Origin of the sequence: Thermocoleostomius sinensis A174, from assembly GCF_026802175.1 — a bacterium.
GTDB classification, from domain to species: domain Bacteria; phylum Cyanobacteriota; class Cyanobacteriia; order Elainellales; family Elainellaceae; genus Thermocoleostomius; species Thermocoleostomius sinensis.
The window spans coordinates 2591947-2649617 of the sequence record NZ_CP113797.1; the positions used below are offsets into that span (position 1 = coordinate 2591947).

52 protein-coding genes and 4 pseudogenes (1 of these 56 running past the window's edge) are annotated in these 57671 nt (G+C 49.2%); 37 read left to right on the plus strand and 19 right to left on the minus strand.

Annotated elements, in window-relative coordinates; translation table 11 throughout:
- Positions 1 to 91: 91 nt before the first annotated feature.
- The 6 genes from OXH18_RS11155 to OXH18_RS11180 all read left to right on the plus strand — a co-directional run bounded on the left by OXH18_RS11155 (position 92) and on the right by OXH18_RS11180 (position 7431).
- Positions 92 to 1105, plus strand: coding sequence for an NAD(P)/FAD-dependent oxidoreductase (locus OXH18_RS11155; RefSeq protein ID WP_268612860.1), 1014 nt, complete (start codon positions 92 to 94; stop codon positions 1103 to 1105).
- A gap of 29 nt (positions 1106 to 1134) precedes the next feature.
- The gene (locus OXH18_RS11160) at positions 1135 to 1701 is read left to right on the plus strand and encodes an Npun_F5560 family protein (RefSeq protein WP_315874705.1); all 567 of its coding nucleotides are present in this window, start codon (positions 1135 to 1137) and stop codon (positions 1699 to 1701) included.
- A 162-nt stretch (positions 1702 to 1863) separates the two neighbouring features.
- Complete coding sequence (locus OXH18_RS11165; RefSeq protein ID WP_268612861.1) at positions 1864 to 2499, plus strand: DedA family protein; 636 nt, start codon at positions 1864 to 1866, stop codon at positions 2497 to 2499.
- Between the two features lie 207 nt (positions 2500 to 2706).
- A complete protein-coding gene (locus OXH18_RS11170) occupies positions 2707 to 3738 on the plus strand; it encodes a helix-turn-helix transcriptional regulator (RefSeq protein WP_268612862.1) in 1032 nt (343 codons plus the stop codon).
- Positions 3739 to 3881: 143 nt separating this feature from the next.
- Positions 3882 to 6461, plus strand: coding sequence for a TonB-dependent siderophore receptor (locus tag OXH18_RS11175; protein WP_268612863.1), 2580 nt, complete (start codon positions 3882 to 3884; stop codon positions 6459 to 6461).
- A gap of 25 nt (positions 6462 to 6486) precedes the next feature.
- Entirely contained in the window at positions 6487 to 7431 is a 945-nt protein-coding gene (locus tag OXH18_RS11180; protein ID WP_268612864.1) for an ABC transporter substrate-binding protein, read from the plus strand.
- A 6-nt stretch (positions 7432 to 7437) separates the two neighbouring features.
- Here the strand turns inward: OXH18_RS11180 and OXH18_RS11185 are convergent, their stop codons facing one another.
- Positions 7438 to 7641: a hypothetical protein gene (locus tag OXH18_RS11185; RefSeq protein WP_268612865.1), complete on the minus strand. Its 204-nt coding sequence runs from the start codon at positions 7639 to 7641 to the stop codon at positions 7438 to 7440.
- Positions 7642 to 7686: 45 nt separating this feature from the next.
- Positions 7687 to 7752, minus strand: a pseudogene (locus OXH18_RS25495) (hypothetical protein); the annotation flags it as partial.
- On the opposite strand from OXH18_RS25495, the gene OXH18_RS11190 reads away from it, so the two are divergent.
- Complete coding sequence (locus tag OXH18_RS11190; RefSeq protein ID WP_268612866.1) at positions 7747 to 9030, plus strand: MFS transporter; 1284 nt, start codon at positions 7747 to 7749, stop codon at positions 9028 to 9030. The pseudogene OXH18_RS25495 and the gene OXH18_RS11190 sit on opposite strands and share 6 nt — an antisense overlap.
- Positions 9031 to 9200: 170 nt before the next feature.
- On the opposite strand, the pseudogene OXH18_RS11195 reads toward OXH18_RS11190, so the two are convergent.
- From OXH18_RS11195 to OXH18_RS11205, 3 genes and pseudogenes are all read right to left on the minus strand, one after another.
- A pseudogene (locus OXH18_RS11195) lies at positions 9201 to 9329 on the minus strand (Uma2 family endonuclease); the annotation flags it as partial.
- A 194-nt stretch (positions 9330 to 9523) separates the two neighbouring features.
- Positions 9524 to 11194, minus strand: coding sequence for a chaperonin GroEL (groL, locus tag OXH18_RS11200; protein ID WP_268612867.1), 1671 nt, complete (start codon positions 11192 to 11194; stop codon positions 9524 to 9526).
- Between the two features lie 182 nt (positions 11195 to 11376).
- A complete protein-coding gene (locus tag OXH18_RS11205) occupies positions 11377 to 12732 on the minus strand; it encodes a peptidoglycan-binding domain-containing protein (RefSeq protein WP_268612868.1) in 1356 nt (451 codons plus the stop codon).
- A 624-nt stretch (positions 12733 to 13356) separates the two neighbouring features.
- On the opposite strand from OXH18_RS11205, the gene OXH18_RS11210 reads away from it, so the two are divergent.
- The 9 genes from OXH18_RS11210 to OXH18_RS11250 all read left to right on the plus strand — a co-directional run bounded on the left by OXH18_RS11210 (position 13357) and on the right by OXH18_RS11250 (position 19647).
- Positions 13357 to 13899, plus strand: coding sequence for a DUF2808 domain-containing protein (locus tag OXH18_RS11210; protein WP_268612869.1), 543 nt, complete (start codon positions 13357 to 13359; stop codon positions 13897 to 13899).
- Positions 13900 to 14078: 179 nt separating this feature from the next.
- Positions 14079 to 14216, plus strand: a complete 138-nt coding sequence (rpmH, locus tag OXH18_RS11215; protein ID WP_268612870.1) for a 50S ribosomal protein L34 — start codon at positions 14079 to 14081, stop codon at positions 14214 to 14216.
- Between the two features lie 41 nt (positions 14217 to 14257).
- Positions 14258 to 14674, plus strand: a complete 417-nt coding sequence (rnpA, locus tag OXH18_RS11220) for a ribonuclease P protein component (RefSeq protein WP_268612871.1) — start codon at positions 14258 to 14260, stop codon at positions 14672 to 14674.
- Entirely contained in the window at positions 14646 to 15047 is a 402-nt protein-coding gene (locus tag OXH18_RS11225) for a PH domain-containing protein (protein WP_268612872.1), read from the plus strand. The genes rnpA and OXH18_RS11225 overlap by 29 nt, the downstream gene beginning before the upstream one ends.
- A gap of 166 nt (positions 15048 to 15213) precedes the next feature.
- A complete protein-coding gene (gene yidC / locus OXH18_RS11230; protein WP_268612873.1) occupies positions 15214 to 16461 on the plus strand; it encodes a membrane protein insertase YidC in 1248 nt (415 codons plus the stop codon).
- Positions 16462 to 16468: 7 nt separating this feature from the next.
- On the plus strand, positions 16469 to 16954 hold the full coding sequence (locus OXH18_RS11235) for a Jag family protein (protein ID WP_268612874.1): 486 nt from the start codon (positions 16469 to 16471) through the stop codon (positions 16952 to 16954).
- A 19-nt stretch (positions 16955 to 16973) separates the two neighbouring features.
- Positions 16974 to 17486: a YceD family protein gene (locus OXH18_RS11240; protein WP_268612875.1), complete on the plus strand. Its 513-nt coding sequence runs from the start codon at positions 16974 to 16976 to the stop codon at positions 17484 to 17486.
- 140 nt (positions 17487 to 17626) lie between these two features.
- The gene (locus OXH18_RS11245) at positions 17627 to 19147 is read left to right on the plus strand and encodes an AAA family ATPase (RefSeq protein ID WP_268612876.1); all 1521 of its coding nucleotides are present in this window, start codon (positions 17627 to 17629) and stop codon (positions 19145 to 19147) included.
- A gap of 44 nt (positions 19148 to 19191) precedes the next feature.
- Positions 19192 to 19647, plus strand: coding sequence for an SH3 domain-containing protein (locus OXH18_RS11250; RefSeq protein ID WP_268612877.1), 456 nt, complete (start codon positions 19192 to 19194; stop codon positions 19645 to 19647).
- A gap of 32 nt (positions 19648 to 19679) precedes the next feature.
- Here OXH18_RS11250 and OXH18_RS11255 read toward each other — a convergent pair whose 3' ends face one another.
- The 8 genes from OXH18_RS11255 to carB all read right to left on the minus strand — a co-directional run bounded on the left by OXH18_RS11255 (position 19680) and on the right by carB (position 31756).
- A complete protein-coding gene (locus OXH18_RS11255; protein ID WP_315874648.1) occupies positions 19680 to 20666 on the minus strand; it encodes a glycosyltransferase in 987 nt (328 codons plus the stop codon).
- A 48-nt stretch (positions 20667 to 20714) separates the two neighbouring features.
- On the minus strand, positions 20715 to 22490 hold the full coding sequence (locus tag OXH18_RS11260; RefSeq protein ID WP_268612878.1) for a hypothetical protein: 1776 nt from the start codon (positions 22488 to 22490) through the stop codon (positions 20715 to 20717).
- 43 nt (positions 22491 to 22533) lie between these two features.
- Positions 22534 to 23658 carry a dTDP-glucose 4,6-dehydratase gene (gene rfbB / locus OXH18_RS11265; RefSeq protein WP_268612879.1) on the minus strand — a complete coding sequence of 375 codons (1125 nt, stop codon included), beginning with the start codon at positions 23656 to 23658 and terminating at the stop codon, positions 22534 to 22536.
- 77 nt (positions 23659 to 23735) lie between these two features.
- Complete coding sequence (locus OXH18_RS11270) at positions 23736 to 24812, minus strand: glucose-1-phosphate thymidylyltransferase (protein ID WP_268612880.1); 1077 nt, start codon at positions 24810 to 24812, stop codon at positions 23736 to 23738.
- Positions 24784 to 25737: a dTDP-4-dehydrorhamnose reductase gene (rfbD, locus tag OXH18_RS11275; RefSeq protein WP_268612881.1), complete on the minus strand. Its 954-nt coding sequence runs from the start codon at positions 25735 to 25737 to the stop codon at positions 24784 to 24786. The genes OXH18_RS11270 and rfbD overlap by 29 nt, the downstream gene beginning before the upstream one ends.
- On the minus strand, positions 25734 to 26279 hold the full coding sequence (gene rfbC, locus OXH18_RS11280; protein ID WP_268612882.1) for a dTDP-4-dehydrorhamnose 3,5-epimerase: 546 nt from the start codon (positions 26277 to 26279) through the stop codon (positions 25734 to 25736). The genes rfbD and rfbC overlap by 4 nt, the downstream gene beginning before the upstream one ends.
- A 571-nt stretch (positions 26280 to 26850) precedes the next feature.
- On the minus strand, positions 26851 to 28077 hold the full coding sequence (locus OXH18_RS11285; protein WP_268612883.1) for a glycosyltransferase family 2 protein: 1227 nt from the start codon (positions 28075 to 28077) through the stop codon (positions 26851 to 26853).
- Between the two features lie 394 nt (positions 28078 to 28471).
- Positions 28472 to 31756 carry a carbamoyl-phosphate synthase large subunit gene (gene carB, locus OXH18_RS11290; RefSeq protein WP_268612884.1) on the minus strand — a complete coding sequence of 1095 codons (3285 nt, stop codon included), beginning with the start codon at positions 31754 to 31756 and terminating at the stop codon, positions 28472 to 28474.
- Between the two features lie 417 nt (positions 31757 to 32173).
- Between carB and OXH18_RS11295 the strand changes: the two genes are divergently transcribed.
- Together OXH18_RS11295 and OXH18_RS11300 are read left to right on the plus strand one after the other, a co-directional pair.
- Positions 32174 to 32650, plus strand: a complete 477-nt coding sequence (locus OXH18_RS11295; protein WP_268612885.1) for a MarR family winged helix-turn-helix transcriptional regulator — start codon at positions 32174 to 32176, stop codon at positions 32648 to 32650.
- Positions 32651 to 32662: 12 nt separating this feature from the next.
- Positions 32663 to 32803 carry a hypothetical protein gene (locus OXH18_RS11300; protein ID WP_268612886.1) on the plus strand — a complete coding sequence of 47 codons (141 nt, stop codon included), beginning with the start codon at positions 32663 to 32665 and terminating at the stop codon, positions 32801 to 32803.
- A 13-nt stretch (positions 32804 to 32816) separates the two neighbouring features.
- Here OXH18_RS11300 and OXH18_RS11305 read toward each other — a convergent pair whose 3' ends face one another.
- A complete protein-coding gene (locus OXH18_RS11305) occupies positions 32817 to 33290 on the minus strand; it encodes a VOC family protein (protein ID WP_268612887.1) in 474 nt (157 codons plus the stop codon).
- Between the two features lie 181 nt (positions 33291 to 33471).
- Here OXH18_RS11305 and OXH18_RS11310 point away from each other — a divergent pair, with 181 nt between their 5' ends.
- Complete coding sequence (locus tag OXH18_RS11310; protein WP_268612888.1) at positions 33472 to 34116, plus strand: DUF1361 domain-containing protein; 645 nt, start codon at positions 33472 to 33474, stop codon at positions 34114 to 34116.
- Here the strand turns inward: OXH18_RS11310 and dusB are convergent.
- On the minus strand, positions 34049 to 35122 hold the full coding sequence (gene dusB / locus OXH18_RS11315; protein ID WP_268612889.1) for a tRNA dihydrouridine synthase DusB: 1074 nt from the start codon (positions 35120 to 35122) through the stop codon (positions 34049 to 34051). The two genes, OXH18_RS11310 and dusB, sit on opposite strands and share 68 nt — an antisense overlap.
- 299 nt (positions 35123 to 35421) lie before the next feature.
- Here dusB and OXH18_RS11320 point away from each other — a divergent pair, with 299 nt between their 5' ends.
- Positions 35422 to 35592: a hypothetical protein gene (locus OXH18_RS11320; RefSeq protein WP_268612890.1), complete on the plus strand. Its 171-nt coding sequence runs from the start codon at positions 35422 to 35424 to the stop codon at positions 35590 to 35592.
- 136 nt (positions 35593 to 35728) lie between these two features.
- On the opposite strand, the gene OXH18_RS11325 is transcribed toward OXH18_RS11320, so the two are convergent.
- Positions 35729 to 37075: a recombinase family protein gene (locus OXH18_RS11325; protein ID WP_268612891.1), complete on the minus strand. Its 1347-nt coding sequence runs from the start codon at positions 37073 to 37075 to the stop codon at positions 35729 to 35731.
- A gap of 434 nt (positions 37076 to 37509) precedes the next feature.
- On the opposite strand from OXH18_RS11325, the gene ppc reads away from it, so the two are divergent.
- The 5 genes from ppc (at position 37510) to OXH18_RS11350 (ending at position 43179) form a co-directional block, all read left to right on the plus strand.
- Positions 37510 to 40572 (plus strand): phosphoenolpyruvate carboxylase, encoded by a 3063-nt coding sequence (ppc, locus tag OXH18_RS11330; RefSeq protein WP_268612892.1) that lies wholly within the window; start codon positions 37510 to 37512, stop codon positions 40570 to 40572.
- Between the two features lie 125 nt (positions 40573 to 40697).
- Positions 40698 to 41303: a rhomboid family intramembrane serine protease gene (locus OXH18_RS11335; RefSeq protein ID WP_268612893.1), complete on the plus strand. Its 606-nt coding sequence runs from the start codon at positions 40698 to 40700 to the stop codon at positions 41301 to 41303.
- Between the two features lie 29 nt (positions 41304 to 41332).
- Entirely contained in the window at positions 41333 to 41866 is a 534-nt protein-coding gene (rimM, locus tag OXH18_RS11340; protein ID WP_268612894.1) for a ribosome maturation factor RimM, read from the plus strand.
- Positions 41867 to 42087: 221 nt separating this feature from the next.
- Positions 42088 to 42282, plus strand: coding sequence for an NAD(P)H dehydrogenase subunit NdhS (locus tag OXH18_RS11345; protein ID WP_268612895.1), 195 nt, complete (start codon positions 42088 to 42090; stop codon positions 42280 to 42282).
- A gap of 171 nt (positions 42283 to 42453) precedes the next feature.
- Positions 42454 to 43179, plus strand: a complete 726-nt coding sequence (locus OXH18_RS11350) for an HAS-barrel domain-containing protein (RefSeq protein ID WP_268612896.1) — start codon at positions 42454 to 42456, stop codon at positions 43177 to 43179.
- Between the two features lie 84 nt (positions 43180 to 43263).
- On the opposite strand, the gene OXH18_RS11355 is transcribed toward OXH18_RS11350, so the two are convergent.
- Positions 43264 to 43929, minus strand: a complete 666-nt coding sequence (locus OXH18_RS11355; RefSeq protein WP_268612897.1) for a class I SAM-dependent methyltransferase — start codon at positions 43927 to 43929, stop codon at positions 43264 to 43266.
- 140 nt (positions 43930 to 44069) lie between these two features.
- On the opposite strand from OXH18_RS11355, the gene OXH18_RS11360 reads away from it, so the two are divergent.
- From OXH18_RS11360 to OXH18_RS25195, 3 genes and pseudogenes are all read left to right on the plus strand, one after another.
- Positions 44070 to 44270 carry a DUF2949 domain-containing protein gene (locus tag OXH18_RS11360; RefSeq protein WP_268612898.1) on the plus strand — a complete coding sequence of 67 codons (201 nt, stop codon included), beginning with the start codon at positions 44070 to 44072 and terminating at the stop codon, positions 44268 to 44270.
- Positions 44271 to 44468: 198 nt separating this feature from the next.
- Positions 44469 to 44561 (plus strand): annotated as a pseudogene (locus OXH18_RS11365) (ATP-binding protein); the annotation flags it as partial.
- Between the two features lie 29 nt (positions 44562 to 44590).
- A pseudogene (locus tag OXH18_RS25195) lies at positions 44591 to 44833 on the plus strand (response regulator); the annotation flags it as partial.
- Positions 44834 to 45134: 301 nt separating this feature from the next.
- Here the strand turns inward: OXH18_RS25195 and OXH18_RS11375 are convergent.
- Positions 45135 to 46952: an ABC transporter ATP-binding protein gene (locus OXH18_RS11375; protein ID WP_268612900.1), complete on the minus strand. Its 1818-nt coding sequence runs from the start codon at positions 46950 to 46952 to the stop codon at positions 45135 to 45137.
- A 751-nt stretch (positions 46953 to 47703) separates the two neighbouring features.
- Entirely contained in the window at positions 47704 to 47844 is a 141-nt protein-coding gene (locus OXH18_RS11380; protein ID WP_268612901.1) for a hypothetical protein, read from the minus strand.
- Between the two features lie 387 nt (positions 47845 to 48231).
- Here OXH18_RS11380 and OXH18_RS11385 point away from each other — a divergent pair, with 387 nt between their 5' ends.
- The 9 genes from OXH18_RS11385 to urtD all read left to right on the plus strand — a co-directional run.
- Positions 48232 to 48804, plus strand: a complete 573-nt coding sequence (locus tag OXH18_RS11385) for an MliC family protein (protein ID WP_268612902.1) — start codon at positions 48232 to 48234, stop codon at positions 48802 to 48804.
- A gap of 441 nt (positions 48805 to 49245) precedes the next feature.
- The gene (locus OXH18_RS11390; RefSeq protein ID WP_268612903.1) at positions 49246 to 50205 is read left to right on the plus strand and encodes an SGNH/GDSL hydrolase family protein; all 960 of its coding nucleotides are present in this window, start codon (positions 49246 to 49248) and stop codon (positions 50203 to 50205) included.
- A gap of 139 nt (positions 50206 to 50344) precedes the next feature.
- Positions 50345 to 51688, plus strand: coding sequence for an FGGY-family carbohydrate kinase (locus tag OXH18_RS11395; protein ID WP_268612904.1), 1344 nt, complete (start codon positions 50345 to 50347; stop codon positions 51686 to 51688).
- Between the two features lie 201 nt (positions 51689 to 51889).
- Complete coding sequence (locus OXH18_RS11400; RefSeq protein ID WP_268612905.1) at positions 51890 to 52195, plus strand: YkvA family protein; 306 nt, start codon at positions 51890 to 51892, stop codon at positions 52193 to 52195.
- Between the two features lie 156 nt (positions 52196 to 52351).
- Positions 52352 to 52978, plus strand: a complete 627-nt coding sequence (gene ureG / locus OXH18_RS11405) for an urease accessory protein UreG (RefSeq protein WP_268612906.1) — start codon at positions 52352 to 52354, stop codon at positions 52976 to 52978.
- A 161-nt stretch (positions 52979 to 53139) separates the two neighbouring features.
- Positions 53140 to 54483, plus strand: coding sequence for an urea ABC transporter substrate-binding protein (urtA, locus tag OXH18_RS11410; RefSeq protein ID WP_268612907.1), 1344 nt, complete (start codon positions 53140 to 53142; stop codon positions 54481 to 54483).
- Positions 54484 to 54569: 86 nt separating this feature from the next.
- A complete protein-coding gene (locus tag OXH18_RS11415; RefSeq protein ID WP_268612908.1) occupies positions 54570 to 55730 on the plus strand; it encodes an ABC transporter permease subunit in 1161 nt (386 codons plus the stop codon).
- 46 nt (positions 55731 to 55776) lie between these two features.
- Positions 55777 to 56952 carry an urea ABC transporter permease subunit UrtC gene (gene urtC / locus OXH18_RS11420; protein WP_268612909.1) on the plus strand — a complete coding sequence of 392 codons (1176 nt, stop codon included), beginning with the start codon at positions 55777 to 55779 and terminating at the stop codon, positions 56950 to 56952.
- On the plus strand, positions 56927 to 57671 hold the 5' portion of the coding sequence (gene urtD, locus OXH18_RS11425; protein WP_268612910.1) for an urea ABC transporter ATP-binding protein UrtD. Its footprint extends 68 nt past the window's final position; 745 of the gene's 813 nt are visible here — the first part of the coding sequence; its start codon is at positions 56927 to 56929; the stop codon falls past the right edge of the window. The genes urtC and urtD overlap by 26 nt, the downstream gene beginning before the upstream one ends.

Below are 57671 nucleotides of genomic sequence, written 5' to 3' on the forward strand. Positions count from 1 at the left end.
TTTTGAGCTAAATCTTGGCCATTTAGGTATTGATTGAAGCGATCGATAATAGAAGTGGATATGCAAAGCGGTGGATAAAGATCTTTAACACATGAAGCTTTCTAGAAAAAACTTAAACGAGCGGCTAAACCATCTCTATGACGTGATCATCGTTGGCGGCGGTGCAGGTGGGCTATCAGCCGCTATCTACCTTCAACGCTACAATCTCTCTTGCCTAGTGGTCGAGAAAGGCAGAGGGCGATCGTTCTGGATGCAAGAATTGCGCAATTATTTAGGTTTGCCAGCCGACACACCAGGGCGAGAACTATTGCAACGGGGGCAAGAGCATGCGCTTTCTCTAGGAGCCGATTATTTGCGCGGCTATGTTGAAGCCGTCACTGAAGAAACCACTGAAGCCGGAAAGAGTTTTGCTGTCAGGGTCAAAATTGGCAAAACCGACAGCATCTACCCTGTGTTTCGATCGAAATATGTGATTGCTGCCAGCGGACTGATTGACTATCTGCCCCGTTTAGACAACATGCAGAACGTCTACGACTACGCTGGGTATAACCTGCACGTTTGCATGATTTGCGATGGCTATGACATGAATGACAAGCTGTGTGGGCTATTTGTCGGCTCAGAAGCATCGATTAACACAGCCTTTGTTCTCAATTGGTTTACGCCCTACATCACCGTGTTTACCAATGGCCAGGTCGAGGTGGGAAGCGAGATGCGGCAAAAGCTACAGGACCATGGGTTTCCACTCGTTGAAACCCCCATTCAGCAATTTCTAGGTGAAAACCACCAGATGACTGGCGTGGAGCTAGTCGATGGTTCCACCGTAAAATTAGAAACTGGTTTAGTTGCGATGGGGTCGCGCTATCATAGCGAGTATTTAAAAGGACTCGACCTGGAGTGGAAGGGTGGCAATTTAGTGACAGACTCAATGTGCCGCACCTCACATCCTCGCATCTTCGCTGTCGGAGATTTGAAAGAGGGGCTGAATCAAGTGTCTGTGGCTGTAGCGGATGGCACGCTGGCAGCTACTGCCATTTGGCGAGACATTCGCCGATCGTCTCCTCCACGCCGGTGGGAACAAAATCTTTCGATTGGAGCAGTATCGTGACTCAGATGCCAACCCAGATGCCAACTCAGATGCCAACCCAAGCACCCATTCAAACACCACCCATGACGCTGATGGAACTGCAAGCCGAAGTCACTCACCTTCGAGAAGAGCTAAGCCTGCGAGATCAATTGGTGCAGCAGTTGTCCCAGGAGCTATTTCGGCTAGTTAAGAGCAACAGCAAGCTTGTGCCCACGCCTGAGCGTTCGGAACGTCAGCAGGCGGAAAACCAAGCCCTGCGTGAGCAACTGCGTGGAGTGGAAAGCCAAGTAGCGTTTTATCAAGAGCAGCTATCCACTAAAGATGGTGAGATTTACCAATTGCGGCAATCGGTACACGAATTGACCGATCGATCGCGCATGTTAGAGCAAGTTGTTGAAGAACTGCCGCGGGTATACAAGGAAAAATTTGATCAGCGATTGGCTCCTCTCAAGGAAAAAATTGCCCAAATTCAGCGCGAAAACCGTCAGCTTCATGCCGAATTGCAGAGCGTTAGTTATCGGTTGGCGGTGCGCAATCGCCGGGTGTCACAGCTTGATCTGCCCTCGTTTCCACGCATTGGCGGTGGTCCCATTTCAATTCCCTCATTTGGAGGCTAGTAGCTCAAACATGAGAACGGTAGGGGTAGCTTTGAGGCTGCCCCTGTTTTTCGTTAGGATTTAATACTCCTAAAAAGCTCTCAGCAAGCGCGATTGACAGTATTGCCAAATGTGAGTCAAGATGATGAGAGGAGTCGTAAAACTTTGTAAAGGCTGTATTCCATGTCCCTTGAACTGGTGTCGATCGAAACAATTCAGGAGATTGCTCACGAATACGGCTATTGGACGGTTTTCCTGGGAATCATGCTGGAGAACGCGGGAGTTCCCATTCCAGGTGAAACCATTACCCTTGTTGGTGGTTTTCTAGCAGGCAGCGGAGAACTGAGCTACTGGGTTGTCCTGCTGAGTGCGATCGGTGGTGCAGTGCTGGGTGACAATTTTGGCTATTGGATTGGGTATTACGGCGGTTGGACGGTTTTAACACGCTTAGGGCGACTGTTTCGCATTCAGGAAGAACAACTGATCACCGTGCGCGATCGGTTTGCGGAGAATGCGGCCAAGGCAGTGTTTCTAGGGCGGTTTGTGGCACTGCTGCGAATTTTTGCGGGGCCGTTAGCTGGTACTGCCAAAATGCCCTACCTCTACTTCTTAGCTTGCAACACCGCAGGTGCAACCGTGTGGGCTACGGCGATGGTCAGCTTGGCCTATTTCGTCGGGCGTTTGGTTCCCCTAGAGCAGTTAATTGCCTGGGTTGCTCAGTTTGCGATCGTAGCCTTAGTTTTGGTAATTGGATGGGTCGTGCTTTCAGTCTGGTTAGAGCAGCGACGCACCAAGCGCCTAGAAAGCAAGGCTCAATAGCTCATATCCCTTTTCTACTGCTCTACCCATGAAATTTGTAGGTGAGTGTGGTTCAGCTTACTCTGAATCATCTGCGCCAAACCCAGTCATTGCACCAATGCCAGATAAATTTTAATGATATTTAATCTCATTAAGTCGTATAGGATAAATAACGTTACTGCGATGGCACCTCCATGAATACCCTCACTGCATTCGACATATGAAATCATGCAAGGCATCAACGTTTTAGCTGAACAGGAGTTTTCTGAACTACGAAAACACAATTTAAGTCAAGGTACGGTACTAGAACACTGGAATGGATTCGATCGCATTGAAAACCGCGAAAATCCAGTTTCCAAGGAGCATTGTTGGACGATTTCTTTCCGCCCGGAACTCTGCCTGGAGATGATTGATGAATACTATTATGTCGATGTGAATCAACATAGCGATCACTCCGATTACCGGGTTCTGGTGTCTAAGTTTTATTTAGATGGCTGTCATCGAGTATTAACGCCCGATGTTCCTGGCATTCCTGAAGAGTATCTGGAACAGGCAGGGTATAACTATCTATTTTTTCTCCCTGATATTCAAGAAACAGAACAGTTTTTTGCCCATCAACGCCTGCATCTGATTCGGCTAGAAGTTGATCCGAGTTTATTCATCACCTTTGACGCAGACAACAGCCCTTTGCCCTTACCGCTTCAGCGTTTACTGGAAGGGAAGGAAGACGATCGGTTTCACCAGGCAATCGGGCGGATTACACCTGCCATGCAAACTGCATTGCAACACATTTTAGCTTGTCCCTATCAGGGAGCGATGAAACGGCTTTATCTGGAAAGCAAAGTTCTAGAACTGCTGGCGTTACAGATTTATCAGTGGGCGGAAGATCAAACTCGTTCAACGAAGGGAATGGCTCGTCCACTGCGTCCAGATGACATTGAACGATTACACCATGCAAGAGAAGTCTTGATGCAAAATCTGGCGCATCCTCCCTCGCTAATAGATTTAGCGCGACAGGTAGGGCTAAACGATTACAAGCTCAAACAAGGGTTTCGTCAGGTCTTTGGAACGACCGTATTCGGCTATTTGCAGATGCACCGCATGAACCAGGCAAAGCAACTCCTGGCAGATTCCACTCTGAGCGTGGCGGGGGTAGCACAGAAGGTGGGCTACACCAGCCAGAGCCGCTTTTGTGATGCCTTTAAGCGTCAGTTCAACATCAGCCCCAAAGCCTATCGGATGAGTTTGAAGCGGGCGTGATCCCTTTCAGGCAAATAAAAATCCGTTTCGGGCAAAATCCGATCGCCCTGATCCCCTATTCTCATCAAATGAGAGTAATTCTTATTTATGAGCCGCCTGCTTTTGCAGGATGAGGTGGCTTGAAAGGGGACGTGTGAGGAAGTATGGGAAAGACAACAAAACTGCTAATGGGCTTGTGGATTGCGGGATTAGTTGTGCCGATCGCTGTTCCGGTTTGGGCAGGGGAAACCAGTTCAGGCGATGGCAGTTCAACCCGTTCTACTGCATCTGAGTTGCAACAAACTGTTGCACCAGAGAAACTACCGAGTGGGGCAATCCCCCGGCTCCAGGAACGAGAACCGGATGCCTCTACGGTTGAGGAATGGCTGGCTCAGTCCACCGTTCAGATTACGGGCATTCAACTGAATCCGATCGGGGATAGTTTAGAAATCGTGCTGGAAACCACTGGGGAGTTGGCTGCGGTGACAACTTCGATCGTCGGGAATGCGCTGATTGCGGATATTCCCAATGTGGTGCTGGCTCTTCCTGAGGGAGATTCCTTTCAGGCTGCAAATCCCACAGAGGCGATCGCTTTAATAACAGTGAGTCCTCGTGGAGATGGGGTTCGGGTTGCCATTACCGGAACAGAGGCTCCCCCATTGGCTCAGGTGAATGCAAGTTCGCAAACAATTGTATTGAGTATCACACCAGGAACGACAACCGCCAGCACCGCAGAGGAAGCCATTCAGATTATTGCCACCGGAGAGCAGGATGAGGGCTACAATCCCTCAACGGCAAGCACCGGAACCCGCATTGAGGCTCCCCTACGGGATGTTCCCCTGACGCTTCAGGTAATTCCGCGTCAAGTGATTGAAGATCGGCAAATTGTCCGGTTAACTGAACTGGCGGATAATGTTCCTGGTGTGGAACCCTATTCGGGGTATGGTGGTTTGCCATCGAATGACTATTACATTCGGGGGTTTAATACGGGAGAAAGTTTTCGCAATGGCTTTCGGGACTTCACGTTCATCAGCCCCCGTGATCCTGCCAATGTGGAGCGCGTGGAGTTCCTCAGAGGGCCGGCTTCTGTGTTGTATGGGGGAGGGTTTAACCTGAGTGGAGCCGTGAATACGGTTACAGAACGCCCCCTGGCGGAACCGCGCTATGAAGTTGATGGCACGATCGGCAATTATGGATTTTACCGCTCTACGGTTGATCTGACCGGGCCTCTCACCCAAGATGACTTCCTATTGTATCGGCTCAATTTCGCCTATACCAATGCCGATAGTTTCCGCGACTTCAACGAAAGTCAGAGTGTCTTTGTGGCTCCGGTGCTGACCTGGAATATTGGGCCACGCACCACCCTCATTACAGAATTTGAATATCAAAACTATGATTATGTATTCGATCGCGGCTTTCCTCCCGGAGAGGTGTTTTTAAGCTTGCCGCGCGATCGGTTTTTGTTTGAACCTGACCTGAACCGGGCGCAGTTTGATTCATACTACTTTGGCTATAACTTTGAGCATGAATTCAACGATCAGTGGAGAATTCGACAGGGATTTGGGGGATTAGTGGTTCAAGGAAACACAGAAGCGGCTGTCCTTACCAATTTTTCTCCACCCTTTGTGGATGCGGATGGGCGAACATTACAGCGAGAGGCTCAGAGAACAGACGAGTTACAGGAAAATTTTTCTGTCCAAACAGAAGTCATTGGTGAATTTAATACAGGTTCTATCAACCACAATTTATTGTTTGGGGTTGAATATGCTCGCTATAAGTTTGCTTACGATTTCTTCAGTGCCTCGTTAGGGTCGATCGATATTGTTGATTCAGAATATGGGGATGAACCCGGAGAATATTCCCCCAGTTTTTTTGAGGAATATGGCACCCGCAATGTCGGAATTTACTTGCAGGATTTAGTTTATCTAACCCCCAATTTGATTGTGCTGGCGGGCGGACGACTGGATTTCAATAACACCTTTTACCGAGACACCCTCAACAACTCCACCTTTAGTGAAGGCTCAGAAACCGCATTCTCACCTCGCTTGGGACTGGTCTATCAACCCGGTGAAGATACATCGCTTTATTTTAATTGGGCGAATGCTTTTACTCCCACAATTTTTGGCGGTAGAACTCGCACTGGAGAAGCCTTTGAACCCGAACGCGGAGAACAATTTGAAATTGGAGTCAGACAGGAGTTTTTCGGCGATCGCCTGGCCGCTAACCTCGCCCTTTACCATCTCGCCCGTCGCAATGTTGCCACTCCTGACCCGCAAGATCCGAATTTTAGTATTCAAACCGGAGCGCAAACCAGTCGAGGCATTGAACTAGACGTGACGGGTGAAATCCTGCCAGGTTGGAATGTGATTGCCACCTACGCTTATACGGATGCTTTTGTCAGCGAAGATAACGATATCCCAGAAGGCGATCGTTTGGCGGGAATTCCTAGAAACACGGCTAGTTTATGGACAACTTACGAAATTCAAGGGGGTGATTTGCAAGGGTTAGGGTTTGGGTTGGGTTTAGTATATGTCGATGAACGCGAAGCCCAATTACCGAATACAGATGTGCAACTAAATTCCTATTTCCGTACTGATGCCCGCCTATTCTACCGACGCAATAATTGGCAAGCTGCGGTGAATATCAAAAACCTTTTTGATGTTGAGTATTACAACACCCAAGGATTTTTTATTACTCCGCAAGCTCCTTTTACGGTATTAGCAAACATCTCTGTACAGTTTTGATTTGATTCAGCACTATACCATCCCAATGAATATTCTTCGTCAGGCTCGATTCGTCTTTCTGGTTATGCTGGCTTGCGGAATTGTATCAGCTTGTAGTAGTCGATCGGTTCAAACTGCTCCCTCTTCTGAGCCTACTAATTGTCATATCGTCCAGCATGCTTTGGGAGAAACCTGTGTTCCCAATCAGCCTCAACGAGTAATTGCCTTGAGCGTTCCTACTCTAGGTGATGCGCTGGCACTGGGCGTGAAGCCGATCGCCTCTATCGTCTACTTTGACGATCCGCCTCCTTATCTGGCAGAGCATCTAGAATCGATCGAGGTTCTGGGTCAAGAGGAACAGCCTAATCTGGAAAAAGTGCTGGCATTAAAACCGGATCTAATCATTGGCATCAAATATTCCACTGAAGCGATCTACACTCAACTTTCGCAAATTGCACCCACCGTAGTGGATGATTGGGAAGGGTATCCATCTTGGCGAGATCATTTTGATTTTGTGGCTGAAGTCTTGGGTAAGACAGAAGCAGCAGAACAGGTTTGGGCAAATTATCACCAACGGATTGAGTCTCTAAAAGCGGATTTGGGCGATTGGGTTCAAGACCTGGAAATTTCCTTTGTACATATTTGCTGCGGTACGATCGACATTGACTTAAAGAATTCGTTTAATGGCAGCATTTTAGAGGATGTTGGATTACGCCGTCCTCCTGCCCAGGCTGTCCCTGTTGAAGGAGGAATTACGCTGCTCTCAGAAGAACGATTAATGGATATTGACGGGGATGTGCTGTTTGTTGCAACAGACGGCAATGAATCTGCACGTAAACTGGCAGAGTTGAAGCAAAACCCATTGTGGAATCAATTAAGAGCCGTTCAGCAAGATCGGGTATATCCGGTGAACTATCCGACCTGGAGGGGTGGAAATCCCCTTGCAGCGGATGCAGTCATTGATGACTTGTTCAAACATTTGGTGAATTAGGAGGGTTCAGCCCTCTTCCGTTACTGCTTCAGAGCCTTCAGCCACTTGCTGCACTGCTGCCAGATCCAACTGTAGCTGTTCAGCAATTTGTTCCACCGTCAACCCCATCTTCAACAACAGCGGTACTACCTCCAGCTTGCCTTCTTGGCGACCTTCTTCTAGAGCATCTTGATAAACCCTGGTTTGCTTCAAATCATCCAATCTCAACATGGCTGCAATTTCCTCCCGGCTCAACTCAGAAAATTTGTAAACCAAGATTGTCTCTATTAATTCTATGAACTTTTCCTGTATTTCAGCATCATTAATCTTTTTTCTATGCATACTTTCATCGTTATTTGGTTAGGGCAACTGGTATCCACAGTGGGCAGTTATATGACCAGCTTCGCCCTAACTTTGTGGGCATGGGAAATTACCGGATCGGCAACGGCATTAGCATTGGTAGGATTCTTTTCCCAATTGCCGCGTGTGTTCGTCATCCTCTTTTCGGGCGTGATTGTCGATTGCCTCAATCGCAAACATTTAATGATCCTGGCAGATGCGATCGCCGTTCTTTCCAGCGTGTTTATTCTAATTCTGTATTTCATTCACGCCTTGCAAATTTGGCATCTTTACCTGATTGGAGCCATCAACAGCAGTTTTGGTCAAATGCAACAGCTTGCCTACACTACATCCCTGACGCTATTAGTCCCACCCCAACAATATACACGGGTCAGCAGTATGGGATCGGCTCTCAACTATGGCCCTGCTATTTTCGCTCCAGCTTTAGCAGGAAGTTTGTATCCCGTGATTGGATTGGGCGGTGTTTTGCTGATTGATATTCTTACCTTTTTTGCAGCATTTGCAACTTTAATTGCAGTTCAAATTCCTCAACCAATACAAAAAACAATGCAGAAAGACGATCGCATTTGTCTTAAAACCATTTGTCAGGATATTCTCTTTAGCTTTCAATATGTTTTTAAGCAGGCGAACCTGCGGATGTTGTTGCTGTTCACCAGTGCCTTTTGGATGATGCATGATCTGGGTGAGGCCATTTATGTTCCGATGATTCTGGCGCGTACAGATGGCAGTGCGGCTGTTCTTGCCAGTGCTTCAGTTGCGGCGGGAATGGGCGGGGTGACGGGGGCAGTAGTTGTCAGCGTTTGGGGGGGAACCAAGCGGCGCATCCGGGGATTACTGAATGGCATGATCGGAGCCGGAATCAGCAAAACGATGTTTGGCTTGGGACGGATTCCGGCAGTGTGGGTGACGGCTCAGACTTGCTCCTCACTCAACTTTCCCCTCCTCAGCAGTTCGGAAGATGCCCTCTGGTTCGCCAACGTGACACCAGAAATTCAGGGACGAGTGTTTGCTGCCAGTACTCTGATTTTGCAAGGGTGTTCTGCGATCGCCACCCTGATTGCCGAACTTTTAGCCGATCGCGTCTTTGAACCAATGATGCAGTCCAACAGTCAGGTTGCGGATCTCTTTGGCCCGATCGTCGGCACAGGCGCAGGGGCAGGTATCGCTTTGTTGTATATCCTCACCTCGATTGGCTTATTGAGTGTGGGAATTAGCGGGTATCGAATTCCTCAATTGTGGGCACTAGAGAAAACGGATTGACTTTCTCCTCAGCCGTTCAGGGAAGCTAAGAGTTAAATCAGATAATCCGTAGCGCAGGCATCTTGTCTGTCAGAGTGACAATCGCCCAATCGCCTATATTCTTTAACTAAAAATATTCTCTAGCTAGAAAAGTCTCGGTAAGGATTGTAAAACCCGGAGCAGGAGCAGGACGATTTTTTTAGCTGTAGCATGGCGTGATATCGCCGCTCAAATTCTGGGCGAGTCAGGCGATCGCCACTTTCCAGCGGAGGTAGATGGTTTGCAGAACTAGATTGGGGGTTGGGGAATGGTCTGACCATTAGGCTGTCTGGAAAACTGCTAGATACCGCTCACTGTAGCCACTCTCTAGCAGGAGTCATGCGTCATGCTTGGAGGAAAGATGAGTGTGCAGATTCCCTCTGTTGTCTTATGCAGCAGAGATTTTTTCACACATAAAGACTTGGTAAGGGCCATTCGTGACCCTTACCGCTGGCGGAAAAGAGGACTTAGCGGCTTACATCATGCCCATACCACCCATACCACCCATACCACCCATGCCGCCCATGCCACCCATGCCGCCCATATCGGGTGCACCAGCCGCAGGTTTTGGCTCAGGTTTTTCTACTACCAAGACTTCAGTTGTTACCACCATACCCGCGATCGATCCCGCATCTTGCAGAGCCGATCGCACCACTTTCGCCGGATCAATGATGCCAGAGGCAATCAGGTCTTCGTACTCACCAGTCAAGGCATTGTAGCCATAATTGAAATCCAAGTCTTTTACTCTCTGAACAATCACCGATCCCTCAGCCCCAGCATTATCAGCAATTTGCTTCAACGGAGCTTCCAGAGCCTTCATCACAATATCGGCGCCAATCCGTTCTTCCGAATTCAACTGTTCTTTCAGCGATTGCAGCTTGTCTGCTAGATGAATCAGCGTTGCTCCACCACCAGGAACGATGCCTTCTTCAACGGCTGCCTTCGTTGCATTCAATGCATCTTCTAGGCGCAGCTTGCGGTCTTTAAGTTCTGTTTCGGTAGCCGCTCCTACCTTAATCACCGCCACACCACCAACCAGACGAGCCAAACGCTCTTGCAGTTTCTCGGCATCATACTCAGAATCGGTTTCAGCCAACTCGCGACGAATTTGGGCAATCCGCTTTTCCAGCGCTGCTTTATCTGGGGCTTCCGCCACGATCGTGGTTGTATCTTTGGTGATAGTGACTTTGCGCGCCGTGCCCAGCATATCCGTCGTTAAGGTGTCGAAGCTGAGTCCAATTTCTGGAGAAATCACCTGCGCACCTACCAACACCGCAATATCTTGCAGCACCGCTTTACGTCGCTCTCCAAAGGATGGCGCTTTCACCGCTACAGCACTTAACACACCTCGCAAACGGTTCACCACTAGCGTTGCTAGGGCTTCCCCTTCCACATCTTCGGCAATAATTAGCAGCGCTCGCCCTTCCCGAGCAATTTTCTCCAGGACTGGAACCAGATCTTGAATGCTACCAATCTTTTCACTGGTAAGCAGAATAAATGGATCTTCCAGTTCGCTGATCATGCGCTCGGCGTCGGTAACAAAGTAGGGAGAGATATAACCCCGATCGAACTGCATTCCCTCAACCAATTCCATTTCGGTGGTCAGTGATTTCGATTCCTCTACCGTAATCACTCCATCGCGCCCCACCTTATTCATCGCTTCGGCGATCAACGCCCCCACTTCGGGGTCGCTACCGGCTGCAACAGTAGCCACTTGTTCAATGGCATTGCCCTCAATGGGTTTCGCAATGGCTGCAATTTCATCGAGAATTGTGGCGATCGCTTTCTCAATCCCGCGTCGTAACGAGACTGGATTACTGCCTGCCGCCACGTTCTTCAGTCCTTCGCGAATCATCGCCTGCGCCAACACCGTTGCTGTAGTAGTTCCATCGCCGGCCAGATCTTTTGTCTTGGAAGCAACTTCCTGAATCAGCTTTGCTCCTGTATTTTCTAGAGGATCTTCGAGTTCAATTTCCTTGGCGATTGTGATGCCATCGTTGACAATTTGAGGTGCACCAAATTTTGACTCTAGGACAACGTTTCGTCCCTTTGGGCCCAAAGTAATCCGTACAGCATCGGCTAAGGCATTGACGCCACGTTCCAGAGCCTTACGCGACGCTTCATCGAATACAACTATTTTCGACATAGGTTTCCATGTAGATCTCTCCAATGTATGAATTTAGCACTCTAATTTAGCGAGTGCTAAAACTTTAGTGGAGGGAATGCCGTACTTAGACAGCACAGAACTTTTTTTAATCACAAAAAATGCTAGCTGCGAGGGCTTGAAATCCAGAAAGCCCGATCGTCTAGCTAACATTCAAGGGTCAGTTAGTTGGAGGCAGTGTCTAGCAGATCGCTTGGACTTAACCCATGTTTGCGCTGGGCCGCCACGATTGCCGCTTGAGTCTCGGCAGTCATCATGCCACTAATCTCTCCAGAGTACAATCCTTCATCTCGCAAACGGCGCTGCAATTCAGCGACACTATATCGCCCTTCATCTAGATTTTGATTGAGGACTAATTGCGCCTGTTGGGTCTCTAGTTGGGGTTGCGGCGGTTGGAGTCCTGGCTGCGGATTGGTGGGAATCGGCATGGTGGGAACAGTAGGCACAACTGAAGTAGGCATAGCCACAACATTGGGAACAGTAGTGCCTGGAATGGTGGCATTCGGATCAGGTAACGGCGTCGTAATTGGGTCCGTCGAGGTTGGGGTCATTGCCACAACATTGTTGGGATTGTAGAGGTTGGGATTGTAGAGGGCTGAATTGACTTGTGGCCCGGCAATGCCATCGATCGTTAATCCTTGTGCCTGTTGAAACGCAATGACAGCCGCAGTAGTTGTCGCATCATAGGTTCCCGTTACTGCACCTTGATAATATCCAAGGGCTTGCAAGCGAGTTTGCAGTTCACTCACAGCTTGTCCACTGTCACCTATGCGCAGCAGATTGCCCTGCGCCACCGTCTCGCCGCTTGAAAAAGTTGAATGGCTAGCTTGAGGATCGGTCGGTTCACGAGTCGCTTCCGAGGGAGCGATCGGCTGCTGTATTTCTTCACTGGGGCGGCGCAACGTGTCTTCAGTGCTTGGGCCCACAATGCCATCTGCTTCTAGCCCATTGTTGCGCTGAAACTGCATGACGGCTGCTTCTGTCGCATAGTCAAAAACTCCAGAGAAATCGCCGTTATAGTATCCCAATTCAGCCAACCGTTGCTGTAGTTCTGCAACCTGTTCGCCTTCATCATTAAGTTGAATGGTGTTTTGCGCAACCGATCGATTGGTGATAGGCTCACCACCACTTGGTTCATCGATCGATCGAGGAGATCCGCCCCATTCGGCTAGCGCTCGAGCCGTTGCCGGACCCACAATGCCATCTGGCTCTAGTCCCATATCTTGCTGAAATCGAATAACAGCGTCGTGGGTTTGCGGCCCATAGTATCCAGAAATTTCGCCGTTGTAATACCCCAATTCGGAGAGACGACGCTGAAGGTTGATTGTTGGCTCGCCACCGTATCCCACTTCTCGTTGGGGTGGATAGGGCCCCGTTTGAGCCTGTACCCCATCGGACATCGTGAAACTAGCAGCACAGACAACCATAAACGCGCCTAACATCAGGACATAATCAAACCCACACCCCAATCGGAATGAGGGCTGACACTTCGATTGATACAAAGAAGGGACAAGGATCATGCTTGGAAAACTCCTTAAAATATCTGACTGACTATACTCACTAATGAAACGATCGGCTGACATCCCAATTCCGTGGCTTTCGGTAGCTTGAACGATTGCTTTGGTGATTCATCAACGGCTGTCACAAACTTGGGTGCATTGCTTGAACAACGTTGTTTGCTCTTTTTCCACTGATAGCGTATTAACCACCTCAAAAACTGAAGAAAACTCCAAATATGGAGTCACCATTGTTATACAACCAAACTCATTTTTTGAGCAGTAATTTTAAGCCACTTCTACAAATTTGGTACAACTGGCTTTCAAGAAGTTAGATAGAGAAGCTGAATTCAGTAGACTGGAGTCAGGATCTGTGAGATCAAACTCTTCAGGACCTAGTGTGCATTGCTGGCACTTTTAAGCGGGTATCGTCGTCGTTTGAGATGGCTAGGTGTTTTGACAACTCCACTGTTCATCGTGAAACTCGCTCGACCTACTGACCATCTTTACCAAATGGCTCGATCGAGCACTTGGTTCGAACATTGCCCTTCAAAATTGCGGACAGATTTGCAACCGTAATTTGGTACAGTCATTAACTGTAAAAATTAGTAAAAAATCGTTGCTTTTGCTCTCCAGGGACACTTTGTTATGGCACACCGAATGCGTTTAATGTCTTCTCTGTTGTCTATTGCCGCAATCGCGGGATATGGGGTTGCCATCTCTCCGCTGCCATCTCAGGCCCAAGGCACACCCGGATTAACCATTTTTAGTGGGGTTGAACGCGAAAATCAGTTGGGCTATCGGATGGATTTTTTTGGGCGACCCGGAGCACGCGATCGCTATCGTCTACGAATTCCCCGTGACAAGATGACGGTGGCGGTTTCAGAATTTTTTGTAGACTATCCTGAAACCTATCGTGGTCGCTTTGACCCCAATGCTGTGCGCTTACAGGTGAATGGAGATCCTGTGGATCTCGATGAAGTGATTTGGGATGCTGAAAATCGAGTGATTAGCATTTATCCTACGGAACCTGTACCAGCTAATACTCGCATCGAAATTGTGCTCTCGAATGTGCGAAACCCAAATCGGGTAGGAACCCATTACTTCAATGCACTGGTGGTTGCTGCTGGAGATATTCCAGTTCGGCAATACCTTGGGACTTGGATTTTGTCGATTGGCCCTAATGATTAGGCAATCGGTGGGACTTGGATTTTGTCGATTGGCCCTAATGATTAGGCAATCGGTTTGACTCCAACTCTAGGCGTCTCGATCGGAGAATGATATCATGATAGACTGTGGCTTTTTGAAGCGAAATGCTTAAAAGCTGGATTTTTAGAGCACAAATAAACCCGGAGTTGGAGTAAACACCTATGACGAAGCGGACTTTAGAGGGAACCTGTCGCAAGCGCAAAAGAACATCAGGGTTTCGAGCACGGATGCGAACTAAGACAGGACAACGGGTTATCAAGGCTCGCCGTCGTAAGGGGCGGGCACGGTTAGCTGTTTAACTATTGGAACCAGTGTCAGAACATCTCTGATTTAGTGGATTGTGACTTTACCCAACGTTCATCGCCTGCGACATCGACAAGATTTCAATACGGTTTATCAGTTGGGAATGAAGCGAACAACGCCCCATTTGATTTTGAGGGCGCTGCCACCAATCATTCAAAACCCCGACGCAGCATCAGATTTATCGCAATCAGATGAATTCGAGCCGCCGACTCGAATCGGCATTTCGGTTAGCCAAAAGGTCAGCAAACGCGCCGTTGTGCGTAATCGCATTAAGCGACAACTTCGGGCTGCCTTACGCCGATTGCTACCTGGGCTAATTCCTGGTTGGCAGCTAGTGATCATTGCAAAGCCGAATGCAAGCGAGTGCGATTATGAAGAATTTCTGCGAGAATTAGAGGAGTTATTGATAAACACTGAGGTATTCAATGGCCATTCGGGAAGAAGTCTACTATGATGGCGGCCCTCATATTGGGGATCTCATTATTAATTTATTAGTAGGACTAACAATCGTTGGATTGCCTTTAACCATTGGTGCAGTGGTTCGGGCCCTTTGGCTGCGCTATCGCATTACCGATCGGCGAATTTCAGTGACAGGAGGGTGGATGGGACGCGATCGCAGTGACATCATTTACTCGGAAATTGTGAAGGTGGTGACAGTTCCTCGCGGATTAGGAACTTGGGGCGATATGGTGCTCACCCTCAGAGATGGCAGTCGATTGGAGCTTAGAGCCGTCCCTAAATTCCGCGAAGTCTATGAATACATTAATCAAAAACTTTCAGCAAAGGCTCAGAAGGTAAGTGGGCCACTGGGACGACAAGATAGCTAGACTGGAAGCGATCGCCGCCATCCGTTATAAACCCATCCAGTGTTTGCGGCGGCTATTTTGCCCGCCTGCTTAGGTTCTGGAAAGAGCCAGATGGATGCAGTTTGCGATCGGCAACCTTTAGAATCGAATTTAGATAAATTTTCAGAGTCGTAGGTAGACACATCGCATGGATTTTGGCGTCGGATTTCTTTCTAATAATGTAATGTTGCCAATCCTGGACTTTTTCTACGGGATTGTGCCTAGCTATGGTCTGGCTATCGTGGCTCTGACATTGGTTATCCGCTTTGCTCTCTATCCTCTGAGTGCAAAGTCCATTCGCAACATGCGGCAGATGAAAGTCGCTCAACCTGTGATGCAGAAGCGAATGAAGGAGGTGCAGGAGCGGTACAAAGATGATCCAGCAAAGCAGCAAGAGGAAATCAGCAAAATCTACAAGGAGTTAGGCAATCCCTTAGCTGGGTGCTTGCCGGTTCTTGTGCAGATGCCAATTCTATTTGCGCTATTTGCAACTCTCCGAGGATCGCCGTTCTCAGATGTGAATTACACAGTGAATGTTCAGATTCTTCCACGGGAACAAATTACGCAAATTCAGCCACAAGCGTTTGTTAGTAACCCTCAAAATATTTATGTGTCCGATGGAGTGCATGTGCCGATTGCGGCAGTCATTCCCGGCGGAAATCGTCTGGTGGTGGGTGAAAAAACTGACATTCAGTTCCAGTCTACGAACGGTACACCGCTCAATGAATTGCTAGAGCAATACCCTGAAACAGAAATTATTCCTTCGTGGAAGATTGTTAAGGGTGAAGAGTTAGTACAGTTTGACGAAAATGGCAACCTTGAAGCTTTGGCTCCTGGCGAAGTCACCTTGCAAGGAACGGTTCCAGGCTTGGCAGCAAACAAGGGCTTCTTGTTCATCAAAGCCTTGGGACGGGTAGGAGCGTTCGACCAGAATGGCAACATCAACTGGGACATTTTGGCAATGGTGCTGTTTTTCGGGGTCAGCCTTTATATTAATCAGTTACTATCTGGGCAAGGCTCAGCCGGAGCTAATCCTCAACAGGCGGCGGTGAATCGCTACACACCCATCATTTTTTCTGGGATGTTCTTATTCTTCCCCTTGCCGGCGGGTGTGTTGATGTACATGTCGATCGCCAACATTTTCCAGACGCTGCAAACTTACATTCTCTCTAGAGAACCGTTGCCAGAGCATTTGCAGAAAATCGTGGACGCAGAGGAAAAGAAAGGCGACGATCGATCGGCGTTACCCTTTGAACCAACTCGCAAAAAAGAGACCGACGCAGCGAAAGCAGAGGCGAAAAAGCCTTCTACGTCTGCCGCTAAGAAGGAAACAGCAACAACCGCTCCCAAGAAAGAGCCGAAGAAAGATTCTGGACGCTCTAAGAAGAAGGGTTAGGTGAGTGATGGATGATGAACAAATTCAACACGGACGCCAATGGCTGGAAACCTTGTTAGCGCTAGCTGGTTTGAATTCTCAAGTTCATGTGGATGCTGACAAGCTCCTCACCGAGGGAAGCTGTTGGCTCACAATTGATGATACAGCCCTCTCATCGGCTCAAATTAATGCCTTGACAGGTGAGGGGGGCATGGCCCTGGATGCCATTCAATACCTTGCTAACACGACGCTGAACTTGGGACGGCCCGAGGAATCACAAACAGCATACACCATCGAGTTGTCAGGCTACCGGGTGCGGCGTCAAGCAGAATTACAAGCGTTGGCCGAACAGGCGGTACAACATGTGCGTGACACAGGTGAGGAATACGAGATGGTAGCACTATCAGCAGCAGAACGGCGTCAAGTGCACACTTATCTGAAAGGATTTGACGATCTAGAAACATTTAGTCGTGGCAAAGAGCCCGATCGCCGCTTGGTGGTGCGTCCAGTTTAAACAATGGAGGAAAGCAGGGATGGAGGCGATCTATATTCCTCAATTGGCTAGAGCACCGCAGCAGACTGAGATCCTTCAGCTTCGTGACTATTTACCCGGTTTGGACACGTTAACGCCAGTCCAAGGAAGAATGACGGTGCGGCATTGTGGCAATTATTTAGAGATTATGGCCCAAGCCGAGGCAATCATGACCCTTACTTGCGATCGCTGTCTACAGCAATATAACTGTCGTGTGGCGGTTGATACATCTGAACTGATCTGGCTTCAAGAGGAACCTGAGTTTACTGAAGAAGACGATTTAGAGCGGGAAGTCGCGTTTGATGATTTGGTAGAATCGCTGCCTCCCCAAGGTCACTTTAAACCCGACGAATGGCTTTATGAGCAGTTTTGTTTGGCCCTGCCGCAACGACAACTTTGTGATCCATCGTGTCCTGGCATTCCGTCCAACTCTGCGGCTGAACCTACCTCGGTCGATCGCCGCTGGGCTTCGCTAGAAACCCTGAAAAATTATTTGCCGAACGAACAGAATTAATGATGAGTAAGTCTTAAGGGTAAGATTTGACGTTGCGAATTAATCGATGATAGGTAATAGAAACTGGAGATAATGGTTGCAGGAGTTGGAGAAATTTTGCGTCGTTGCTCCTGTTGCTCTGTCCTCTCGTATGCACGCTCATGGCCTTTAACGACGATTTTGAACTTCTACTGCGGGCGCGTTATCCGCTGATCTACATTCCAACTCGTGAGGAAGAACGAGTGGAAGCTGCCATTGCTCAGTCTGCTAGACAACTGGGCGATCGAAGTTTCTATATTTGGGACTTTGTCGATGGCTATCAGGGCAATCTGAACGATGCCGGGTTTGGGCGGCGCAACCCCCTGCAAGCATTGGAGTTTGTTGAAAAACTGCCAGCCTCTGTCGCGGCTGTGTTGGTACTACGGGATTTTCATCGGTTCTTGGATGATGTATCGGTCGCACGTAAGCTGCGCAATTTGGCACGGTTGTTGAAGTCTCAACCTAAAAATCTTGTGATTCTCGCCCCGCAAGTTGCGATTCCAGAAGATCTCAGTGAGGTCCTTACTGTTCTAGAATTTCCGTTACCTCATCGGGATGAAATCCGGGCTGAACTAGAGCGACTGCTGTCGGCAACCCGGCAGTCTTCGTTAGAACCCAGAGTGTTAGATGAACTCGTGCGTTCTTGCCAGGGATTATCAATGGAGCGCATTCGCCGAGTGTTGGCAAAAGCCATTGCTACACACGGCAACATAGAAGCAGATGATGTCGATCTAATTTTGGAAGAGAAACGGCAGAGCATTCGACAAACTCAGATTTTGGACTTCTATCCGGCAACCGAACGCATTTCCGATATTGGCGGATTAGATAACCTCAAAGATTGGTTGTTGCGACGGGGCGGAGCTTTCTCGGAACGAGCGCGGCAGTATGGCTTGCCCTATCCACGGGGCTTGCTGCTGGTGGGAATTCAGGGAACGGGGAAATCTCTAACGGCAAAGGCGATCGCGCATCATTGGCACTTACCGTTACTGCGACTTGATGTGGGTCGATTATTTGCAGGATTGGTTGGAGAGTCGGAATCGCGCACTCGGCAGATGATCCAACTAGCTGAAGCGTTAGCCCCCTGTGTTTTATGGATTGACGAAATTGATAAAGCCTTCGCTGGCATTGACGGAAAGGGTGATTCCGGCACTACTAGCCGCGTTTTTGGTACATTTATTACCTGGCTCGCCGAGAAAACCTCACCAGTGTTTGTGGTGGCAACCGCCAATAATATTCAGGCACTTCCTCCAGAAATGCTGCGGCGAGGTCGATTTGATGAAATCTTTTTTGTGGGGCTACCCAGTCAGGAGGAACGGCGATCGATTTTTGCAGTACATTTATCACGGCTGCGAGCACATAATTTGCAAAGCTATGACCTCGATCGATTGGCTTACGAAACTCCTGATTTTTCGGGAGCAGAAATTGAACAAATTTTGATTGAAGCGATGCACATTGGCTTTAGCCAGAATCGTGACTTTACCACCGACGATATTTTGGAAGCGGCGAGTCAAATTATCCCGCTAGCGCGAACGGCGCAAGATCAGATCCAACTGCTGCAAAACTGGGCCGCTACAGGTCGGGTGCGTTTGGCTTCCAGACAAGCAGGATTAAGTAGTCGAATTCAGCACCAATCTCTACAATAGTCCTTACAATAAGGAATCCCTGAGACGTGTATAAATCTGTGTCAATGACTTGGTCTGGATTCAGTAAGTTAATTCTTGGCGTACTGTTGGCGATCGGAATTTTGTTTGGAACCGGAGTCAGCCTCACCCGCTACCTCATCGGACGGTTAGCCACCCCACCCCCAAGACCAGTATTCGCTAATGATCCCTCCCCTGTGGTCAGCCCTGTGACCACCGCTACAGAAGCCCCACCCCCTGAAGAACCGCCTTTGCCAGAGGAAGCTGCTCCGGTCAGTCCTTCTCCTGTCGCTGAGGAGGGTTATACAGCGCGGGTAATTCAGCCGATCGGGTTGATCTTGCGGGATCAACCCAGTCGCGATGCCGTTCAAGTGGGAGGCATTGAATTTAATCGAGAATTAACCGTGCTTGAGACTAGCTCGGACGGCGAATGGCAACGGGTTCGCCTAGGTAATGGTGCAGAAGGGTGGGTGAGAGCCGGCAACACAGAGCGGTTGAACTAAGAATGAGGTAAAGATCTAGGTAAAGACGAGGGCTATTTGTACTCGATCAGTTGATTGGTTTGTCCTCGCCAGCGATTCCAATGAAACTTCAGTTGTCCTACCACATTGGGAAATTTCCCGCCCACACAGGAAACAGCATATAAGATCGCATCACGATCGTCTAAACCACGCTGTTTACCATAGCGGTAGACGCGATAAGTGCTGAGAGGATAAGCCGCCAGCAAGCCTAAGCTCCAACCATGAGTGGGGATTGCTAAGCTGAGAGCACTCACGGGGAGGACGAGTCCCCATAGCCAGATACTGCGACTCTCTTTTACCCAGTGTCGTTCTGGGCTGTTTCCGTGTAGGAAAGCACCTTCTGCATAAGCATGTCCAGCCCGCAGAAACCGCTTCCACCATTGCTCGAAGCGAAACATTTGGGCATCATGCAAGGTCATCTCAGCATCTAGGCGAAAAATCTTCCAGCCCAACTGCCGTAACCGCACGCACAGTTCTGGTTCCTCTCCGGCAATTAATGTGGGGTTAAATCCACCCGCTTGCTGAATTGCTACCACTCGCATCATGGCATCACCACCACAGGCTTTAGTCTCTCCGATGGGAGTATCCCATTCCAGATCGCAAAGTCGGTTATATACAGATTTTTCGGGATAACGTTCTCGCCGTCGCCCACAAACAACTGCCACCTCTGGATGAGCAATCAATTCGGTACAGGCACGATCGAGCCAACCAGCTACAAGCTCACAATCGCCATCGACAAATTGAACAAATTCTAGAGCGGGTTGGAGTTGTACGAGTCGATCGAAACCTGCATTGCGAGCGCGGGCAGCGGTAAATGGAATCGACAAGTCAAGCTCAACTACGTCTACACCCAGGGATCGGGCGAGTTCAACGCTGCCATCGGTAGAGCCGGAATCAACATAAACAACTTGAGCCACTTGTTGCGCGATGGCAGAGGTTAAACATTGCCGTAGTCGTTCTCCTTCATTGCGTCCGATCGCAACGACACCCACTTGCTTCAAGGTTCTCCTCCTTGAGAATTGGAATCTAGACGTAGATTGTTTAAGTGTTTAAGAGTTTTGATCAATGAAATCAATCAGCGCATCGTATTTAGGCGAACCGGGTTGCTCCAAATATTCCAGGGCACCCCAGCTTCCCCAACGTCCAGGTCTGGCGATATCCGAGAAGTGCATGAACAACGTACCACCCGCATCTTTCCAGCGGTTGAGCAGTTGGGTGTAGATATCGTACATTTCTGGCTGACGATTGAGATTCACGAAAAACTCGGTGATTTTCTCGTCTCCCGCTTGCACCAGATGTTGTCCTCCTTCATAGGCAACCAACCGCAATCCTTTATCTTGGGCCACCTGCTGGTGGTATTGAAACAGATCAGAGAGCCCTAGAAGGGTATCGTCCGTATTATTGTCGTCCAAAACACTGCCCTGCTTCAATTGAGTAAATGCTTTGCTGAAGCCGCCATCTGCTTCGTTCATCCAGGATGCGATCGTCGTTTTGTTCGCATCATCCGATAAGCGCCCACTAAAGTAGCCCGTGATGGCATAGGCATCAAAACCATGCTGGTAGCAAGGTCGATTGCCCTCGGCAGCCCACAAAGAGCAGTCTAAGGCACTGGTTTCTAGACCTTTCCACGCTGTTTGAGTCGATAAAATGGTGGCAACGCGATCGCGTTGATCGCCAAATACCTGCTTCCAAATATCCGACATTTGAGCCGATCGCATTCCATACCACTGCATATGGGCATCGCCCTTATCCTCTCCCCAACGAGATTTTCCCTGTTGCAAAGCATAGTGAGCTTGCTGGAATTGCCAATTCCAAACTTCATTAGAAAACTCAACGTAGGCCCGCAATCGGGGATCAAGGCAGGTTTTGACTTGGGTCGCAAAATTAGTAATGTACTCATCAGTGGACTGGTGGGGCATTGTAAACCAGGGATGCGCTCCCAAACGATTAGCCAACGCCAGCATGATTTCCAGAGGAACCCCTTTGCCACGGCTGTAGAAAGCATCATTGACCTTGGGGCGATCGGCCCACTCACCCTGCTCAGAATTATTAGTAGCCATCCAGTCCATGAAGCGGATGACTTTAAACTTTCTGATTTTGTCTAGAAAAACTGGGTTAAAGATATCCGTTTGAAAAGTCTGCTCGTAATCGATCGGCACAACGTGAATGTCGCGAATATAGTTTCCAGTTCTGTTGGGATCGGTGGCTGTAATTTGTAGCCAGATGCCTCGTCCAGAAGGAGTCACGTTGATAACATCGCGACCGGGTGCTGAAAGCGACTCGTCTTTTTCAGCATCATAACGATACTCGATTGTCCCCTCGCCTTGATAGAGCACAACATATTGTCCACCTGGATAGCGGCCGTCAATTTCGCGAAACAGCAGCGTTCCGACCCGCGTATATTCTGGTGGATCATTGGGCGCAGGTAATGACTTCACCCAGCCAAACTCATCGAGATCTAACTGTGCCGCTTCGTCAGTGGCCCACCCACCACTACAGCCTGGTTCATCAGAATCGCATTGAGTAATCCACGGTCTACCCGATTTAAATGCATCCAAAAAGGGCAGTTGTGTTGACCAGTCGGCAATACCCGATAGGTTGGTGCCCAATGCTAAATCATCCAGCGATAGGGAACTGACCGTTGCCGCCCTGGCTGAAGTACCTTCAAAGCAGTCGATGGTTGCCCCAAGTTGAGCAGAATTTTGAGAGTCAGACGGTCTAGACGAGAGCACAATGAAGCATAACGCCGCCCCAAACAGAGCCGCCAACCCCAGAAACTTGCTTCGAGTTCTGCCACTGAACAAATTGAGGATATTGAAAGCCATTGCCTTCCTCCATGTAGCAACTTGAGCGACAGTGACGTATTCGTTAAGCGTAGACTTTACGGTAATAGTCCTGGTATTCCTGTGACAGCAGCGGTTTCCACCACTCTTCGTGCGTCAGATACCACTGTACTGTGCGGCGCAATCCCTCTTCCACTGTGACAGAAGGAGTCCAGCCCAGTTCCGTGCGAATTTTAGTAGCGTCGATCGCATAGCGTCGATCGTGTCCGGGGCGATCCTTGACAAAGGTGATCAGGCTCTCTGCAGGGCGGACTGGCAAATCGGGGGCCAATTCGTCCATGAGGGTGCAAAGTTGTCGCACCAGGTCGATATTCTTCACCTCGTTGTTGCCACCAATGTTGTAGGTTTCGCCCGGCGTACCGCGATGAATCACCACATCAAGCGCACGACAATGATCGCCCACATAAAGCCAGTCACGCACATTCTGTCCATCTCCGTAAACCGGCAACGGTTTGCCTAACAAAATGTTGATACACATGAGGGGAATCAACTTTTCGGGGAAGTGATATGGCCCATAATTATTGGAACAATTGGTGATCAGCGTTGGTAACCCATAGGTGTGGTGATAAGCCCGCACCAAATGATCGCTACCCGCTTTAGAGGCGGAATAGGGACTGTTGGGGGCATAGGGCGTCGTTTCTGAGAAGGCTGGGTCAGTTGGTTCTAAGCTGCCATACACCTCATCAGTCGAGACATGGTGAAAGCGGTAGTGAGCCGGCTGATCGCTTGCCTGCCAATAGTGTCGAAATGCTTCTAGTAGTGTAAACGTCCCTACCACATTGGTACGCACAAACTCACCCGGGCCCAAAATCGATCGATCAACATGGGACTCGGCGGCAAAATGGGCAATGGTGTCAATCTGCTCTTCTTGCAGCAACCGATCGATCAGGGAACGATCACAAATATCGCCCTGAACGAACCGCAGATTAGCGCTGCCTTCTAGGGTCGCTAAGGTATTGCGGTTGCCAGCGTAGGTGAGCGCATCCAAGACAACAACGCGATCGCCTGGATAGTGCTGACACCAGTGATGGACAAAGTTGGAACCGATGAAGCCTGCCCCTCCAGTAATCAAAACTGTGCGGGGCGCTCTAGATAGCTCCTCCGACTGACTTGGGCTGTGCTTAACTTGCTCGTGCTCAGGGAATACCATAGGGTTTGTCAAAACAATAAAAATTGGTCAGTGCAGTTCGTCAGCATGCTACTTCGGTTGAAAGTCACTTGAAAGGCTTAAGCCAATTCAATTTGGCAATCATCGCCAATCATGAACCGTAGCGCTTTTGGTCGCTTAGGCGCTTCTTTTAGCTGTGCCCGTTGACCGATCAAGCTATCTACAACACGATGATGAATGCCTTCAACTTTTGCGCCTTGCAGCAATACGCTGTGCTCTAGATCAGTTTCAATCATCGTCACATCGTCAGCAATGCTGGTATAAGGCCCGACAAAGCAGTTTTCAATGTGGCAATTGTCACCAATGACCACAGGGCCTCGAATCGTCGAGTTAATAACTTTGGTTCCGGTACCTACTTGTACACGCCCAATGATTTTACTGTTGGCATCAATCTCACCATTGAGCGCTGGATGCAGGCAACAGTTATCCAGAATGACCCGATTAGCCTCTAATAAATCGTCCTTTTTACCCGTATCTAGCCACCAGCCGCGAATTTGTCGGGCTTCAACCGCTTTTTGTTGGTCAATTAGTGTTTGGATGGCATCGGTAATTTCCAATTCTCCTCGAGCAGAAGGTTGAATCGCAGCGATCGCATTGTGGATAGCGTTAGAGAAGATATACACTCCCACTAGGGCTAGGTTAGACGGCGGCACCTTAGGCTTTTCCACCAACCGCAGCAATCGTCCTTTTTCGTCTACTTCAGCCACCCCAAAAGCACTGGGATTTTCAACAGGGCAGAGCAGCGTCAGCGCATCAAGGTTATTGCTGTGGAAATGCTCTAGAAACAAGGTCAACTCGCTTTGCACTAAATTGTCTCCCAAATACATGACAAAGGGAGATTGTCCTAGGAATGGTTGAGCTACTTTAACAGCATGAGCCAGTCCGGCGGGCTGGTCTTGTCGAATGTAGGTGATGCTGGCTCCAAAGCGGCTGCCGTCTCCCGTTTTGGCTTTAACTTCTTCGCCTGTTTCTGGGCTGATGATAATCCCGATCTCTGTAATTCCCGCTTCTACGATCGCTTCAATGCCGTACCAGAGAATAGGTTTATTGGCGACTGGCACCAATTGTTTAGCTCCAGTATGCGTTAATGGACGCAGACGGGTTCCTTTACCGCCGGAGAGAATAATTGCTTTCATAGGTTTGTGTGTAAAGTTGAGTCAGCATTTGTCGTAAACCCTGCCGCCAATGAGGAGGAGGAGAGTTTAAGATAGCGGCAATCTTTTGCCAAGCCAAAGCAGAATAGGCAGGGCGTTGAGTCGGAGTGGGATACTCAGCCGTTGTAATCGGCACAACTCGCTGAAGTTTGAGCGGAAAGCCGATCGCCGCTGCTTCCTCAAAAATGGCAACCGCAAAGTCATACCAACTGGTGACGCCACTGTTTGTGAAATGGTAGATGCCGCTGGTCACTCGATCGGTTGTAGGATCTTCCGCCTCAATTGATAGCCAATGGGATGACAGGACGGTAATTGCTTTGGCGATATCAGCCGCCCACGTCGGGGTTCCCACCTGATCGGACACAACGCGCACCTCCTCTCGATCGCTCCCTAAGCGCAGCATGGTCTTAACAAAATTGCTTTTTCCTAGCGCGCCATAGACCCAGGCGGTACGCAGAATCACATACCGAAACTCCGGAACGGTTGCATGAACTTGTTGAATTCCCTGCTCACCCAATAGCTTAGACTTTCCATAAGCGCCAATCGGGTTTGGACGATCGGTTTCGGTATAGGGTGTATTCTTACTGCCATCAAACACATAGTCTGTGGAGATGTGAATTAGGGCTGCGCCCATTTGGGCCGCTTCTTCGGCCATGACCGTTGGGGCATCGCTATTGATTACTGTCGCTAGCTCTGGTTCTGATTCAGCCCGATCGACGGCTGTATAAGCCGCTGCATTAATGATGAGATGAGGGCATGTTTTTTGAATTGTTTCGCGTACCCGATCAAGCTGCGTCAAATCCAACGATTCACGAGGAATTGGAATCACTTGAGCGATCGAGGACAGCGTTGATTGCAGTTCTTGCCCGACCTGCCCACCACTCCCAATTAGTAGCACCGTTTTCATAGGTATACCTCAGCAGCTTTGAAAGGCGTTCCAACTTGGTCTTTGGTAGAAACAATCGGTTCAGCACTCAAGGGCCAGTCGATTGCCAAGTCTGGATCATTCCAGAGAATCGTGCGCTCATAGGCAGGAGCATAATAGTCCGTTGTTTTGTACAGCACTTCCGTTCCTTCTTCCAAGGCTAGAAAGCCGTGGGCAAAACCTGCTGGAACCCAGAGTTCGAGCTTGTTTGCAGCCGACAGTTCACAACTGACCCACTGACCAAAGGTCGGCGAGTTTTTGCGAATATCCACTGCCACATCAAAGATAGAACCTGCAATAACACGGACAAGTTTGCCTTGAGCTTGTTGGATTTGATAGTGCAACCCACGTAATACATTCTTGACTGAGCGGGAATGATTATCCTGAACAAATCGAACTTCTAGACCTGTTTTGTCAATGAACGTTTTTTCATTGAAGCTTTCCAAGAAAAAGCCACGATCATCGCCAAAAACCCGTGGTTCAATCATTAAAACCTCAGGAATTTCAGTTGGAATTACTTGCATCAGCAACTCTCATCTATTACCAACAACACTTGAAACTTAAACTCCTTCGGTACCCATTTGTAAAGGTTTACCAGCCAGCCGAGCCAACTACTTAACTTCTTGGGAACGCTTAACCCATTCAATGAATAACCAATTAATGAGGTATTCATTGTGATTGCAATCGCAACTCTACTGTTTCATAAGACTAAATTGAGCGAAATTGAGTGAACAGGAAACCCATAAAATTATCTAGAATCTACTAGTTCGTTGATTGTTAGTATTGTGAGGGTCTCAGTAGGTCTCAAATATCGTAGCGAATTGAGCAATTGAATCGTAATAGTTGAGTTTTCCCTTCACCTTCTCTTTATGATTATTTTCCCCTCGTTATAGAGGGGATAAAGGTTTAGTTGTGACAAAAATCAGCATTGGCTGACAACAGAAAATTACGCGAATTTACAGAGCAAAAGCAACAATACCTTCACTTTTGCCGCCCCATTTCTAGAGATACAGTTGTATGCTGCAACTCTATCCGGTTTCAGGTTTTATTCACCTGAGATTGGCTTAAACCGAATTATCCTTTGCTGTGTAAGAGCTAGTTCTGTGAACTTGAAGACTTAACTGGATCGCGAGCAGTACGAATCCATTCTGTTTGCGGACGAACGAGAAAAGCAAAATATAGTGGAATTTTCCATAGCAGGTAGAGTGGGGCAGCTAAGAGCGCCTGTGCTGGTAATTCTGTCCGTCCAAACCCAAGCCATGCCATCAGGATAGCTGTGATAATTAATCCACCTTCGATCGCCATTAGTAGCCCCGGCAACCAAGATAGCCCTACAAGCCCTATTAAGAGAGAAAGCCCTGTCATCACCATCCAAAGCAACACTAATAGTGACAGAGGGGGTATGGACAGATCAAACGCAATAGCAAACAAATCGAAGCGCCGTTGGCTGAGGGCGGCTTGCAGCAGTTTAGGGACTTGCGTCAGAATTGTTTGCAGATGCCCATGTTCCCAGCGGGTGCGTTGCTTTTTAGCCGCCTGGTCTTGTTGGGGCAGTAGTCCAGTCACACGGGTGTGATCGCAAAACATTGGAGGATAGCCAGCGATCGCCAAATCAACGCCAAGCTGCATGTCTTCGACAATATTGCCACTAGCCAGCTTTGCCGATTGAATGACAGTCCAGGGAAAAGCCATACCCGTTCCCGTCAAACTACAGGGAATCTGAAGCCGAGCTAACCCTCGAGGACGCACCCAATTTTTCACCAAGAATGCCAATGCCGAGACGGCATCTCTTGGTTTTGGCTGAATAGGCTGTTCCATCAGGTAAATAGCTTGAACAGGACGACCCGTTTTGGCCGCTTGCTCAACAATTCGCGGCAAGGTTCCTGGTTGCAGAATACAGTCAGCATCAACTACTACCACCACCTCAGGAACCTCACCATTGGGTTGATTCGCCAAAAATCGGACTCCAAAGTCCAAGGCATATCCCTTGCCGCGACGGGTCGCATCTTGTCGTTCAATCACTGTGACGCCGAGTGATCGAGCCATGTTGGCTGTTTCGTCGGTGCAGTTGTCAGCAATAACCACCAGTTGATGGCAATCGGATAGCTGGGGAGCCAGGTCTTCTAAAACTCGTTGAATGCCACTCGCTTCATTGTGGGCTGGAATTAAGATTGCTGTCTTAATTGGGGAGGAATAAGCCGATTTAGTGACGGTATGTGTAGGGAAAAAGGCTGCAACGCATTCGAGCCAAAAGACGGTAATGGGAATAGCCAGTAACGCTGCAAGTGCCAGCAGTATCCAGATCAATACAGATAAAATCATGGCGGATGAATCGCGGTCGCCGATCGGACATCTATTTAAGCTTTGTCTAGTTCAATCTAACATTCTCTGGGTTTGGGCTTAATGTAGTTCAGTCTACGCAACATGAAAACTTCGCAAAGTGGTTGTAGGAACCGTACGAAAAGCGTGTTGATGCAGTCAAACTAGTAGAAGTTCCCTAAAAACCCATAAAAAAAGACCCAGCAGCCCCCCTGCTAGGTCAATTCCATGAACGTCACTTATCTTGTACTTAATGTATCGAGCTAGCCCCGCTTCCAGCCTCGTCTATTTGGTTCGCCTGAATGGGTGATTCAAGAAAAAATCGTATTAGTGGGGAAGGGGGAAATGGTGATGGGTGATGACTTTAGATGTCACTATTCCCCATTCTCCCTAAAATTCACCTCCCCACATAGTCCTGAATTGCTTTTACATCGAGCGGTTGAGACTGAAGCGATCGAATCGCAGCCGCAGTAGCTTTGGCAGCAGCAATCGTCGTAACGATCGGCACCTTGTAGGCTAGGGCATTGCGACGAATATAGCGATCGTCGATTTGGGCAGCGGCCCCGATCGGGGTATTGATAATTAACTGAATTTGCTCATTCTTGATTGAATCCACCACATTGGGGCGACCTTCGTGCATTTTCAGCACCAGTTCCACATCGGCTAGCCCATGTTCTTGCAGAAGCTTGCGCGTACCAGCGGTAGCAACGACTTTGAAGCCTAACTCCATCAGATCTTTGACAACCGGAATGACAGCCGCCTTATCGCGATCGTTAATTGAGACAAACACAGTTCCTTTGGAGGGTAGCAACTGAGAAGCGCCCAGTTCAGCTTTGGCAAAGGCTTTCCCAAAATCGGTGTCGATGCCCATGACTTCGCCCGTCGATCGCATTTCTGGACCCAGAATGATGTCGCTGCCGGGGAATTTGGAGAAAGGCAGCACAGCCTCCTTAACAGCAATGTGGCTAGGGATGATCTCTTGGGCAAAGCCGAGCGATTTCAGGGTTTCACCCGCCATGACACGCACGGCCATTTTGGCCAGAGGCACGCCGATCGCCTTGGAGACAAACGGCACAGTACGCGAAGCGCGGGGATTGGCTTCCAGAATATATACTTGGTCGCCTTGTACAGCATACTGGATGTTCATCAAGCCGACCACATTCAGCGCTTTGGCCAGTTTGACTGTCCACGATCGAATCGTTTCCAGCGCCACCTCAGATAAGGAGATAGTGGGAATTGAACAGGCCGAATCACCAGAGTGAATTCCCGCTTGCTCAATATGTTCCATGATGCCACCAATTACTACTGTACCCGTCTGGTCAGCAATCGCGTCTACGTCTACCTCGATCGCATTTTCTAGGTACTTGTCAATCAAAATTGGGTGATCGGGTTCCACCTGCACCGCATAGGTCATGTAGCGCTCTAGATCGGCGTCGGAATAGACGATTTCCATTGCGCGTCCCCCCAACACATAACTGGGGCGCACCACCACGGGATAGTCGATGCGTTTAGATACCTGCAACGCTTCATCGTAGCTGCGGGCAATTCCATTGGGCGGTTGGCGGATGTCGAGTTCGCGCAGAATTTTTTCAAATCGCTCTCGGTCTTCAGCCGTGTCGATCGAATCGGGCGACGTACCCCAAATTTTAGTTGGCACATCGGGATTCTGGCTGAGAAACTCTTGCAGCGGCACTGCCAACTTTAGCGGCGTTTGTCCACCAAATTGAATAATTACGCCTTCGGGATGCTCGGTTTCTACGATGTTCAACACATCTTCTTTCGTCAGCGGTTCAAAGTAGAGCCGATCGCTGGTGTCATAGTCGGTAGAGACCGTTTCGGGGTTGGAGTTAACCATAATCGTTTCGAACCCATCTTGCCGCAGCGCAAACGACGCATGACAACAGCAATAGTCAAACTCAATACCTTGCCCAATGCGGTTGGGGCCACCGCCCAAGATCATGACCTTGCGGCGATTGGACGATAACACCTCGGATTCAACCGCCGCTGTTTCCTGTCCTTCTTCAATGGAACTGTATTCCGACTCATACGTGGAATAGTAATAGGGCGTCAAGGCTTCAAACTCAGCAGCACAGGTATCGACGGTTTTATATACAGGGATAATCCCGAGAGATTTGCGATAGGCTCGCACCGCATCTTCGGTGGTTTTGGTCGCATAGGCAATTTGGCGATCGCTGAAGCCTTGCTGTTTAATGGCGTATAGCTGCTCCCGCGTCAGGTTTTTTAGCGGTGTTTTCTTCAAAAACTTTTCGGTTTCCAGCAGTTCCCGCAATTTGTCTAAAAACCAGGGATCGATCGCCGTCAGTTCATAGATTTCGTCATTGGTCATACCCATCTGCATCGCATGGCGCACTGTGAAAATCCGCTCTGGGTTAGGAGTGCGCAGTCCGGCCCGCAGTTGTTCTAAGCTCGGCACTTTCTCGGCGCGATCGCAGCCCCAGCCAGCACGACCTGTTTCCAGCGATCGCAGCGCTTTTTGAAACGATTCTTGGAAGGTGCGGCCGATGGCCATGGCTTCGCCCACCGATTTCATCTGCGTAGTGAGCACGGGCTGGGAACCGGGGAATTTCTCGAAGGCAAAGCGCGGAATTTTGGTGACAACATAATCGATCGTCGGTTCAAAACTCGCCGGAGTTTTCTTGGTAATGTCGTTAGGAATTTCGTCCAATGTATAGCCCACCGCCAGCTTGGCCGCCATCTTAGCAATCGGGAAGCCTGTAGCTTTTGAGGCCAGCGCCGAACTGCGCGAGACACGCGGGTTCATCTCGATCACAATTACTTCGCCTGTTTCGGGGTTGACCGCAAACTGAATATTAGAACCGCCCGTTTCTACGCCGATTTCGCGAATAATTTTGATCGAAGCATCGCGCAGGCGTTGATATTCTTTGTCGGTCAGGGTTTGTGCTGGCGCGACTGTGATTGAGTCGCCCGTGTGCACCCCCATTGGGTCAAGGTTTTCGATCGAGCAAATAATGACCACGTTATCCGCCAGATCGCGCATCACCTCTAGCTCATATTCCTTCCAGCCCAGCAATGATTTTTCAATCAAAATTTGTGACACGGGGCTAGCATCTAACCCAGACTGTGAAATTTCTTCAAATTCTTCTTGGTTATAGGCAATACCGCCGCCAGTTCCCCCCAAGGTAAACGCGGGACGGATGATTAGAGGATAGGAGCCAATTTGCTGAGCGATTGCTTTAGCTTCGGCCATACTGGTTGCCAAGCCCGAGGGACAGACGCCCACACCAATCCGTTCCATTGCCTCTTTAAACAGCTTGCGATCTTCCGCCATTTCGATCGCTGGCAGTTTGGCACCAATTAGCTCGACCCCATACCGCTCAAGGACACCAGTCTTTGCCAGCGTCACCGCCAAGTTTAGCGCCGTTTGACCACCCATCGTTGGTAACAGCGCATTGGGGCGCTCGGACTCAATAATTTTTTCAACTAGTTCTGGCGTCAGAGGTTCAATGTAGGTGCGATCGGCGGTTTCTGGATCGGTCATGATCGTGGCAGGGTTGGAGTTCACCAACACCACTTCATATCCCTCTTCGCGCAGGGCTTTACACGCTTGAGTGCCAGAATAGTCAAACTCACAGGCTTGCCCAATGACGATCGGGCCAGAACCAATTAGTAAAATTTTGTGAATATCGGTGCGACGAGGCATAGGGTCAAAGCCAATGTCAGGGTCTAAATCCAACTTATTTTAGAGGGTATTTTGTCGATCGTTCTGAATCGCCTGATTCAAGTTTGTGACGAATCCTCTGCGAAGATAGAGAATTTTGCCCTCAGCACCGCCTCTCTGTATCGCCTTCAGTATTGCCTCGCCTTTGCGGGTTGAGGATGCTTTGCTTCGCGCCTCAGCAAGTTCGCTATAGTGGTACCGATCGCCTCGTGGCAATGGGAAAGCCTATTAGAATTAATTATTAGCACGCGAACCATAACGATGCTTACCATTCCACTTACAAGCGTTTTTACAATAGCTACTCTCACATAAACGCTATGTGCGGCTTTTCTAAAGTGCCATGTCGAGTCTGCGCAGTCGCACAGTGTGTCCTATATAAATTAATCTTTAATTATTCCAATGAGTTCTACGTTGTCCAACCACGAGTCTTTTAATCATCACAGTTCACACTGGCAGGCTAAAGCTCCTCAAAGCATTGGCTACCGCATCAAGCTCTTATCCCAACTGTTGACTCGTCAGTTTCAAGACACCCTAGAACCCCACGGACTCACACCGTTTCACTGGGTGGTGCTGTGCTGCTTATGGGAACAAGACGGTTTAGCAACTTCTGATATTGGCGATCGGCTATGTCAAGTGGGCGGTACCCTCACCGGGGTGATCGATCGCATGGAAGAACGGGGATTAGTCCGGCGAGAAAGAGACCAACGCGATCGACGAATTTGGCGAATTTGGCTCACCGAAGCAGGACGCAGCCTGGAAGAGATTTTGCCACCCCTAGCATTGAACCTGTGCGATCGAACCTTACAAGGTTTATCTAGCGAAGAACGACAGCAGTTATCCCACTATATTGATGTGATGATTGCCAACCTATCTTGAGAGAACGGACAAATGGTAAAGCAGCCAATTTCAGCAGAATCAATTTCAGCACCGCTTGGTCAAACGATCTATCCAGAACTTCGCTACATCCCAATCCCCCTTTCGGCGGCGCTGCCACTGGCAAATCGCCCTAGCGATTCTGGCTATCGGTGACAACATAGACCTTTTATGCGGGGTCACAGCGAATTTCAACAAGAAATCCATCGGGGTCATAAAAGTAAATGCCGCGCCCGGTGGGGCGAGTCACTGGACCATGATCAATTGTCACTTGATGATGGTTCAAAACCTCGACAGCATGATCAAACAAGTCTGGAGCAATATCAAAGGCAAGATGACCTGCACGGGTAAATTCACGGGTAGGGTTTGGATCGGGAGGTGTTAAGTTGGGTTTCCAGAAGAGATCAATCACAGTGCCATCAGGAGTGACAAAGTTGGCGGCTTCACCTGCTTCAAATAAAGTTTTCAGCGTTTCTGGTACTTCATCGCCTTGCAGTTCTCGCAAACCCAAAATGCTGCCATAGAAATGTCGAGACGCCTGCATATCTCGCACATTTAGCGCAATGTGATGTACCCGCCGCAGCATGGTTGGCAATAGGGCGGGAAAACTGGGTTGAGAGGTCGATTGCGACAGGTGAGACATTGGGCAGAGGTGGATTATAAATTTTTACCAAATCTTAACCAAATCTTACGGACGTGAAACGATTTGGAGAACAATCATTAACCTCACGTTAATCTAGAAACGGTGCATCTGCTGGTTAAGCCAGATTTTTTAAGTCGGTGAATTGGTGTTGATTAAAGGATAGTGAACGGTAGGGCAACTTATGCGAGCAATTCTATCAAGTATCCGAGCAGCTTTTTCCAATGTCTACAGCGGTTGGATTTTATGGAATTTGTTTCTTGCCTTCATTCCCCTGGCGCTCAGCTTTTGGCTCTATCGACAAAAAACGGAATCGCGATCGTTGCTGTGGTGGCTTGGTTTTTTGGTTTATGCAGCATTTTTGCCCAATGCACCCTATGTCCTCACCGATATCATTCACCTAATTCGCGGTACTCCCTATGTGTCAACCTGGTTGATTGCATTAGTCTTTTTACCGATTCATGCCTTTGCCATTCTGCTTGGCTTTGAAGCCTATGTGGTTGCACTAATTAATCAAGGCTACTACTTGAAGCAACAGGGAGCCAAACAGTTTATTCTACCTGCTGAGTTATTGACCCATGTCCTCTGTGCCATCGGCATTTACATGGGGCGCTTTCGGCGGTTTAATAGCTGGGATTTGGTGACTGATCCGGATAATGTGCTGATTACAACACTGGATGATTTAACCAGCAAATGGCCTTTAGCTGTCATCGTTACCACCTTTGTGATTCTCACCGTCCTGTACTGGCTTCTGAAGCAGATTACCCTTGGATTGGTGTTGCGGGTACAGTATGCTCGCCTGGGCAAAGATGTGTTGGATGAAATTTAGCCATCAACCGATCGATCGCTACATCTAGGAGGGCTGTCCCTTGTTCGACAGTCTCGATCGCTGTCAGGTGAGTGCGCAACTCAGCGGCTCCATCAAAGTCCTTGACATACCAGGTCATGTGCTTGCGGGCTTGGCGAATACCGCGAGCGCCTTTATAGTCCCACAGCATGATTAAATGTTCGCGGGCACACTGAAGCCGTTGAATTGGTGTCGCTGGTGAGGGGGACTCTCCTGTTTTTAGAAATCGATCGATTTCACCGACCAAAAACGGGTAGCCCAACGTGCCGCGTGAACACATTACCCCATCAGCACGGGTCAGTTCTAAACAGCGGATGGCCGACTCCACCGACACAATATCACCATTGGCAATCACTGGAATTGACAACGCCGCCTTAACGCGAGCAATCCACTCCCAGCGGGCTGCCCCAGTATAGCCTTGTGCCCGTGTGCGACCGTGCAACGTCAGCATTTGTGCCCCAGCCGCTTCCATGCGTTGGGCAAATTCTATAGCGTTAATTTCCTCATCTGACCAGCCAATGCGAGTTTTCACGGTGACTGGAATCTGAACGGCTGCCACAACCGATCGCACAATTTCTTCAGCTAATTCGGGTTGCCGCAGCAGGGAAGACCCCCCACCTTTGCGCGTAATTTTGTTCACCGGACAGCCCATGTTAAGGTCGATTGTATCGGCTCCTTCGGCTTCGGCTTTCTGGGCTGCTTCGGCTAAAAAGTCGGGACGACAATCAAATAACTGAATGCTAATCGGCCGCTCGTTTGGATCAATTTCCATAATTGACGGGCGTGGCGATCGATAGTGCAATTCTCCGGCATGAACCATTTCGGTGTACATCATCGAATCGGGGGCATAGCGGCGCACTAAGCGACGAAATACCAAATCTGTTACACCAGAAAGCGGCGATTGCAGCACCCGACTGTTGATCCTGAGGTTGCCAATGTGCAACGGGGTAGACCAAAGCGCTTGTAAGGAGGAAGAAAGCGTCACCATAAACGAACCGTTATCATCTGGGATATAGAATCGATCGCTTTTTGATTCTACGCAATTAGAGGGTTTTCATCTCCCCAGTCCCTTATCCACTCATCTCCCGTTCGGCTAACGCTCACGGCGAAGCCCATCTCCCATTCCCGATTACCCATTGCCCAACTCCACCAACCGCTCCTGCAACAACATTATGCACAAACCGATACTGCCCCCCAATGCGCTGGAGAAGGAGCCGTTCTGTGCAATAGTTGAGGAAGCGGGCATCGTTCCAGGGGATGGAGCGATCGTGCCAGAGGACAAGACGTATGCAGCATGGTTTGGATGTCGGCATCCAACAACCCAGACTGGGAAGCGGCATGATTTTGCGACTACATGCCTCTAGCATTGCGGAAGCTGGTTCATGGTCACGCTTGCTGCCCACTGGCAATCCGGGAGAAGTGATCAGTACGTTGTTGTGGTATCGATCGACTCGGTGAGTTTGGGAATTGGGGGTTGGAGACTAGGGTGTAGAGGGAGAGGTCTGAGGTTTTGGATGATTCTAATAATCGCGTTTAGAGTGTGAATGTTGTGCCTCTGAGGGGGAAGCTTGGAGTTGAGAGAGCGATCGCCCCTTCAAAAGATAAACCCCAACTGTACGTCCCACTCACTGTCGTGACGCACGATCGCAATTTCACGAATGAATTCACGAAAATAGAAGCGCCGCTCGGTTTCTGATAGATCTAACCAGAATTGGGGAATGGAAACGACCTGAGCGATCGTTTTCAAGTTCACAGGCGGCAGTTGCGCCAGTTGAGTTTGCAGAGCGGCCATTTCGGTACGAAGTTTGTACGATCGCAACTCGGCAGTATCAGGATCGAGAATTCCAGTTGTCACCAAATCCGGGAGTTGGTCTAGAATTGCTTGCTTGGCGCTGAGTTGGGCTGTTAAACCTTGTTTGATTCGATCGATATCCGGTAGCGCTGCCGCGGATACGGCAGGCGGCAGGTCTTGACAAATGCATTGGATCGTGCGCTTCAACACCTGATCATAGGGAATCGATCGACACTTGGGCTGACGTAAACAGGCCGTCGGCGTTAGGTAGAGATACTCTTTGCCCGGTTGGCTACTCCGTCGGGCAGCAACACGACTGACTTTCATAGACGATTGGCACGCGCCACATTTGACTAATCCCGATAGCGAACGAGGGGCGCTGGCCGTGCGGGGAGGCATCCGTCGATTTCGTCGCAACAATCGATCGACTTGGGCAGCTTCGTCGCGCGAAATGATCGCCGCATGGGTATTTTGCACCACATCGCCGGTTTGGTACACCAAATCCCCTCGATACACTGGGCTAGTGAGCCATCGTTTACCCGTAGATGCCGAGATTTTCTTGTTGTACTTTTTCTGTAAAAACCGCACACTTCCCCGTAATGAGCCATAGAGCAAAAAATGTTCGACAAACTCTTTGACGATAGGGGCGGTGGTGCGATCGATCGTATACCGCTCTTTACCACGTTTGTAGCCATAGGGCGCTTTACCGGGTGGAGGCAGTGCTTTGATGCGATTGCGGGCATGACCTTGGCGCAGGCGACGACGCTGTTGACTCGTTTGAATGTTTGCTAGCAAGTAGAACAAGTCCGATCGCTGGATTGAGTGATCCCCGGCTCCGATGGTTTCATCTAAGGCAATCAGATTAATGTTAAGACGCTCTAACGTTGCTAAGCAGTCACTCACGGCTTGAATCGAATCGCCCAGTTCTTCTAAGCGTCGCACCACCAAGTAAGCCACCGTTTCGGTTTCACAATCGTTCAACAATTGCTGTAACTGCTGACGACTGCCAAGGTCTTGATAAATCCGATCGATCGATCGATTGACTCCCTCCCAGATTGATACATCCGGTACAGACTCTAGCCACGGATCGGAGTATGAATAAGCAAATGTCTGTCCATTAGCAGTAGACACCTGTTCAGCAGTAGACATAAGTGGTCTGAGGTTGTAGGCAACACGGTACAGTATTGATGATGCGAATTTGAAACAATTTATTAGCAATGACTTGCGGGTGTCTAAGGTTTGCGCGGTTCTGATTCAACACCAGTCGGCGCTTAATGACTCTTCACGTCAGCATTGAAAAAATGTAGCAATCCATACAAAACCATGACTGAAAACCTGAAATCCTTACAAAACCGTGCACCGCGCTTCATCATTCATGTTCGAGTTTACAAAGATTCCGCTGTCAGGTTGTTTAGTTAAGACTTGCTTTTGCTGAACTCCAAACCGCTAAGGTTAGATCCAACTGAAGTTTGTTTAGCCTCGTTGTCTCGTTGTTGGCGCAATTGCTTCGATTCGTCCCAATTCTATAGATTTGCTCTTACAAAACCCATAAAATTTACCCAAACCATCCTGCGATCAAGACTATGAGTTCAACTCTTCAATTTTCGGATGATGCTTTTCGTTCTGGAACCACCACCGAGGAGAAAATCAATCAGGAGTTTACCCCAGACTCGGCCCCGGATCTGTTTTTGCGCTATCGTCTCAAGATTGTAGAGGATCTATGGGAAGAAGTGCTTCAGCAGGAATGTGGACTGCCATTAGTCAATCTGCTGAGACAGTTGCGATCGCTCTATTCTCCGGAAGGGGAACTCTCTGAAATCAAGGAAATTGAAGCCGTCAAGATGGTGGAAAACCTCGATCTCAATGAGGCAATTCGGGCGGCTCGAGCCTTTGCACTTTACTTTCAATTAATCAACATCGTTGAACAGCATTACGAACAGCGGGGGCAACAGCAGCAATATCGCGCTGCCTACGATCAGCCTACCCCCACTAATTTCCTGGATGAAGATCATCTACCCGATGCATCTGATCCAGAAGCAAAGGGCAGTACGCTTCATGCCAATTTTCTAGAAAAGAGCTTGGCTCCGTCTCCGCGCCGAGAAGCTGGAACGTTTCAATCGCTGTTTCCTAAGCTGCATCGCTTGAATGTGCCGCCGCGAGCCATTCAAACGCTGATTGATCAGCTAGATGTGCGCTTGGTGTTCACGGCCCATCCCACCGAAATTGTGCGCCATACTATTCGCGATAAACAGCGCCGCATTGCCAAAATTCTGCGTCAACTCGATCGCATCGATGAAGGACAGTTGTCATCCTGGGAGGCTGAGGAACTGCGGGCCCAACTCACCGAGGAAATTCGCTTGTGGTGGCGTACCGATGAACTGCACCAATTTAAGCCCACGGTGTTAGATGAAGTAGATTTCACGCTGCACTATTTTCAAGAAGTACTATTTGATACAATTCCCCAACTGTATCATCGCTTTTGCCGCGCCCTCAGCACTACGTTTCCACGGCTGCACCCACCCAAACACAATTTCTGTAAGTTTGGCTCTTGGGTGGGTTCCGATCGTGACGGTAACCCCTCTGTGACTCCTGAAGTCACCTGGAAAACGGCTTGCTATCAGCGCAATCTGGTTTTAGGTAAATACATTCAATCCATTAAAAATCTGACAAATTTGCTGAGTCTATCGCTGCACTGGAGTGATGTGTTACCAGAATTGCTGGAATCACTGGAACACGATCAGGCCCAACTGCCAGATGTATATGAAAAGCTGGCAATTCGCTATCGTCAAGAACCCTATCGCCTGAAATTAGCCTATATTCAAAAGCGCCTAGAGAACACCCACGATCGCAGCCTACAGCTCTACAACGGTGATTATTCGCAAATTGATCTGATTGATACTAACCCAGCGGCCATTTACCGCTCAGGTGATGAGTTTTTGGCAGAATTGAACTTGATTCGCCGCAACTTGGAAGAAACCGGACTCAGTTGCCGCGATTTGGATAACCTGATCTGTCAAGCAGAAATTTATGGTTTTAACCTAGCCCATCTTGATATTCGTCAAGAGAGTTCGCGTCACTCGGATACTTTGACTGAGATCAGCGACTATTTGCAAATCTTGCCGACGCCGTACAACGATCTCTCCGAAGAACAAAAGGTGCTGTGGCTGGCGACAGAACTGCAAACGCGGCGGCCGCTGATTCCCACTGAACTCTTTTTCTCAGATAAAGCCAACGAGACGATTCAAACCTTTCGCATGGTGCGTAAGCTTCAGCAAGAGTTTGGTGTGGAAATTTGCCAAACCTATATCATTAGCATGAGCCACCATGTCAGCGATCTGCTAGAAGTGCTGCTGCTCGCCAAAGAAGCAGGACTCTATGACCCTGCTACGGGTATTAGCACGATTCAAGTAGTGCCGCTGTTTGAAACCGTAGAAGATTTGCAGCGAGCGCCGTCTGTAATGCAGTCGCTGTTTGATTTGCCCCTTTACCACACATTGCTCAGGGGCGGGTTTGCGGCCCAGAACACTGGGAACTTTGCGCCGCCGCTTCAGGAAGTCATGCTGGGCTATTCTGATAGCAACAAGGATTCGGGCTTCCTCAGCAGCAATTGGGAAATTCACAAAGCTCAACAGTCGCTGCAAGCCATTTCCGAAAAAACGGGCATTGCCATTCGCATCTTTCACGGGCGCGGTGGGTCGGTCGGTCGGGGCGGTGGCCCTGCCTATGATGCCATCTTGGCTCAACCTGGACGCAGCATTGACGGGCGCATTAAAATCACCGAGCAGGGAGAAGTGTTGGCATCTAAGTACAATTTGCCAGAACTCGCACTCTATAACCTGGAAACGATCGCCACGGCCGTGTTACAGGCCAGCCTGTTACGCAGCGGGTTTGATGATATTCAACCGTGGCGCGAAATCATGGAAGAATTGGCCGCTCGATCGCGATCGCACTATCGCAATTTAATCTACGAGCAGCCGGATTTCCTCGACTTTTTCCTGAATGTGACGCCGATCGAAGAAATCAGCCAACTGCAAATTAGTTCTCGTCCGGCTCGACGTAGCGGCGGCAAGAAAGATCTCTCCAGTCTCCGAGCCATTCCTTGGGTGTTTAGCTGGACGCAAATTCGCGTACTACTGCCATCCTGGTATGGTGTCGGCACAGCGCTAAAGAGCTTTTTGGATGAAGAACCCGAAGAAAACCTGAAGCTATTGCGTTGTTTCTACTATAAGTGGCCGTTCTTCAAGATGGTGATCTCGAAGTGCGAAATGACTCTCTCGAAAGTAGACTTGAACATCGCTCACCACTATGTAGAAGAGTTGACTCATCCGGACGATCGTGATCGGTTCGAGCGAGTCTTTCAGCAAATTGTCAATGAATACTACCTCACTCGCGAATTAGTCTTGCGCATTACTGGACACGAGCGGTTACTAGATGGCGATCCTGACTTACAGCGCTCGGTGCAACTGCGCAACAGTACAATTGTGCCGCTGGGCTTTCTGCAAGTTTCCTTAGTGAAACGATTACGCCAACATAAAGCCAGTGCCAGTGCTGGAGCTATTCGATCGCGCTATAGCCGGGGTGAACTGTTGCGTGGGGCCCTGCTCACCATTAACGGCATTGCGGCTGGAATGCGGAATACTGGCTGATTAGAATGGAAAAGGCTAATAAAGGGGCTAAAGACTGAAGGCTACTAGCTCAACCAAAACTTCAGCTTTTACCTTTAAAGCTTTAGCATCTATCTTCTAGCCTTTTTCCTACCAGAGGTAGATCCATGAGTAGCCAGGATGAAATGAAGGGCATTGCCCAGGAAATTCAAGCGCAAGTGTTAATCCTGGGCACGTTTGTGGGTGTTATGTGGGTGCTAGAACTCATCGACATTCCGCTGGGCGGCACGCGGGGGTTCTGTAACGGGCTGAATCAATTTGGCATTTTTCCCCGCCAACTTTCTGGACTGCGCGGCATTTTGTTTGCGCCATTTCTACACGGCGGCTTTGGACATCTCATTGCCAATACCATTCCGTTTGTGACGCTGGGTTGGCTAGTGATGCTGCGCCGCACAATCGACTTCTTTTGGGTAACGGCGATTGCCATGTTTGTCGGTGGTATGGGAACGTGGCTATTGGGTGCACCCGGCTGTCATATTGGTGCGAGCGGGGTCATTTTTGGTTACTTGGGCTATCTCATTGCTCGCGGCTACTTCGAGCGCAAACTTCTATCGCTGTTGTTTTCGCTGATTGTGCTTGTGATGTATGGTGGTTTGCTGTGGGGAATTCTGCCCGTCCGCATTGGCATTTCCTGGGAGGGGCATTTGTTTGGTTTTCTAGGTGGAGTGGTTGCCGCCAAGCTGCTGGCTACCCCTCGGCGATCGTATAACTAACCGTAGCTTGCCTCATCCTTGATCTGCTTATGTCTGAGTGGTTAGAAATTGGCAAAATTGTGGGAGTTCAAGGGGTAAAGGGAGAAGTACGCATTTATCCCAATACCGATTTTCCAGAACGATTTGAGCAATCTGGAACTCGCTGGTTGCTGCGTCCTGGTAAAGCCGACCCAGAACCGATCGATCTACTCAGTGGGCGTTATCTACCTAATAAGGGACTCTATGTCGTGTCCTTTGCCGGTATTACCGATCGCAACCAAGCCGAACAACTGCGCGATTGCCGCCTGCTAGTGCCAGAAGCCGATCGACCCAAACTAGATGAGGATGAGTATCACGTGCTAGATTTGCTCAACCTGACAGTTTTTGATCAAGCCACCCAAACTTCGATTGGAACGGTGACAGATGTGATTGCAGCAGGAAATGATCTGCTGGAAGTCAAGCTGCATGTCGCAAACACCTCGGCTACCGTATTAATTCCCTTTGTAAAAGCGATCGTTCCCGTGGTGGACTTGGTGCAAAAGCGCATCGAGATTACACCACCCCCTGGCTTAATTGAGTTGTAGCGATAGACTGAGGCGGCTAAACTCTGGTTGGGAAAGTATGTAGAACCTAGCTCCGACATAGCTCACTCTGTGTTTCGTCAGCCTCCTGTCCAGGCGGCTTGCTTTCTCTTAAAAGATCCTCAAATGGGTTCTATAAAACTTGCCTCTGTCGCTGAGATATTCTACTGTCGCTAAGATAGCCTAAGCTAAGTAAAGACACTTAATTATTCATTCCAACCATCATGATTCTTCCAGGCTCAGCAGTCCGTGTCATCAACATCAATGATATTTATTACGGTTATCAAGGGCTAGTTCAACGAATTAGTGCCGACCAAGTCGCGGTATTATTTGAAGGCGGAAATTGGGATAAGTTGGTTAGTTTTAAACTATCTGAACTCGAAGCTGTTGACGCAACGGCAGGTCGTGGTAAGAAGTAATTTGAGCGGTTAGAAATCAGGGGTCAGGGGTTAAGAAAAGAGCGATATTTTGATTTGAGCTAGGTGTCGCAATGAAGGCGGCCACTAAATTCGCAGCCATCCTAATCCTTAGTCCCCAATCCCCAACTCTCAACCTTCAATTTCCACCCCCTGATTCTCCAATTCCATCTCATGCGCTTATCTCTGCCTCAATTTGCTACTGCCGATCGCCGACCGGGTCATATTGCCGAGGTGATTGAAACCTCGACCACCGAATTTTTAGCTCAATGTCTAGAGCCAGAAGACTTGAGCTTTGCCGTGATGCCGCCGTTTGGCAGTTGGGTAAAGGCGATCGATGAGGAATCAGGGAATCAAATCTACGCGGTGGTCTATCATGCCACCACGAGTCCGATTGATTCGGTGCATCGAGCTAGAGCTTTAGGTCTATCGTTACAAGAACTGCGGGAACAGCAACCGCAGATTTTTGCCATGCTGAAAACCGAGTTTCGAGCCGCGATCGTCGGATTTCAGCTTTCCGCTCCGACTCAGAATGGAGCGCAGCATCGATCGAATGGAACGAATGGAGCTACTAACAAAGCCACCAGGAGTACGACACCCGTTGGTAGTGACAGCCTATATCAACACTTGCCGCCTCGTCCACCCCAGGTGCACCAAGCGGTATTTCGCTGTGCCTCGGACGAAGTAGTGCAGTTTAGCGATCGACTCGATTTTTTGCGAACCTTGTTGCAACTCAGCAGTGCACCTGTGGATGCATTGGTAGCCGCCACCCTACGAGAAGTGTATCAACTGCGACAAGCCGATCGTCGCTGGCTGGTCGAGGCTGGCCGATCGCTCAGCGTTCTGCTAAAAGATGACTACGATCGATTGCGAATTATTTTGCAGCAAGTGCATGTATAGAGTCATGCATGGATCGCAAGGGCTTGGCCGAGGGTCTAGCGTGTCCTGTAAACAAATAAATATAGGTGCCCGCCCTTCTCTTTCCTATTTCTGCCGCAGCGCCAACATCAATCCATCGGCGATCGGCACCAAACTAGGAATCACCCGATCGTCGTCGCGAATTTTTTGATTGAGGTTCCGAATAGCATTCGTGCGGCTATCCTGCACCGTTGGGTCAGCAACTTTTCCAGACCACAGCACATTATCAATTGCAATCAGTCCTCCGACGCGCACCAATTGCAGCGTCCGTTCGTAATAGGCATCATAGCTACTTTTGTCGGCATCAATGAACGCAAAGTCGAAGCTGTTGGCCTGTCCTTCAGCTAACAGTCGATCGAGTGTGTCAAGGGCTGGAGCTAAGTATAGTTTAATTTTGTCTGTCACTCCGGCCAATTGCCAATAGCGTTGAGCAATTTTCGTGTATTCGTCGCTGACATCGCAGGCAATCATCTGACCATCTGCAGGTAAAGCTAAGGCAACGCACAGCGAACTATAGCCCGTAAATACGCCTATTTCTAGGGTTTTTTTGGCTGCCATGAGTCGCACCAACAGCGCCATGAACTGACCCTGTTCAGGTGAAATTTGCATTTGACTCATAGGATGCTCGGCGGTTTCTTGTCGCAGTTTTTGTAACACCTCGGGTTCCCGCAAGGAAGATGAGAGTAAATATGTGTACTGTTCATCAGTTAAGCCCAGCGATTGTTTGGTCATGGCAAATCATCCGATCGGGTGACACGAAAGTATGAGGTGAGGCTGATGTTGGTTTGTCTAAATAGAAGGACGATTGAACCACCAAGGAACTATCGCCGTATGAATACAACGTAGACTCTACCCCTTAAGGACATCCTTTCATGAAAACTGCGTCTCGAAAAGCTCGTTTAATTCGGTTTTTACAAGAAGAGTTGCGCATTCCAGCCGACTCGATTCAGGTGGCATTGCGGCATCATCAAGAATCGTTACCAAACTTATTGCCAATGGTGTTGTGGCAGTATGGACTTGTGAGCTTAGAGCAACTAGACCAAATCTTTGATTGGCTGGAAACAGCCCAATGATCGAGGTGACGCAGCCAGGGTAAGAAACTGGGAGTTGGTCTGCGATCGAGCGGGTAGTCAGATCAACGCATCAATCAACGCAATAATAAAACACTCTATTAAAGTGTCGAAATTCTTAAGTTTTTAAGCTTAGTCAAGCCATTTCTCAGATTCATTCTGAACGATAGACCCCTTCAATCAGTGATTCGATCGCAACAATCAGATCGACGTCGTGCCACTGGAGGAACAGGATTAGGGCTAGCGATTGCCAAAATGTTAGTGGAAAGTCTGGGTGGCGAAATCACCGTTTGATCTGAACCTGAACAAGGCAGTATGTTTACAAAGCTCCTGTCATTTTTTTGACTGCTAAAGATGAAGTAACTGATCGCATTGAAGGATTGGATGCGGGAGCAGATGACTATATGGTGAAGCCGTTCAGTCTTGAGGAATTGCTGGTACGGGTGCGGGCCCATTTGCGACGCACACAGGAACCCAACGTGGATCTATTGCAGTTTGAAGATTTGACCCTGAATCGTAAAACTCGTGAAATTTTTCGGGGAAAACGAGCGATCGAACTCACGGCTTCATACTGTACGCAGTGTTGGTTACGTGTTGCGAGAATAGGAGTCTGTGTAACTTGTCTATGGCGATTGATGAGTCTCACTACCTTGGGTAGAGCTTAGCGCTGTACCATTAATTACCGATGAGTATACCGATGGAATGATTAAAGTGTAACTAGAAGTATAAAATAAAAAGCGGATAATTGTATCATCAGCTTGGGCAAGTTTGCAGAGCATAAATCTATATTTTAAGTAAGGTAAATTAACCTTTGAAAGATACAGATTGTTGCAGAGGCGATCGAACGATCGCCCCCACAAACAGAGACTATGCCAGCAATTCACCTGTTTCTTGCAGCGTATGCAAGCGGTGGTAAATGCCCCCTCGCGTCAGCAGTTGCTCGTGGCTTCCCACTTCAAGGATTCGACCCTGATCAAGTACCACAATTTTGTCGGCTTCCCGCACAGTACTGAGTCGGTGAGCAATGATGATCGTGGTACGAGTGCCGAGAATGCTGCGCATGGCCAACTGAATCGATCGCTCGGATTCGTAGTCTAGGCTGGAGGTAGCTTCATCAAACACCAGCACATCCGGATTCATGAGCAACGCTCGTGCAATGCCCAATCGCTGCCGCTGTCCACCTGATAAGCGCACACCCCGCTCACCCACAACCGTGTAGTATCCATTGGGTAGAAGGTGAATGAACTCATCGACTCTGGCAATTTGACACGCTTTCTCGATTTCCTCAAACGTAACCAAGGGATTGCCGTATTTGAGGTTATCTAACAATGTGCCGTTGAAGACATCTACTTCTTGGTGAACGATCGCCAGTCGTCGTCGATAGCCAGTGATGTCCAAACTGCGCGTATCTTGCCCGTCAATCAGAATCCGACCCTGTTGAGGATCAAAGTACCGAAACAGCAGCTTCACCATGGTTGACTTTCCTGAACCCGATCGGCCCACCAAGGCCACCGTTTGGTACGGTTCGATCAGCAAGTTGATGTCTTGCAACACCGGGCGATCGGCATCATAGCCAAAGTAGATGCGATCGAAATGTACCTTTCCTGTGAACCGATAATGACGCACGGCTTCGGGTGGGTCAGCCAAATTAGCGGAATCGTCGCCAACGGGAAGCTTCATGAACTGATGCAATCGCTGCATGGACGCATAGCGACGGGCAAACACTTCGGCTAAGCCGCTAATCGGTTCAAGTTCTGCATAAGCCATGCTTGAAACCGTTAACGTGGTGATGAAATGTCCCAGCGAAATCTGTCCTTGCAGCGTGGCCCATAGCGTCAGCGCCAATACCACAAATACCGAAGTTTGAATCACGAATCGCTGCCAGGTAAACAGAATTGTGTACCCTTTGTGAATCCGCAAGCTGACAATCTTGAACTGTCGTTGCAGCCGCTCTTGCTGTCGTTGCAGTTCTTTGGCTTCGGTGGCAAATGCCTTCACCGTTTTGATGTTAGTAATGATCTCAGATGTCCGGCTTTCGGTGTTCTCTTCATAGCGATCGAGAACCTCTTCTTTCGTAATTAACTGTTTTAGCGTCTTCCAAGTGAACCAAAGAATGACTACGAATGATAACAGAAAAAGGATTGCGATTCGCCAATCAATCACTAAAATTAGAACAAAAATGCCCACTACTCGCAGAATCTTCGGAATCATTTGACCCGAAATTTCGGGATATGTCCAAGTATGATTGGATAATCCTCTAGCGACTCGTCCGGCAATCCGTCCAGCGTTGTTTTCGTCGTAGAACTCCAATGGCAAAGTGAGAATTTTGGCGATTGTGCGCCCAGTGTGATCTCGGCGCGATCGTAGGGCAATATCCCAGTGAAACCAGTGGCTTAGCCAGGGTTGCAGCGGCGCACGCACCACTGTTACGACAAAAATAATCCCGAGCAGTACCGCAACAGACAAGGATTGGCTGGGCGGCTGTTGGGCCAGTGTAGCAATTTGATTGGTAAACAATTGCAGCGGCGCATCGATCGCCTGATTCGACAGAACATTTAGCAGTTGACCAATTGTGTAAGGCACAACCAGATCAATAATTTCAAACAGGCTGCTCATCGCAATACTGAAGATTGCGAGCGACCAATACGATCGGAAGTAGCGCACAAGATCTAAGAAATTTGCCATAGGTGATGCGCCTCACTAATAAAAATCAGACAGACTTAGGGGTGATGTTAGTGAACAGTCAGCCCGCAACAAGAAACATCAGCATAAACAATTGACAGCAAAGGTTCGCGGAATTGAAATCACAATCCTAGAAGGATGGATGCGATGAAACCATGGACAATGACAGGATTTTTTAGAAGAAGTCGGTAATCCTCAATAAGAACAGATATGAATAAACATAATCAGATTGGAATTACTCTAAAGGAGAAATCGAAATGATGGTCCTTAGAACAAAAATATAAGGACAATAGAATAAAACTGAACCCGTGTAGCAACGATAAAGCTATACTACAGATTGTGTTACAAGGTTTCCAGAAAACAGATTGAACCTGTACAGTAGTTTCGATCGACAATGCGTTTTGTAGAGTAGGCAGTGCCCCTCTATCTAGGCTGCACCAAGCTCGATGCAGGTTAATGGTTGGCTTTCGGTTATTAAATACAGTTGCATTGCTACAGTTGCATTGCTTACGAAACGTTGAAGGATGTCTGACTACTCATTGTAACACATATGTAGTATATGCTGGCAAGCGCTAGCCCTAAGAAACCTATTGTGCTTTGACGATTCTATTAGGGCAATTCTATTAGGGCGATCGATTGCCCCTTCTCCTGGTAATGAAGCATACTCAGCAAAAAGGGCAGTACCGAGACTGCCCGCATTCATCAATGTTACCAACCAAAATTAGCAAATTTAAGCAATTCTAAATGGGGAAGGTTAGTTAAAGGCATAGGCCGATTGCAACGCCCATACAACTAGAAAGGCGATCGAGCCTAGAATGAGCAGCGCCGAAAGCGTCACAGCAAAGGTGCTGTCTGCTCCCTTAAATTTCATAATTCCCCGATTCATGTCTGTCATAGTATGCGTCTTCTCCCTACAAAGCTGGGGTCGTTCAGGCTTGCACAGAGCCACGTACACAGTTGATAACCTGGCAAGACAAGGGCAATAACTTGTACCTATCTTCCTCCATTATTTTAGCCAGCCTCCCTGCAAGTCCAGCGTCAAGCCGCACACTTTAACGTTTTTTTCTCAATTTGTTGAACAATTCGTTGAAATGGCCGTTGTTCACGGGAACTTTTTTTAGACATTGTAGTCTAGGCAACTTGCTCATTAAACCAATAGCTCTTTAACAAACTAAAGTCGTGTATTAATCATTCACTGTTGCAACTCGGTGATTGAGTTTTGTCTACTGAATCACAGATTGCTTAATCTACAGGTGTGCAAAGCACATAAGGATATTTATCTATGAAAACCGTCAATATTGGTGTGTTATTGCTTCCAGTTGCACTAGCAACAATTCCCCTCTCTGCCGAGGCGCAAGTATCTAGAACGACGTATGTCTATCAATGTGACGAAGGGGGCACTTTTAAGGCAGAGTTTGTTCCAGAAGGAGCCGTTGTTTACTTGGGTAACGAAACGCTGACCTTGGAACAGATTCCAGCGGCTTCTGGGGCACGCTACTCAGATGGCTCCACTACGCTTTATACCAAGGAAAACGAAGCGTTTGTCGAGGTGGATGGTGAAACGGTGCTAAACAACTGCACCGTTCAGCTAGACTCGATCGAAGGTTCTACTGAAGCAGAAACAACGATCGATGGATCAGTGACAGAGGAATCGGTGGAGGGCGAAACGACCACCCTAGAGGAGTCTGCCACCGTAGAAAGCACCAGGCTAGAGGGCACAACGACCACTGAACAAACCACAATTCAACGGACTGAAACCACCCAGCAAACTACTACTCCAGCGCCTGCCCAAACGACCCCGGCTCCGGCTCCCAGTCCTGCCGCTAGCCCAGCCCCCGTGCGGGCTCTGTGGTAATGCCCGTTCTCTAATACCCATTCTCTATTCAGTTGCACCGGATGCCAACCCTTCCCACCCTCCCTTTTTGGCAAGGAGGAGGAGCCACCAGCGGTGGGGTGAATGCGATGCCGCATGCCAACGAATGGGGATGAACACGATTACATGTTGTGAGATACATGTTGTGAGGGCGATCGATGGATCGCCCTTTCTTTTGTAGGCAGCTACTGTAAGTGGCTGCAAAGAGACTGGGTACTATTAACCGATGGGGCGTTGCTGAATTTAAGTTGGATTTGCCGATTTGCCCTTATCTTCACCCCTGCTTCCGGAGAGAGAAGAGCGTCGGAACACTCGTTCCCTCTCCCAACGGAGCAAGGGTGAGGGTGAGGCAGCCTAGAGTCAGATCTCGATTCAGCCATGCCACCGATGGTTTAGCTTGAGTTCAACCCATCGGAGAACGCTGTGAAAGTTGCATTTCTAATTTTGGTTGGCATTGTTGGGTTATTGAGCATCGTTGAGGTAGGCTTGCGATCGGGGTTTGGCTTTGGTCAGCCGTTGTTGTACCTACCTGATGCCCACATGGGGTATCTGTTGGCTCCCAATCAACGCACGCGCCGCTTCGGAAATCGGATTGAAATTAATCAGTATTCCATGCGAGGAGCCGCGATTACTGCCACTCGTCCTCCACAAACGTTGCGAGTGCTGTTAATTGGGGATTCGATCGTCAATGGCGGCTGGTGGACGGATCAAAACCAGACCCTGTCCGCCCTATTACAACAGTATCTCTACACTCAACCGACCGGCTATCAACACGTCGAAATCTTAAATGCCTCTGCTAACTCATGGGGGCCGCGCAACGAACTGGCATATCTACAGCACTTCGGCGGTTTCGAGGCGCAAGTGATTGTGTTGCTCATCAACACTGACGATCTGTTTGCTACAACGCCAACCTCGGTACAAGTGGGGCGCGATCGCAACTACCCTAACCGCAAACCGCCGCTGGCGCTGATTGAAGTGATCCACCGCTACCTCACCAAACCCCAACCCATTCCAGAACTGGAAGCTGTTCAACGAGAAGGGGGCGATCGAGTGGGAGCCAATTTGGCAGCGATTGAGGCTATACAAACAATCGCGGCTCAGTCTAATGCACAATTCCTGTTGGGGATAACGCCACTGCTGCGAGAAGTAGGAGGTTCTGGCCCTCGTGATTACGAGAAAACGGCCCGGCAGCGCCTCACCCATTTCACCCAACAACAGCAAATTCCCTTCATCGATTTTCTGCCCATGTTCAATGCCGCCGCCAATCCCAATTCCTTTTACCGAGATTCCATTCACCTTAACTCGATCGGCAATCAGCAGGTGGTAGAACAAATTGGCAAGAAAATTCAAGCAAGTTTCGCATCACGCAATCACAGAAAATAATTAGAATCCAGCAGGTTTCACTTGTTCCCACAGCGATCGATGTCTGCTTCAGCAAAAGACACTGCCTGCGCTGTTGCAACTCAGTCAAGTAATCTTAGACTAATAGCCCTAATAGCCAACAACGCCTCAAACTAGGCACATGAAACCCGCTTATCTCGGTATTGACTTTGGAACCTCTGGCGCACGGGCGATCGTCATTGACGCCGATCGGCAAATCCAAGCCCAAACTAGTATCAAGTTTGCCGCCTCGATTGCCGCAGCCGATTTAGCAGAGAGTTGGCGAACCACCTTATTTCAGCTAATTGCGCAATTGCCAGCAGAACTACGTTCACAACTTCAGTCGATCGCCATCAATGGGACTTCTTCCACCGTGCTCATTTGTGATTGTCAAGGGCAGCCAATTGCCCCACCTCTGCTCTACAACGATGCGCGAGGAGCCACTGCGTTAGATCAGGTGAAAGCGATTGCCCCACCCAATCACACGGTTGTCAGCGCCACATCTAGCTTGGCAAAACTGCTGTGGTTGGCGGAAGAGAGGGAACAGGGAACAGGGAGGAGGGAACAGGAGGAGGATTCTCGGTCTAGGAACTTGTCCACTTACCCCGCTCCCCACTTTCTTCACCAAGCTGACTGGCTCTCTTTCCTGCTGCATGGCAAGTTGGGAATTAGCGACTATCACAATGCGCTGAAGTTGGGCTATGACGTGGGGGAGTTGCGCTATCCTGGCTGGTTGCAGCGTGCGTCAATTCCGTTTCAACTACCAATCGTTGTGGCACCGGGAACGCCGATCGCTCCTGTGCAGGTAGACCTATCCGAGCGGTTTGGTTTGCCGACTGACTGTATGGTCTGTGCGGGAACAACCGACAGCATTGCCGCTTTTCTTGCCAGTGGTGCAGCGTCACCCGGTGAAGCGGTGACATCGTTAGGCTCAACGTTAGTCCTCAAATTATTGAGCGAAGCCCGCGTTGATGATAGTCACTACGGCATTTACAGCCATCGATTGGGGAATTTATGGCTAGTGGGTGGTGCATCAAACACCGGAGGAGCCGTGTTGCAACAGTTTTTTACAGCCGAAGAGCTACAATCTCTGAGCCAACAGATTCAGCCCGATCGCCCCAGTCCCTTCAACTATTACCCTTTACCCAAACCCGGCGAACGCTTCCCGATCAATGATCCCGCCTTGTCACCTCGCCTAGAACCCCGTCCAAATAATCCTGTCGAATTTCTGCATGGTTTATTAGAAAGCATAGCCCGCATCGAAGCAGAAGGATACCAACGCTTGCAACAACTAGGAGCCACGGCTCTGACTCAGGTCTACACGGCTGGCGGCGGAGCCAAAAATGCTGCATGGACAATGATTCGATCGCGCCACTTACACGTCCCAGTCCTTCCATCTGCGCAAACCGAAGCCGCCTATGGTACGGCTTTACTAGCAAGGAAAGGAAGGGAGGAACAAGGAACGATGAGGAAGGAAAAAATGTAAGGGCAGTACCTATGTGTCTGCCCAGATAAGGATGAAGGATGAGAGATGAAGGCTAAACTCAACCCCTATTCTCTACTCCCTATTCTCAACCCTCTCCATCGGTTCTCTCTCCTGAAACAGATCGGCTTTCTTACCCTTAAGACACTTCAACAACCGCAGGCAACTTGTCAGAATTAAGGGGTAGTTGAGAGGAGACCCATAATGAATCCTATTCAAGCTGTCTATGACTGGTATCGCAATACGCTTCGTAATCCCAAATACCGTTGGTGGCTAATTGGTGGCTCGCTACTGTATTTGCTCAGCCCGATCGACATTGCTCCAGATTTTATTCCTGTCATTGGACAAATTGATGATGTTTTGTTGATGACGCTGTTGGTATCGGAAGTATCACAATTGTTGATCGATCGGGTTAAAAAGAATAAAAGCGGCGGCACTCCTGAAGTGGTGGCAGATGCTCAACCAGCAACAAAAACGCCAGTGGATGTTAATGCGGTTCAGGTTGACTAGTCTCAATTTCGAGTTTCAAAATTCTGGGTTTCAATGGAGTAGGGGGACGATCGATCGTCTCCCTTCTTTGTATTTGTACGTATAAATTTTTTATAAAACCATCGATCGCGACGCGGTGACCTCGTTTTATCATGATCAAAACGATTTGGAGGGCAGATGCACACGCTGCGAGTTGGAATTGCTGGCCCCGTTGGCTCTGGAAAAACGGCCTTGGTGGATGCTTTGTGCAAAGCCATGCGAGATCACTTCAATATTGCCGTTGTTACCAATGACATCTATACCCAAGAAGATGCCCAGTTTTTGGTGCGCAGTCAGGCCCTAGAGCGCGATCGGATTATTGGCGTGGAAACGGGTGGCTGTCCTCATACAGCGATTCGGGAGGATGCTTCGATTAATTTAGTGGCGATCGAACAACTAGAGCGCAGCTTCAACCAACTTGATTTAGTTTTCGTTGAAAGCGGCGGCGATAATCTGGCGTCTACCTTCAGTCCAGAACTGGTCGATCTAACCATTTATGTGATTGATGTAGCGGCTGGTGACAAAATTCCGCGCAAAGGTGGGCCGGGGATCACTCGATCTGACCTGCTGGTAATTAACAAAATTGATCTTGCTCCGCTGGTTGGAGCCAATTTAGAGGTAATGGAGCGCGACGCTCGCAAAATGCGAGGGGAAAAGCCATTTGTATTCACAAATCTTAAAACTAAGCAAGGGTTAGAAGTAGTTATTGATTTAATTACGCTTCACCTGGAAAAACAGGATCGGGCTAGCAATATAGCAACTTAGTCAGTTTTAACCATCCCTCCAAAGCGGGTTTTATTTTTATAAGGCTTGGGTTCTGTAGTTTAGAATACAATTCCTTGTCGATCGCAGCCATACTATCGCTGAGTAGCTTAATTACTTACTGTAGTCAACTATTCAGCCCTCAGAGAGGAGTTGTAACGTTCATGGCAAGGCAATTTGGTCGCCGTAGATTTTTGATGTATGGTTCCGCTGCATTAGGAACCAGTGTTCTCTTGAAAGCTTGCGCCAACGGTGAAACCACTAGCACAAGTGAGTCTCCAGCCGCTACCGATGCAGGAACACAAGTGGCGGCTTCTCCAGCTGCTAGCGGAGATGCAATCAAGGTAGGAGTGCTGCACTCACTCAGCGGCACGATGGCTATCAGCGAAAAGAGCGTTGTTGATTCAACCCTGCTGGCGATCGAAGAAATTAACAATGCAGGTGGTGTGCTAGGCAAACAAATTCAGCCGATTGTGGAAGACGGCGCATCCGATTGGCCCACGTTTGCGGAAAAAGCACGCAAATTGATCGAAGAAGACCAAGTAGTAGTGGTCTTTGGTTGTTGGACCTCTGCCAGCCGTAAAGCAGTACTACCCGTATTTGAAGAGAAGAACCACATGCTCTTCTATCCGGTGCAGTATGAAGGGCAGGAATGCTCCAAAAATATTTTTTACACCGGGGCGGCCCCCAACCAACAGATCGAACCCTCAGTAGACTGGTTGCTGGAAAATAAGGGAACCGATTTCTATCTGGTGGGTTCAGATTATGTCTTCCCGCGTACCGCTAACACCATTATCAAAGCGCAACTAGAAGCGAAGAATGGTACGACAGTAGGTGAAGATTATCTGCCCTTGGGCAACACGGAAGTTGCGCCGATTATTGCCAAGATTCGATCGGCGTTACCCAACGGCGGTGTGATTTACAACACTCTCAACGGCGACAGCAACGTGGCTTTCTTCAAGCAGTTGAAGGGCGCAGGGTTAGGTCCCGATCGCTATCCGGTGATGTCGGTCAGTATTGCCGAAGAAGAAGTGAAGGCGATCGGCACTGACTTCCTGGAGGGGCAATATGCCGCGTGGAACTACTTCATGACCGTCGATTCGCCTGCTAACACGAAGTTTGTGGATGCGTTCAGGGCGAAGTACGGCAACGAACGAGTCACCAACGATCCGATGGAAGCGGGCTATATCTCGGTCAACATCTGGAAACAAGCCGTGGAGCAAGCGGGCAGCGAAGGCACGCCTACGGACCTTGAGGCGGTGCGTCAAGCGGCCTATGGTCAAACCTTCGAGGCTCCCGGTGGAACCGTGACGATGAACACAAATCATCACTTGTCGAAGACAGTACGAATCGGGGAAGTGCGCGATGATGGTTTGTTTGAGATTGTCTACGCTACCGATGGTCCGGTTGACCCAGTGCCTTGGAACCAATTTGTAGCCGAAACGCAGGGCTTTACCTGTGACTGGACGAAGACCGACGAGGCAAACCCCGGCAAGTTCAAGGCATAACTCAAATCTGAGAGCAAGTTGTATAGGCATGGAATCAACGCCATGCCTTTTCCGAATCTATTGCGCAAACTCAGCGGGAGGAGATTTTGCTACCTAGCATCTTAGATGGAATCTTTAATGGATTAAGTATTGGCTCAATTTTGCTGCTGGCAGCGTTGGGGCTGGCGATCGTGTTTGGACTAATGGGCGTCATCAACATGGCGCATGGCGAATTGATGATGCTGGGAGCCTACACCACATTTGTTGTACAAAATGTTTTCCGGCCGCTGGGCGAGCCGTTTTCCCAGTTTTATATCTTTGCTGCCCTAATCATGGCCTTCATCGTTGCTGCTTTGGTAGGGCTAATTCTAGAACGGGGCGTGATTCGCCACCTCTACGGACGACCACTGGAAACGCTGCTGGCAACCTGGGGCGTTAGTCTAATTCTGCAACAGTTTGTTCGCAGCGTGAACTGGGTGATGATTGCCGGACTGGTGGTGTTCTGTGGGCTGTTCTTTGGCGGGCTGGCGCTGTTGCGGCGGCGAGCCGACTTTGAAGGGCGGCGTCGCTGGTTTATTTTGGTGCTGTTGCCGCTGTCGGTGGCGATCGCGTTTGGCATTGGCTCACTACTCAGCAACGCTTACGGTCTGACCGTCACCCAACCCTGGTTTGGCGCGCAAAACGTCGATGTGACGGCTCCTCGTTGGCTGCAAGGAGGGCTGCCGATCGGTAACTATCAACTGCCCTACACTCGCATGTTTATCATGTTGCTGACAGTCTTGTGCGTGGCCGGTATTTACTTCTTTCTCAACAAAACCCCGTGGGGACTGCGCATTCGATCAGTGACGCAAAACCGCAGCATGAGCGCATGTTTGGGTATTCCTACGCAAAAAGTAGATGCCCTCACCTTTGCGCTGGGGTCTGGCTTGGCGGGGATTGCCGGGTGCGCAGTTAGCCTGCTGGGGTCGGTAGGGCCCAACACGGGACAAAATTACATTGTTAACACCTTCATGGTCGTGGTGGTGGGTGGCGTTGGCAAACTGGTGGGCACAATCATTGGGGCACTGGTGATTGGTTTAATCGATTACGTGATTGGTGCAGGCATCCTAGCGTTTGCGTTCTCATCGATCCAACCCTTAGCTGACTTCTTCACCTTCTTTGCTACCACCAGCATGGCTAAGGTCATGGTCTTCTTCTTGATTGTCCTCTTCTTGCAGTTCCGTCCCGCTGGTTTGTTCCCGCAGAAAGGGCGAACGGTGGATGCATAGGAATCGGAGGGATAGAACTCTGTTGATGTGATTTGAGTAACTAGAAATGACGGCAGACGTATCGGTCGAAAGACGCGGAATTGATTGGGCGAAACGCCGATCGCTGTTGCTGGAAGCGGCGATCGTGTTGGCAGTGGCGGTAGTGTTGATGTTTATTGCACCACTAGTGCTGCGGGGGTTCTACCTAAACCTGCTGGGACGGTTTTTGGCGCTGGCAATCGTGGCCTTGGGAATTGATTTAATCTGGGGCTTTACGGGACTGCTGAGCTTGGGGCATGGAGTGTTCTTTACTTTGGGCGGCTATGCCTTAGCAATGCACCTCAAGCTTCAGTTTCCGCCAGGTTCCAGTACTCAGCTACCCGAATTTATGTCGCTGTATGGCGGTACAGAGTTGCCCTGGTTTTGGCAACCGTTTTTTTCGTTTCCGTTTGCAGCCTTGGCTGTCCTGCTCATTCCGGCGATCGTGGGTGGTTTGTTGGGCTATTTAATTTTCCGTAACCGAATCCGCGGCGTTTACTTCTCAATCTTGACGCAGGCCACTACCATCATCTTTTTCAATTTCTTCAACGGTCAGCAAAAACTCTTCAATGGTACGAATGGACTGACAGATTTCAAAACCTTATTTGGTGTTCCCGTCAGCAGTGCAGGGGCACAGCGCACTTTCTATATTCTGACGATTCTATTTTTGGCATTGTCCTATGCCTTGTGCCGATGGCTCACCAGCGGTCGCTTTGGTCGCTTGCTAGTGGCGATTCGGGATGACGAAAGCCGGGTACGCTTCACGGGCTATAATCCCACGGGCTATAAAGTGCTGGTGTTTGCCATTTCAGCCGCCCTGGCTGGACTGGCCGGAGCCATGTTCACGCTGCAAACGGGGATAATCTCGCCCAACTCGATGAACATTGCCTTTTCGATCGAAATGGTGATCTGGGTAGCAGTGGGCGGTCGTGCTTCGTTGGTGGGGGCTATTTTGGGGGCTGTGTTAGTCAACTTGGCTCGCAGCTTGCTCAGTACCCGATTTCCTGATTTTTGGCTATTTTTCCAGGGTGGCTTGTTCTTGCTGGTGGTGCTGCTGTTGCCCAACGGCATCGTCGGCTGGCTGCGCACGGATGGCGTGCAACTCTTCCGCTCGCTAACGGGCAGACGCAAACAAACCCTAACCTATCCCAGCCTAGAAGAAGACCCAGAGGTAGAGTATGAGCGACAAAATCTTGGAGATTGAAAATCTCACCGTCAGTTTTGATGGCTTCAAGGCCCTCAACAATCTCAACTTCAGCATGGATACAGGTGAGTTGCGGGTGATTATTGGCCCCAACGGAGCCGGCAAAACCACCTTTCTAGATATCATCACTGGTAAAACCAAGCCTACCGAAGGGCAGGTGCGCTTTAAGGGACGCAATCTGCGATCGTATTCGGAACATCAAATTGCTCAGATGGGCATAGGGCGAAAGTTTCAGACCCCACGGGTCTACCTTAACCTCAGCCCCCGCGAAAACCTAGAAATTGCCTGCAACCCTCATAAAGGAGTGTTTCCCACGCTGTTTAAGCGTCCTCCCTCGGCTGAACGACGTACCATTGCTGGCTTGCTAGAGACGATCGGATTGATTCACAAAGCCGATATGAAGGCTAATCTGCTGTCGCATGGCGAAAAACAGTGGTTGGAAATTGGTATGTTGGTGGCGCAATCTCCCGATTTGCTGTTGGTAGACGAACCTGTAGCCGGACTGACCGACGAAGAGACCGAGCGCACTGGAGAATTGCTGCTTTCCCTGGCTGAAAGCCACTCCATTATTGTAATTGAGCACGATATGGAATTTGTGCGGCAAATTGCTCGCCAAGTTACTGTCTTGCACCAAGGCTCCGTTCTCTGCGAAGGCACGATCGACGAAGTGCAAAGCGATCCACAGGTGATTGAAGTTTATCTGGGGCAGCCCCTGCACG

What these genes read in the sequence shown, in the direction of transcription:
- OXH18_RS11155 (WP_268612860.1), top strand. Translation starts at nt 92, where the DNA reads ATGAAGCTTTCTAGAAAAAACTTAAACGAGCGGCTAAACCATCTCTAT.
- OXH18_RS11160 (WP_315874705.1), top strand. Translation starts at nt 1,135, where the DNA reads ATGCCAACCCAAGCACCCATTCAAACACCACCCATGACGCTGATGGAA.
- OXH18_RS11165 (WP_268612861.1), top strand. Translation starts at nt 1,864, where the DNA reads ATGTCCCTTGAACTGGTGTCGATCGAAACAATTCAGGAGATTGCTCAC.
- OXH18_RS11170 (WP_268612862.1), top strand. Translation starts at nt 2,707, where the DNA reads ATGCAAGGCATCAACGTTTTAGCTGAACAGGAGTTTTCTGAACTACGA.
- OXH18_RS11175 (WP_268612863.1), top strand. Translation starts at nt 3,882, where the DNA reads ATGGGAAAGACAACAAAACTGCTAATGGGCTTGTGGATTGCGGGATTA.
- OXH18_RS11180 (WP_268612864.1), top strand. Translation starts at nt 6,487, where the DNA reads ATGAATATTCTTCGTCAGGCTCGATTCGTCTTTCTGGTTATGCTGGCT.
- OXH18_RS11185 (WP_268612865.1), bottom strand. Translation starts at nt 7,641, where the DNA reads ATGTTGAGATTGGATGATTTGAAGCAAACCAGGGTTTATCAAGATGCT.
- OXH18_RS11190 (WP_268612866.1), top strand. Translation starts at nt 7,747, where the DNA reads ATGCATACTTTCATCGTTATTTGGTTAGGGCAACTGGTATCCACAGTG.
- groL (WP_268612867.1), bottom strand. Translation starts at nt 11,194, where the DNA reads ATGTCGAAAATAGTTGTATTCGATGAAGCGTCGCGTAAGGCTCTGGAA.
- OXH18_RS11205 (WP_268612868.1), bottom strand. Translation starts at nt 12,732, where the DNA reads ATGATCCTTGTCCCTTCTTTGTATCAATCGAAGTGTCAGCCCTCATTC.
- OXH18_RS11210 (WP_268612869.1), top strand. Translation starts at nt 13,357, where the DNA reads ATGGCACACCGAATGCGTTTAATGTCTTCTCTGTTGTCTATTGCCGCA.
- rpmH (WP_268612870.1), top strand. Translation starts at nt 14,079, where the DNA reads ATGACGAAGCGGACTTTAGAGGGAACCTGTCGCAAGCGCAAAAGAACA.
- OXH18_RS11225 (WP_268612872.1), top strand. Translation starts at nt 14,646, where the DNA reads ATGGCCATTCGGGAAGAAGTCTACTATGATGGCGGCCCTCATATTGGG.
- yidC (WP_268612873.1), top strand. Translation starts at nt 15,214, where the DNA reads ATGGATTTTGGCGTCGGATTTCTTTCTAATAATGTAATGTTGCCAATC.
- OXH18_RS11235 (WP_268612874.1), top strand. Translation starts at nt 16,469, where the DNA reads ATGGATGATGAACAAATTCAACACGGACGCCAATGGCTGGAAACCTTG.
- OXH18_RS11240 (WP_268612875.1), top strand. Translation starts at nt 16,974, where the DNA reads ATGGAGGCGATCTATATTCCTCAATTGGCTAGAGCACCGCAGCAGACT.
- OXH18_RS11245 (WP_268612876.1), top strand. Translation starts at nt 17,627, where the DNA reads ATGGCCTTTAACGACGATTTTGAACTTCTACTGCGGGCGCGTTATCCG.
- OXH18_RS11250 (WP_268612877.1), top strand. Translation starts at nt 19,192, where the DNA reads ATGACTTGGTCTGGATTCAGTAAGTTAATTCTTGGCGTACTGTTGGCG.
- OXH18_RS11260 (WP_268612878.1), bottom strand. Translation starts at nt 22,490, where the DNA reads ATGGCTTTCAATATCCTCAATTTGTTCAGTGGCAGAACTCGAAGCAAG.
- rfbB (WP_268612879.1), bottom strand. Translation starts at nt 23,658, where the DNA reads ATGGTATTCCCTGAGCACGAGCAAGTTAAGCACAGCCCAAGTCAGTCG.
- OXH18_RS11270 (WP_268612880.1), bottom strand. Translation starts at nt 24,812, where the DNA reads ATGAAAGCAATTATTCTCTCCGGCGGTAAAGGAACCCGTCTGCGTCCA.
- rfbD (WP_268612881.1), bottom strand. Translation starts at nt 25,737, where the DNA reads ATGAAAACGGTGCTACTAATTGGGAGTGGTGGGCAGGTCGGGCAAGAA.
- rfbC (WP_268612882.1), bottom strand. Translation starts at nt 26,279, where the DNA reads ATGCAAGTAATTCCAACTGAAATTCCTGAGGTTTTAATGATTGAACCA.
- OXH18_RS11285 (WP_268612883.1), bottom strand. Translation starts at nt 28,077, where the DNA reads ATGATTTTATCTGTATTGATCTGGATACTGCTGGCACTTGCAGCGTTA.
- carB (WP_268612884.1), bottom strand. Translation starts at nt 31,756, where the DNA reads ATGCCTCGTCGCACCGATATTCACAAAATTTTACTAATTGGTTCTGGC.
- OXH18_RS11295 (WP_268612885.1), top strand. Translation starts at nt 32,174, where the DNA reads ATGAGTTCTACGTTGTCCAACCACGAGTCTTTTAATCATCACAGTTCA.
- OXH18_RS11300 (WP_268612886.1), top strand. Translation starts at nt 32,663, where the DNA reads ATGGTAAAGCAGCCAATTTCAGCAGAATCAATTTCAGCACCGCTTGGT.
- OXH18_RS11305 (WP_268612887.1), bottom strand. Translation starts at nt 33,290, where the DNA reads ATGTCTCACCTGTCGCAATCGACCTCTCAACCCAGTTTTCCCGCCCTA.
- OXH18_RS11310 (WP_268612888.1), top strand. Translation starts at nt 33,472, where the DNA reads ATGCGAGCAATTCTATCAAGTATCCGAGCAGCTTTTTCCAATGTCTAC.
- dusB (WP_268612889.1), bottom strand. Translation starts at nt 35,122, where the DNA reads ATGGTGACGCTTTCTTCCTCCTTACAAGCGCTTTGGTCTACCCCGTTG.
- OXH18_RS11320 (WP_268612890.1), top strand. Translation starts at nt 35,422, where the DNA reads ATGCAGCATGGTTTGGATGTCGGCATCCAACAACCCAGACTGGGAAGC.
- OXH18_RS11325 (WP_268612891.1), bottom strand. Translation starts at nt 37,075, where the DNA reads ATGTCTACTGCTGAACAGGTGTCTACTGCTAATGGACAGACATTTGCT.
- ppc (WP_268612892.1), top strand. Translation starts at nt 37,510, where the DNA reads ATGAGTTCAACTCTTCAATTTTCGGATGATGCTTTTCGTTCTGGAACC.
- OXH18_RS11335 (WP_268612893.1), top strand. Translation starts at nt 40,698, where the DNA reads ATGAGTAGCCAGGATGAAATGAAGGGCATTGCCCAGGAAATTCAAGCG.
- rimM (WP_268612894.1), top strand. Translation starts at nt 41,333, where the DNA reads ATGTCTGAGTGGTTAGAAATTGGCAAAATTGTGGGAGTTCAAGGGGTA.
- OXH18_RS11345 (WP_268612895.1), top strand. Translation starts at nt 42,088, where the DNA reads ATGATTCTTCCAGGCTCAGCAGTCCGTGTCATCAACATCAATGATATT.
- OXH18_RS11350 (WP_268612896.1), top strand. Translation starts at nt 42,454, where the DNA reads ATGCGCTTATCTCTGCCTCAATTTGCTACTGCCGATCGCCGACCGGGT.
- OXH18_RS11355 (WP_268612897.1), bottom strand. Translation starts at nt 43,929, where the DNA reads ATGACCAAACAATCGCTGGGCTTAACTGATGAACAGTACACATATTTA.
- OXH18_RS11360 (WP_268612898.1), top strand. Translation starts at nt 44,070, where the DNA reads ATGAAAACTGCGTCTCGAAAAGCTCGTTTAATTCGGTTTTTACAAGAA.
- OXH18_RS11375 (WP_268612900.1), bottom strand. Translation starts at nt 46,952, where the DNA reads ATGGCAAATTTCTTAGATCTTGTGCGCTACTTCCGATCGTATTGGTCG.
- OXH18_RS11380 (WP_268612901.1), bottom strand. Translation starts at nt 47,844, where the DNA reads ATGACAGACATGAATCGGGGAATTATGAAATTTAAGGGAGCAGACAGC.
- OXH18_RS11385 (WP_268612902.1), top strand. Translation starts at nt 48,232, where the DNA reads ATGAAAACCGTCAATATTGGTGTGTTATTGCTTCCAGTTGCACTAGCA.
- OXH18_RS11395 (WP_268612904.1), top strand. Translation starts at nt 50,345, where the DNA reads ATGAAACCCGCTTATCTCGGTATTGACTTTGGAACCTCTGGCGCACGG.
- OXH18_RS11400 (WP_268612905.1), top strand. Translation starts at nt 51,890, where the DNA reads ATGAATCCTATTCAAGCTGTCTATGACTGGTATCGCAATACGCTTCGT.
- ureG (WP_268612906.1), top strand. Translation starts at nt 52,352, where the DNA reads ATGCACACGCTGCGAGTTGGAATTGCTGGCCCCGTTGGCTCTGGAAAA.
- urtA (WP_268612907.1), top strand. Translation starts at nt 53,140, where the DNA reads ATGGCAAGGCAATTTGGTCGCCGTAGATTTTTGATGTATGGTTCCGCT.
- urtC (WP_268612909.1), top strand. Translation starts at nt 55,777, where the DNA reads ATGACGGCAGACGTATCGGTCGAAAGACGCGGAATTGATTGGGCGAAA.